The following is a 40,974-nucleotide window of genomic DNA, read 5'->3' as shown; positions in this document are numbered from 1 at the left end:
GTCCATCGCGCAAGGGATATATTAGACGAGTCGTTACGCGCGCGTCAACAACTTTTTTGAAAATCTTTGGAGGGTGTTCGCCCCGGCCGCACGGCGGCATGTGAAGTCGCCTGCTCGGACAGTCCTGACTCGCGCAGAGAGCACATTAAGTGCTCTCTGGCTCGTGCGGAACTCGCGATCGACTTCGCATGCCGCCGTGTGGCCGGGGCGAACGCGAGTCCCGAGGTTTTCAAAAAAGCGGTCGGCGCGCAGTGCGCCGACCGCCGATATATGGGGTCTGATATTTTCTACCAGCTAGGGCCTCTTACTCGTCTAGGAGATCCTCTGGCATGTCGTTGCCGTCGCCTAGGTCGACTGGGGTATTTTCGGCATCGACCGTTGCCTCGGCCTCGGCGCCTTCGCCTTCGGGCTTTTCCTTAGCTGCCGTCATGCGGGCGACAGCGCACACACGGTCGTTGGCGTCGACGGTCATCATCTTGACGCCCTGGGTGGCTCGGCCGGTCTGGCTAATCTCATCGGTCTTGACGCGAATGACCGTCGCGCCTTCCGTCACGATGAACAGCTCGTGCTGCGGACCCACCGTCTTCATGGCCGCGAGGTTTCCCTTGCGCTCGGTCATCTGGATGGTGTAGACGCCCTGGCCGCCGCGGTTCTGCTCCGGATAGTCCGCGACCGGCGTGCGCTTGCCGTAGCCGCGCTCGGTGATGACAAACAGGTCGCCGTTGCCGTTGGTAACCTCCATACCCAAAACGCTCACGCCGTCCTTCATGCTAATACCGCGAACGCCGCTGGTGTCGCGTCCCGTGGCGCGAACCTGGTCCTCGGGGAACATGATCGCCTTGCCCGCAGTGGTGGCCAGGATGATCTTGTCGCCCTCGCGCACACGGCGCACGGCGAGCAGCGCGTCGTCGTCTCTCAGATTGATGGCGATCAGGCCATCACGGCGGCTGCGGTCGTAAGCGCTCATCACGGTCTTCTTGACCATGCCGCTCTTGGTGGCAAACATCAGGTACTCGTCGGCGGGGAACTCGCGGCAGCTGATGACACTCGCGATCTTCTCGCCTTCCTCAAAGGGCAGCAGGTTGACGATCGCGGTGCCGCGCGCCTGGCGCGTACCCACCGGCAGCTCGTGCACCTTCAGGCGGTAGACCTTGCCCTTGCTCGAGAAGAACAGCACGTACTCGTGCGTGGACGCGATAAACATCTCGTCGATGACGTCGTCCTCTTTAAGGTTGACGCCCGACACGCCCTTGCCGCCGCGCTTCTGGGCGCGGTAGGCAGCCACCGGGATACGCTTAACGTAGCCGGTGTGGGTGATGGTCACGACCATGTCCTCGTCGGCGATGAGGTCCTCGACATCCAGATCCTTTTCGACATGGCTGATCTCGGTGCGGCGTTTGTCGCCGAACTTTTTCGAAATCTCGCGCATCTCCTCCTTGATGACGCCCAGGATCTTCTCCTCATGCGCCAGCAGGTCCTCGTAGTAGGCGATGGCGCGGCGCAGACCGTCCAGCTCTTCCTGGATCTTGTCGCGCTCCAGGCCAGTCAGGCGGCGCAGCTTCATCTCGAGGATGGCCGTGGTCTGCTCGGGCGTAAAGCCAAAGCGCTCGATCAGGCGGCCGCTTGCCTCGGAGTCGGTCTGCGAGGAACGGATAATGCTGATGACCTCGTCGATATGGTCGAGAGCCATCAAGTAGCCCTCGAGGATATGGGCACGTGCCTGGGCCTTCTTAAGGTCAAAGCGAGTGCGACGGGTGACGACGTCGACCTGGTGGTCGATGTAGTGCTGCAGCATCTCGCGCAAGCTCAGGCATTTGGGAACGCCGTTGACGAGTGCCAGGTTGTTGGCGCCAAAGGTCGTCTGCAGCGAGGTGTACTTATACAGGTTGTTGAGCACGACCTGCGGAATGACGCCCTTCTTGAGCTCGATGACCAGACGGATGCCCTTTTGGTTGGACTCGTCGCGCATGTCCGAGATGCCCTCGATGCGCTTGTCGTTTACGAGCTGGGCGATCTTCTCCTGCAAGGTGCCCTTGTTGACCATGTAGGGAATCTCGGTAAAGACCAGGCGGCTGCGACCGGTCTTGGTGGATTCCACGTGGGCCTTGGCACGCACGGTAATGGAGCCGCGACCGGTCTCGTAGCTCTGCCTAATGCCGGCGCTGCCCATGATGATGGCGCCGGTGGGGAAGTCCGGACCGGGCATGATCTGCATAAGCTCGTCGACGGTGGCGTCGGGATTGTCGATCAGGTAGCAGGTGGCCTCGATCGCCTCGGTGAGGTTATGCGGGGCGATATTGGTGGCCATGCCGACGGCGATGCCCTGACTACCGTTGACCAGCAGGTTGGGAAAGCGCGCGGGCAGCGCCACGGGCTCGGCGAGCGACTCGTCGTAGTTGGGCTGCCAGTCGACGGTATCCTTTTGCAGGTCGCGCAGCAGCTCCATGGCAGGCTTTGCCAGGCGGCTCTCGGTATAACGCATGGCCGCCGCGCCGTCGCCATCGATGTTGCCGAAGTTGCCGTGGCCATCGATGAGCGGTGTGCGCATGGAGAACCACTGCGCCAGACGAACCATGGCCTCGTAAACCGCGGAGTCACCGTGCGGATGGTACTTGCCGATAACTTCTCCGACCGTCCAGGCCGACTTCTTATGCGGGCGGTTGGGGTAGATGCCACTCTCGTTCATGGCGTACAGGATGCGGCGGTGCACCGGCTTTAGTCCGTCGCGCACGTCCGGCAGGGCGCGCGCCGTGATGACCGACATCGAGTACTCGATGAACGACTGCTTCATCTCGCGGCCGAACTCTGAAATCTGGAGCTGACCGCCGTTGATGTCCTCGCCGGCCGAAGCGCCACGATCGACCGCGCCGAAGCTCTCCTCGAGCTCGGCGTCGTCATCCTCATCATCTTCATCCTCGGCGTCGGGGTTATAGGAATCCGGATCGCCGTCCTCGCCCTGCTCGGCGCGGGCGAGTAGGCGCTTCAGATCATCGGGCATGCCGGCGTCGCCGGCCTCGTCCATACCCTCATTGTTGTTGATATCGTCTGCCACGTTACCTCCTCATGGTTTGCGTGGTCCATTAGTTCCCCACCACGGAGACGGATTACCGGGAACACCGGATAACCCTCCTAGGTTTTCCAGGTGCCCCAGGTTGCCCTGAAGGATGAGGGCGCACGCCTTGCGTGCGGCGCCCGAAATCCTGAAGGGCAAGATGGGGTGCCTGGGAAAGCTAGGCGTCTAAGAATCGTGCGTCATGTGCGTGCTTCTCGATGTACTCGCGGCGATAGCCGACCTCGGAACCCATGAGCTCGCGCACGGCGCGGTCCGCCACCACGGCGTCCTCGATCGACACGCGCTGCAGGATACGGGTCTTGGGGTCCATCGTCGTCGAGGCAAGCTGCTTGGGGTCCATCTCGCCCAGGCCCTTGTAGCGCTGGACGGTATAGCCCTTGCGCTTCTTGGTGATCTTGCCATCCTTGGCCTTGCCGTCCTCGTCGTTGTCGTCGGGGTTCAGGCCCAGGCTCTGAATGGTGTCGCGCAGAATCTCGTCTTCGGGCTGGCGGCCGTTGGGATACACGTAATGGATCTTGTTGCGTACCTTAATGCCAAAGATGGGCGGGCAGGCAACATAGACATAGCCGGCATCGATCAGCGGGCGCATGTACTTGTAGAAGAACGTCAGCAGCAGGATGCGGATATGCGCACCGTCAACGTCTGCATCGGTCATGATGATGATCTTGTGGTAGCGCGCCTTGCTGATATCGAAGTCGCCACCGTCGCCGGCGCTCGTCGTGATGCCGCAGCCGATCGCGGTGATCAGGGATTGGATGGTGTCGCTCGAGAACGCGCGGTGGTCACCCACGCGCTCGACGTTCAAAATCTTGCCGCGCAGGGGCAGAATCGCCTGGATGTCTCGGCGACGGCCGTCCTTGGCCGAACCGCCTGCCGAGTCGCCCTCTACGATAAAGAGCTCGGTCAGCTCGGCATCGCGTACCGAGCAGTCGGCGAGCTTGCCGGGCAGCGACGCCGTCTCGAGCAGGCTCTTGCGGCGGGTCGCCTCACGCGCCTTGCGGGCGGCGTTGCGGGCCTTGCATGCCTGCTGGGCCTTCTTGACGATCTCGCGGGCGGGTTTGGGATGCTCCTCCAGATAATCGGTCAGCCCATCGGTCACGATCTTGAGCGTGAGCGCGCGCATGTAGGAGCTGCCGAGCTTGGCCTTGGTTTGGCCCTCAAACTGCGGGTCGGGCAGCTTGACCGAGATGACGGCCGAAAGCCCCTCGCGCACGTCGTCGCCGCTCAGGTTGGCCTCCTTCTCCTTGAGTAGGTTCTGCTTGCGAGCGTAATCGTTGATCACGCGGGTGAGAGCGGTGCGGAAACCCTCGAGATGCATGCCGCCCTCGGGGGTGTAGATGTCGTTGGCAAACGACATGACGTTCTCGCCGTAGCCGGCATTCCACTGCAGGGACACCTCGACCTCGCCCATCTTGGTCACGGGCGCATCCGGATCCGACTTGCCCTCGATATAGATGGGCTCCTTGAAGGCCTCGGGAACGTCTTTGCCGTCGTTGAGGAACTTGACGAAGTCGATGATGCCGCCCTCGTAGCAGAACTCCTCCACGTGGGGAGTCGCCTCGCGCTCGTCGGTCAGCACAATCTTTAGATTCTTATTGAGGAACGCCGTCTCCTGCAGACGGTTGTGCAGCGTATCGAAATCGTAGACACAGGTCTCGAAAATCTCGTCGTCGGGCCAGAAGCTGACGGTGGTACCCGTCGAATCCGAGGTGCCCACGACCTCCATCTTCTTGACGGTCTTGCCGCGCGAGAACTCCATCTCGTAGACGCTGCCATCACGGCGCACCTGCACGACCACGCGCTTGGACAGTGCGTTGACGACGGAGATGCCCACGCCGTGCAGTCCGCCCGAGACCTTGTAGGCCGAGTTATCGAACTTCCCGCCGGCGTGCAGGATCGTCATAACGACCTCGAGCGTCGGGATCTTTTTGATGGGATGCTCGTCGACGGGGATGCCTCGCCCGTTGTCGACGACCGTGATGGAGTTGTCGGCGTGGACCGTCACGTGAATCTCGGTGCAGAAACCGGCCATGGCCTCGTCAACGGAGTTGTCAACGATCTCCCACACCAGGTGATGCAGGCCGCTGGCGCTCGTCGAGCCGATATACATGCCCGGGCGCTTACGAACGGCCTCGAGACCTTCGAGAATCTTAATCTCGCCGCCATCGTAATCGTTTTCGTTTGCCACACGTCCTCCTTCAGCTAAGAAAATGTGTACAGCCTTACTAGTTTATCGTAAAAAAATACCCTCGGGAGCGAGGGTATTTGGCTCTACAAGGCCACCAGATGCGATTTAAGGCTCTTTCTCGCTTTGCACGCCCTTGGCCCACTCGGCACTGGCTCTCATGGCATTCTCGAGGGCCTCGCGCAGTTTTTGGTCTTCGATGGGCGCCACTTGGCGCTCGATCTCGCCGCGTTCGGCTTCGCTTAGATCGGCGTGCGGAACCGGCGGTCGCTCGGTCACGGCCGGGCGCAGGCGCTCCTTGGCAGCCGGCGGCGTGTGACCGGGCGCGGTCGTTTTGAACACCAGGCCGTCCACATGCGCGCCGGCCCGCTCCATGCGCGCCCGGATGATCTCGCGCAGCAGCGTCATCTCCTGCGTCCACGAGGGCGAATCGAGATACACCAGCAGCTCATTGGACTCGGGCAGGTAGCGCAGGCCCGTCACGTGGCGTCCCTCGCGCGTGCCCGAGCACACCGCATTCCAGGCACGATAGACCGCGCGCGACTCCTCGGCAGCCTCCATTTGCGCGCGGCGCTCAGGTGTCGCGGCCGCCAGGATGCGCTGACGCTCGGCATCCAAAAAGCCGCCAAAGGCAACCGTTCCGTTCTCGCGCTCGTAATTAGCACGCCTCACCCATGCTCACCACCTTGGCTCGTTCAAGCAGGTCATCAGTAAAGTACCCCAAGTTGGTGGTGGTTATGACCGTCTGGATGTCATCACCGATCAGCTGCAGAAAAGCGCCTCGGCGCCCGGCATCGAGCTCGCTCATCACGTCGTCCAAAAGCAGCAGTGGCGCGGTGCCCAGGATATCGCGCGCCACGGCCACTTCTGCCACCTTCCAGGCAAGCACCAGCGTTCGCTGCTGCCCTTGGCTGGCAAACGAACGGGCAGATCGACCCGCAACGGTAAACTCAATCTCGTCGCGATGCGGACCCACAAGCGTCACGCCGCGGCGCATCTCCTCATCGGCACGCTCATCGAGGGCCGCGAGCATATGCTCGTACGCCCAGCCCTTAAGTTCCTCGCGCCCCTCGGTTTGAGGTAAATCCCCCAGTGTGGATACATAGGACACGCCTGCGTCCTCGCCGGACGCCACCTGCCCATACGCGGCGCGCACATGGCCCGCCAGTCGGTCGAGCAGGGCCAAACGATGCACGAGCAGGGCTGACCCGGCGCGGGCGATGGAGTCATTCCACGCACCGAGCATCTCGCGGCAGCACCAGGTCTCCTTGAGCAGGGCGTTGCGCTGCGTCACGCAACGCCCGTAGGTGCTCACCAGGTCGGCGTAACGGGCGCTCAGTTGCACGCCAAAGTCATCGAGGGCGGCGCGGCGCACGCTGGCGCCGCGCTTGACCATATCCAGATGATCGGGGCAAAACAGCACGCTCGGCATAACCCCGCGCACGCCGGCAGCCGAGCACCTCTTGCCGTTACGGCTAAACGAGCGCTTGCCGTCCTCAACACCCAGCCCCATATCGAGCACGCGGCCATCGCCCTCGAGCCTCAACGCGAGCCTGCACGAGCCCGTGCCGTCGTGCACGAGCTCGGTAGCGGTGGGATGCCTAAACGAGGCGCCGCTCGTCAAAAGCTGCAGCGCCTCTATGAGGTTGGTCTTTCCCGCCGCGTTGGGTCCCGCAAGCACCGTCACGCCTTCGTCCAGGTCAAGACGGTAGCTATCGAAACTGCGGTAGCGCGCGACGGAAAGGTTGCGGGCAAACATGGTCATGGCGCAGCGCTAGATGCGAACCGGCATGACCAGGTACAGATAGTTGATCTTGTCGTAGGACTTAAAGATACCCGCCTGCGAGTAGCTCTTGAGCTCCAGCGTGATCTCCTTCTCCTTGGATAGGGCATTGAGGCACCCGAAGATGTAGTGGTAGTTGAAGGCGATGGTGCCCGACTCGCCCTCGGCCTCGACATCGATTGTCTCCTGCGCCAGATCCTGGTCATTGGAGATGGAGGACAGGCCCATCTGGCCGTTCTCGACATCGATCTCGAACTTGACGGCGGGGTTCGCGCTCGCGATGACCGCCACGCGCTTGAGGGCGGCATTAAAAGCCGCCACGTCGATCTTGACGCTCGTCACGCACGAATCGGGGATGAGCTGCTTGTAGTTGGGGTACACGCCCTCGATACGGCGCGACACGTAGGTGGTGTTGCCGGCCTCAAAGACGACCTGGGTGTCGGTAGCCCCGATCATGATGGTCGCCTGGCTGGCCATGATGTTCAGCGCGTCGTTAAAGGCGTCGGCCGGAACGTTGAGTTCAAAGGAGCCCTCGAGGGTTGAGGTCTCGACCTGCGTATCGCACACGGCCAAGCGGAAGGAATCGGTCGCCACCAGGCGCACGGTGTTGTTCTCGACCTTCATGTGCACGCCACCCAGGATGGGGCGGGCCTTGTCAGTCGAGGTGACGCGCCACACGCGGCCGACCATTTCGGACAAGATATCGGTCGGCAGTTCCACGGCGCTCTCGATGGCATAGGCCGGAAACTCGGGGAAGTCATTGGCATCGAGCGTGTTCAGGCGGAAAGAGCTCTTCTCACAACCAATCAGCACCTGACGCTCGGACAGCTCAAAGGTGACTGGGGCATCGGGGAGGGTCTTGGTGATATTGGAGAGCATCTTACAAGGGATAACCATCTCGCCCTCTTCTTCGACATGTGCCGCGATGCGATGACGGATCGAGATGGTGTAGTTAGAGGTCTGGAATTCCAAGATGCCGTCTTGCGCCTTGACGAGCACGCCCGACAGGATGGGAAGGGTGGATGCCGAAGCGACGCCCTTCATAACGACGCCGATGGCTTGTGTAAGCGAGCTCTGGCTGACGGTGAACTTCATCTTTTAATACCTTTCTATAGATATAAATATCTTAATAATAGTAATAGCACTGACGAAACTGTTGATTACTCCCAAAGACGCAGGTCAGACCCAGAAAGAGAATCGACAGCAACCTGTGTGCAACGGGGGTGGTTTTCCACGTTCAAAACCTGCGCAAAACTTTTCATCACCGCGGGTTGGGTTTTAAACACCTTATGCCCGTGGTTTCGACAAGTTTTCAACAGGTGTCTCTATTTCCCTACGAGCGCAGTGTAATTTTATCGCGCAGTGACTTGAGGTCTTCGGTGACGGTGCGGTCTTCCTGGATCATCTTCTGGACCTTTTTGTAGCTCGTGCTGACGGTCGAGTGGTTGCGGTTGCCAAATTCGGCGCCCACCGCCGTGGTCGTCATTTCGCACATCTCGATGGCCAGGTAGATAGCGATATGGCGCGCTTTGGCGATATTGGCGTTGCGACGCGGGCCGATGAGCTCCTCGTGTGTCACGCCGTACTGCTCTTCGATGACGGACTGAACCGTCTGGACGTTGATCTTTTTGGCCGATGTGTCGAAGTACTGGCTGGCGATGGCGTCGATATCGTCAAAGGTGAGCTCCCCGCCCTCGCGCTCGCGGTCACCCGCCTCGCCGGCGCAGCGCTCGCAAAAGCTCTCGAGTTCGCGGATGTTGGTGCCCGAGACCTCGGCCATGTGTTTAAAGTGTTCGTCGGTCAGGTGCCCGCCGTCGCCCCCATAGGCCGCCAGCAGCGAGTCGTCGCCTGCCTCGGGGGCGGCGACGATGGTGTTCTCGTAATAGCGCTGCAAGATCTTGTATTTCATCTCGTAGCTGGGCTCTGCAACCAGGCAGAGCATGCCGGCGTTGAAGCGGCTGGTCAGACGCTCGTCCATGCTTAGGTCCTTGGGGGCGCGGTCTGCCGCGATGACGACCTTCTTGTTGTTGCGGATGAACTCGTCCATGAGCTGGAAAAAGTAGTCCACGCTCGCGCGCTTGCCGATGATGTTTTGGATGTCATCGATGATGAGCACGTCCACGCCGTGGTACGCCTGCATGATGGGAGCGTTGCTCTTCTTTTGACGGTCGAACTCGGTCATCAGGTCGTCCAGATATGCCTGGGAGTTGGCATACTTGACCTTGATCTCGGGCGACTTCTCGGCGAGCTCGTTTTTGATGGCAAGCAGCAGGTGCGTCTTGCCCAGGCCCGATTTGCCGTAGATGAACAGTGATGTGCATGTGCCGCGCTCGTCCGCGAGGGCGGCAAACTTGAGTGCCGAGCGATAGGCATGGCTGTTTTCGGGGCCGTAGACAAAGTTCTCAAAGGTAAATTTTGAGTTCGCGGCGAGCGGGGCTCCATCCGTATTCTGCTCGGCCGGCACGGTCGGTGCTGGCATGGGTGAGGTGGGGGTCGCGGCTTGCGTGGATTTAGTCGGCGCCCCGCCCTTCATCTGGTTCATCATGCGACGAAAATCGTCGGCCGAGAGCGTGTTTTTGATTGCAATGCCCGAATCCGCGCCCGCCGCTGCGTCGTGAGCGATGGGCATGTGCGTGACGGGCGCGTTCGTTGGCGTCGCCGCCGCGGTCGGCAACGGTGCCATGGTTTCACGGGAAACATCGCTGTGCTGGTGCTCGACCGTCGACGCGTCGCCTGCGGAGGCCGGCACCGCCGGGGAAGCAGCGGGAGCCGTGGCGGGCGCCGTGGCGGGCGCCGTGGCGGCAGCGGATTCCGTCGCGGCGCCTTGCGGTGCTACGATGTCGAGCGCGATCGGTGCAAAGGCGATTTCTTCCAGATAGGCCTCAATAGTCGGCTGATGCTTTTTGAGCTGCGCGATGGCAAAGCGCGAGGGGGCCTCGATCGTGAGCGCATCTTCGGTCAGGCTTATGGCGCGCGATTGCCCCAGCATGTTGATGAGGCGTGCATCTTGGCCGTCGCGCTGGCAAAAGGCGATGGCATCCCCCAGGATGATGCTTGCTTCCTCGTCCACTGTCTCTCCCGTTCTTTAGCTCTGAGCTCGCACGCGAGCGGCGCCGAGTTCGGTCAGATGGTATTTCTGGCCATGCTTGATGACCAAGCCGGCCTGCGCCAAGTCATTGAGCGTGCGTGACCAAGTGGGGGCCGAGTTTCCAAACGCCCTCGCCAGATCGGTTGCACCGCACGCTTGATTTTGCGCCAGATAGCCCAGCGCGGCGTTGCCGCGATCGCTTACGAACACGTCCGGTTGTGGCTGCGCATGCTGATTTGCTGCATTAGGATACATCATTTGAGCTGCTGGTTGTTGAGAACTCTGCATCGGTGGCATTTGCTGTTGAAAACTTTGAGGCCACTGTTGGTAAGGCTGCGGAGGCATCTGCTGGGCCCAGGGGTTGTACTGCTGCTGCGGCATCTGCTGGTACGGCTGCTGATATCCTTGCTGGTACTGCTGCGGGAACTGCTGGCCGTACCCCAGTGGCGGCATCTGCTGATATGGATATCCTTGTTGGTACGGCTGATAGCCCATTTGCTGGCCACCCGGTGCGCCCGTCGCCTGCTGCATTGCTGCTGCATCCTGATCCGCCAGCGGCACGGCCTCTGGCATGCTTGGCAGCATCGACATCGATGCCGCCTGGGGCTCTTGTGTAGGAATCATTCCGGGCTGCTGCATCTGTCCCGCGGGGGGCTGCATCTGCTGCGTTGCCATGGGCTGCTGCGCAAAAGCTCCCGGCAGGGGATATGTGGGCTGCTCCGTCTCGGGCCGCACGGCAGCGCCGCGTCCGCCGGCACGCTCGATTTCCTGCACGCGTTTAGGGTTCAGGCTTACCGTAACCACGGTGCCGTTGCCCATGTTGTCCTCGATGGATACGGCACCGCCGGCGTTTTCCAAATACTCCTGCACCATGGGAAACCCTGCTCCGGTTCCACGGATATAGCGCTTCATCTTGCTGTTTGCGCTGGTAACGCCAAAGTCGAAAGCACGTTCCTTGTCGTCGATGCCGGGTCCTTGGTCAGCAAAGCGGATGGTGTCTCCGCCGTCCAGAATCGAGATGATGGGCTCGGCAAAGTGTGCGTGGATAAAGTTTTCGACAATCTCGCGGATGACCATGAGCGAGATATGGCCACCTTGTTCTTTCATGCACTGGTAGACGGTGTTGGTCGTCTCTTCCAAATACGTGCGGACATCTTGCGGATCAATGACGATCACCCGCGGTGTCGACAGCATGTCGTCATAGACGGCGATGCGCGCGGCGTACATGGCTTTTGGCGCCTGCGTGGTCGTCTGCTCGCCTTCCGCACGCTCTTCGCGCACGCCGGTGATGTGCTCGTTGTCGGGTGCCGGGTCTCCGGAATCGACCATGGTGTAAAAGTCGTCAGACATGCCGCTCGCAATCTTTCAAAAGGTTTCGAACAAATAGTAGCTCACCGTGCAACGTTTCTCATCTTTCGACAACTTTTCAAAACTTGTTGAAAACTTTGGAAAATGGGCGAAAAGTTCTCAACATTGCCAACATGACCTGTTGAAAACTCGATGAAATATCGTGAAAGGTTGCCATGAGGCGCAAATTTCGGTTGTGCTTATGGGGGAACCGTGTGAACTGCGCAACCTTTTACCTTTGATTTCTTGACATTTGAACATTGATTTCCCTACAATCTTCAAGCTCACGTGTCTATATCTGCGTCCGCGTCCCCGCGGACACTCGAAATGCAGCAGGAGGAACTTAAGATGAAGCGTACGTATCAGCCTAATAAGCGTAAGCGTGCCAAGACCCATGGCTTCCGTGCCCGTATGGCCACTAAGGGTGGTCGTGCCGTGCTCGCCCGTCGTCGCGCCAAGGGCCGCAAGCGTCTCACTGTCTAGCAGCGATACACACATCTCGCATGAAGACTATTAAGTCTCGGCAAGATTTCGAGCATGTGTTCAGTCAGGGGCGTCGTTTCAATCACCCTCTGATTCGAATGACCATATGTGAATCGGTTGGCGAAGGCGACTCCGGAAGGGTCGCCTTCGTTGGTGCTAAGCGACTCGGTTGTGCCGTCGTGCGCAACCGATCTAAGCGTGTGATGCGCGAGGCCGCCCGCAGCTGCGGATTTCCCGTTGCGGGTTATGACATCATCTTGTTTGCAACTCCCAAGACGAGGGTTTCCTCGCCGCAGGAGATGGACAAGGCGTTGCGTTCGCTTATGAAGCGCGCCGGCGTTGCCGGGGAGGAGCGATGAGCAATCACGTTTTGCGACGTGTTGCCATCGCTCCTATTCGCATATATCAACAGGTTATTTCGCCCTTATTGCCTGACGCCTGCATTTATTACCCAACGTGCTCGCAATACGCCATCCAGGCGATTGAGAAGCACGGTGTTTTGAGAGGCTGCTGGCTTGCCGTGAGGCGCATCGCTCGTTGCAATCCCCTGCACGTCGGCGGTTATGACCCTGTGCCCTAGCGGGCACTCGCTATCGGAGGAAAACTTACATGTGGGATTGGATCGTTAACATCCTTTTCGAGCTGCTCAAGCTCATCCAGACCTTTGCGGTCGACTGGGGCCTGTCCATCATCATCCTGGTGGTCATCATCCGTCTGCTGCTGACGCCGCTCATGCTCAAGTCGACCAAGTCGACGGCTCGCATGCAGGTGCTGCAGCCCAAGATGCTCGAGATCCAGGAGCGCTATGCCGACGATCCCCAGCGTCAGGCCGAGGAGATGCAGAAGTTCTACAGCGAGAACAAGTTCAACCCCATGGCTGGCTGTCTGCCGCTGCTGATTCAGATGCCTATCCTGTTCGCCCTGTTTACATTGCTGCGCAACCTGCCGCAGTACTTTAACGACGGCACGTTCTCGTTCTTCAACATCCTGCCCGACCTGACCACCACGCCGAGTGCTTCCTTTGCCGATGGCTTTATGGTTGCACTGCCTGCGCTGGTTTGCCTGATCCTGTTCGCCGTCCTGACCCTGATTCCGCAGCTCTATATGTCGCGCAACCAGACCGGCCAGCAGGCTCAGAGCATGCGTATGATGGCCGTTGTCATGACGGTCATGATGCTTTGGATGGGCTGGAGCCTTCCCGTTGGTGTTCTGCTGTACTACGACGTCTCGTCTGCTTGGCAGGTTATCCAGCAGATTTTTGTGACGCAGAAGGTCATCGACAAGGCGAAGGCCGATGAGGAGGAGCGTCTTAAGAACGCTCCGCTGCAGGTTGAGGTCACTCGTCGAGAGAAGAAGCCGCGCCCGCACAAGAAGAAGTAGTGGGATATCAATCTTATTTAGGTACCTAACTTTTGGAGTACGTTATGTCTGAAGAGATCATCGAGGATATGCTTGAGGAGGTTGCCCCGCAGGTCGCGGGCGATTATCCCGAGATTGCACAGCGCTACAAGGCTGGTGAAGAGCTGACCGATGAGGAGCTCGACACCATTGCCGATGTTGCTATTTCCATCCTGCGTTCCATCCTTTCGCACTTCGATGCCGCCAACTCTCCTATCGATGAGTATGAGGGCGACGAAGGTGAGCTGATTTTGGATGTAACGGCTCCCGACCTTGCTGTTCTCATTGGCCGTCATGGTCGCACCCTTGATGCCCTTCAGGTTATGTTCTCTTTGCTGGTGAGCCGCAAACTTGGCTTTAGGTATCCGGTTGTAGTGGACGTCGAGGGATACAAGAGCCGCCGTCAGGACAAGGTTGCCTCCATGGCTCAGTCTGCTGCCGAGCGTGCCATTCGCACTCATAAGAGTGTTTCGCTTCCGCCCATGAATGCCTACGAGCGTCGACTGGTTCACATTGCACTTCGTGGCAATGATGCCGTCGATACTCATTCTGAGGGTTCTGACCCTGATCGCCATGTGGTGATTGTTGCTCGATAATCTACTCGAGTTTATGCTAAGGGGACGTGGTTTCCACGTCCCCTTTTTTTGTCAAAAGTTCTCGATACGCTGATTTTTGTCAGAAAGGAGCTTTCGTTGTTAGTACTTACTGATCAGCAAGCTGACGAGATGTTGAGTCGTCTAGCTTTCTATTGCAAAGAGTATTCCTTGAGCGTAACTGATGTTGAGCTGAGGAAATGTATTCAGCATTTGGATTTGGTTCTAGAAACAAATAAGACAACCAATCTCACCCGTATTCTTAACGTAGAAGATGCTGCAGTACTTCATATCCTCGACTCACTTGTTTTGCTCCCCTATATCAACAAGGCTCCTGAGGGAGCTTTGCTCGATATGGGAACAGGTGCGGGCTTCCCTGGTATTCCATTAACCATAACCACGCATCGTAAAGCTACTTATATTGACTCTGTTGGCAAGAAGGTTGATGCGGTAAATTCCTTTGTCCATGCTATTGGATTGAAACATGCCCATGCGGTTCATGATCGTCTTGAAGAATATGCTCGGAGCCATAAGAAGCAGTTCTCTGTTGTAACCGCCCGCGCACTGGCCCCTCTACCGATTCTTGTTGAGTATGCGGCTCCGTATCTGAAGGATGGAGGGCTATTTGTTATAACCAAGGGCAATCCTTCGGATGAGGAGCTTGCTTCCGGCATGTCAGCAGCTAAGATTTGCGGCTTCACTTTGCTTCTGAATGACGCAATTGATTTGCCTGAAGGCTTGGGTCACAGGGAGTTCATTGTTCTTAAGAAGAGTCATCCAGCATCCGTTTCATTGCCTCGTGCAAATGGCGTGGCAAAGAAGAATCCGCTTGCCTAGATGTTTCACGTGAAACATAATGGATACTAACAACTTGCAGTGTTTCACGTGAAACATGGCGGTTGATATCGATTCGGAATGTTTCACGTGAAACATCCTCCGTTTGACAGCTTAAATACACACCAGGAGGGACCGTGGGATTTCGCGACGTTAAGCGTTCAAAGAGCGCAAAAGACACGCGTATCATTGCAATCATCAATCAAAAAGGCGGCGTCGGTAAGTCAACGACGGCTGTAAACCTTGCAGCAGCACTGGGTGAGCAGGGTCGTAAGACACTGATTGTCGATTTTGATCCGCAGGGAAACAGCACCAGTGGATTCGGAATTGAAAAAGAAGACCTTGATCACTGCATCTATGATGCATTGTTGAATGATGTGCCGGCAGAATCACTTGTTCTTGATACAAATTGCAAAAAGGTATTCGTAATTCCAGCTACAATTCAGCTTGCAGGCGCCGAAATTGAGCTCGTAAGCGCAATTGCACGTGAAACCCGCCTCAAAGATTTGCTTGAGCCGATTCAGGACGAGTTCGATTTTATTTTGATTGACTGTCCTCCTTCGCTCGGCCTGCTTACTATCAACGCTTTGACCGCAGCAGACAGCGTTTTGATTCCGATCCAGTGCGAATATTACGCACTCGAGGGCGTTACGAAGCTGCTTGAGTCAATGAAGATGGTCAAATCAAGGCTGAACAAGGGCTTAGACACCTATGGTGTGCTTATGACCATGTATGACTCGCGTACTTCACTATCGAATCAGGTTGTTGAGGAGGTTCAATCGTACTTTGGTGATAAGGCGTTTAAGACGCTAATCCCCCGTACGGTTAAAATCTCCGAAGCTCCGTCTTTTGGAGAACCAGTAATTACCTATGCACCTCAAAATAAGGGTGCAAAAGCATATATGAACCTTGCAAAAGAGGTGATCAAGCGTGCCTAGTGTAAAGAAACGTGGCGGATTGGGACGTGGACTGAATGCTTTGGTCTCAGAGGCCGAGTATGAGACCGGCGGTTCGGCTGCATCGGCTTCAAATGCTGCATCTGAAACAAAACTACCTATTGAGGATATCGTTCCCAACCCTAATCAGCCGCGAATTCACTTTAACGAAACTGAACTTCGCGAGTTGAGCGAGTCAATCCAAGAACATGGCGTTTTGCAGCCGCTTTTGGTTCGCAAGCATGGAAACGGCTATGAGATCATCGCTGGTGAGCGTCGTTACCAGGCGTCAAAGCTTGCTGGCCTTGAAGAATTGCCAGTCATCATTAAAGAGGTAAATGATGAAGAGATGCTGGCTCTTGCTCTTATCGAAAACCTTCAACGTTCAGATCTGAATCCCGTCGAAGAGGCTAAGGGCTATCGACAGCTCATCGATGCCAGCGGTATGACCCAGGAGGCATTGTCGAAGGCAGTAAGCAAGTCACGCTCTGCAATTACAAACTCGCTGCGTCTTCTCGATCTCCCCGAAGTAGTTCAGCAGATGATATTTGAGGGTAAACTTACTGCTGGTCATGCACGTGCGATTCTTGCAGTTCCCTATGAGGATGCTCGAATTCGACTTGCAGAGAAGGTTGTTGCAGAGGGCCTTTCCGTAAGAGCGACAGAAAATCTTGCTCCGTTGTTTTCTGCCGGAGAGACACCTAAGACGCCGAGGCCTGCAACCCCTCAGTCTTTTAAAAAGGCAGCCCGCGTGCTTCGTCAGGTTTTTAATACCAACGTGCGTGTGAAGAGCTCGCGTGGAAAGAATAAGATTGAGATTGAGTTTAAAGACGAGGAAGAGCTCTCTCGTATTCTTGGCGAAATGATTCAGTTTGATCAAGGAGGCCAAGATGAGGAATAGAATTTTAACTGCGATTGCATTGGCGACGACTGTCGCGGCTGGTGCCTTTGCTGGCTATAAGATCGCGACAGACGATGAACTTCGAGGTCGTTTGCTTCGTAGTGCGCAAGATATTGTCGATACATCCAAGAAGAAAATGGATGTTATGACAGAAGATGTTGCCATGCGTACAGCTCAGGTAACGAAGAATCCCAAGATTAATCAGGGTTGGGTCAGCAACCAATGGGAAAATGTAGGCTATTAGGTACCTAACAATTACTTAGCATATTGTGATGGGTCCTTGTCTGATTCACGAGACAAGGACCCCTTATTTTGGCCGTAAAAATGGGACCAGTAGCAGCTGATTCAAAATTAAGGTCAATAAATGAAACGACCCCGGTTGCATATCCTGCAACCGGGGTCGTTCGATGTTTCACATGAAACGTTTTGGGGTGCGACTCCCCTATGCGTTCTTCTGAACTTTGAAGCGCTGCTTCAGCTGTCCGCAAGCGGCGTCAATATCGTTACCACGGGAGTTACGAATCGTTGTCTCGATGCCACGGGACTCAAGGCGACGCTGAAGATCCTCAACCTTATGAATCGGCGACGGCTTGAGCGGGCTACCCTCGATGTCGTTAAGCTGAATGAGGTTAACGTGGCACAGCGTTCCCTCGCAGAAGTCGCAAAGCGCCTGCATTTCCGGATTCGTATCGTTGACGCCTTCGATCATGGCATACTCATAGGTTGGGCGGCGGCCGGTCTTCTCGGTGTAGAGCTGAAGCGCTTCGTGAAGGCGAAGCAGCGTGTACTTCTTAACACCGGGCATGAGCTTATTGCGCGTCGACTGGATGGCGGAATGCAGTGAAACAGCAAGCGTGAACTGCTCGGGGATGTCGGCAAATTTGCGAATACCGGGAATAACGCCACTGGTAGAGACGGTGAGGTGACGAGCGCCGATACCGATGCCATCGGGGTCGTTGAGGATTCGCAGCGCCTTGAGAACCTCGTCGTAGTTGGCAAACGGCTCGCCCTGGCCCATGAAGACAACGCTCGTGGCGCGCTCGCCAAAGTCGTTGGATACATGAAGTACCTGGTCGACGATCTCTTGAGCGGTCAGAGAGCGCTTGAGGCCGTTGAGACCGGTAGCGCAAAAGGCGCAGCCCATGCCACAGCCAGCTTGGGTGGAAACGCAGACGGAAAGCTTGTTACGACGGGGCATGCCGACAGTCTCGACGGAAACGCCGTCGTGGTACTCGAGCAAATACTTGCGAGAGCCATCTTTGGAAACCTGCTTGGTTAGTTCAGTCGGCGTGTCAAAGGCAAAAGCCTCTTTAAGCTGCTCGCGGAAAGCCTTAGGAAGGTTTGTCATATCGTCAAACGAACAAACGTTCTTCTCAAAGACCCATTCGATGAGCTGCTTCGCGCGGAAGGCTGGCTGGCCAAGTTCGGCCACGAGCTCGCGAATATCGTTTTGGCTCAAGTCGCGAATGTCCTGAGATTTAGTCCTGGGATTCATGGAAGCCTTTCGATTTTGGGGAAACGTAGAGGGTATCGCTACAATATGGTATCAGCTGCAGAAATTATAGAGGAGGAGTCTGCCCATGCCGGGTAAAAGCCTAGAGAACATGCACGTAGCGGTCTTGGCGGGCGGTCATTCCGCTGAGCGCGAGATCTCGCTCAATTCGGGAAAGAACGTCGTGGTTGCCTTGAAGGAGGCCGGCTACACTTCGGTGGAGCTGCTCGACACGGCTGCTGATGACTTTATGGTAACCATGGCAACCGGCGGCTTTGACGTGGCGTTTATCGCCATGCACGGTGCCGGCGGCGAGGATGGCGCCATGCAAGGCGCCATGGAGACCCTGGGTATCCCCTACACGGCTTCGGGCGTGCTTGCCAGCGCCTGCGGTGCCGACAAGGAGGTCTCTAAGCTCCTGTACGCCAAGGCGGGCATTCCCATTGCCCCCGGCCTTGCGCTCGAGGTGGGCGATGAAGTCGATATCGATCGTATCGTCGAGGTTTGTGGCGAGCGCTGCTTTGTGAAGCCGGCCGTCAACGGTTCCAGCTATGGCATTTCCCTGGTCCATGAGCCCTCCGAGCTGCCCGCGGCAATCGCCAAGGCGTTTGAGTACGGCGACAAAGTACTGGTCGAGAAGTGCATCGAGGGTACCGAGATCACCGTCGGCGTATACGGCGAAGATGACGTGCGCGCTCTGCCGATTGTCGAGATTCGTAAGCCCGAGGACTGCGAGTTCTACGATCTGGACGTGAAGTATGTCGACCCTACGGACATCCATCGTATTCCGGCGCAGATTTCACCCGAGAATTACGCTCGCGCTCAGGAGCTTGCCTGTGCTGCTCACAAGGCCCTCGGTTGCCTGGGCATCTCGCGCAGCGATTTTATCGTGAGCGAGGACGGCCCCGTCATCCTCGAGACCAATACCATTCCCGGAATGACCGATACGTCGCTGTATCCGGATGAGATTCGCCACACCGACGACATGACGTTCCCGCAGGTCTGTGACAGCCTGATCCGTATGGGCCTTCGTCGAGCGGGCATTGCATGCTAATCGAGGACGCGGTTTTGTCAGGAACGCCGCAGTTTGTCATCGACTCCTATGCCACGCTTGCCGAGCGCGCCAAAACACAGTCCTTCGGCCTTATTGAGGAAGATGTGATCGTCCTCGATACCGAGACAACGGGTCTTTCGGTGCAGGACAACGAGCTGATCGAGATCTCGGCGGCCCGCCTTTCGGGTCGCGAGGTCGTCGACCGCTTCGATACCTTCGTGCATCCCAAGCAGCTGATTCCCGCCGAGATTACCGAGCTCACGAGCATTACAAATGCCGATGTGGCAGATGCCCCGTCGGCTGTTGAGGCCGTCGCCGCTCTCGCCGATTTTGTCGGTGGTTGCCCGGTGATCGCACATAACGCCACGTTCGACCGCTCGTTTATCGAGTCGGTCAAAGGCGGCGTCAACGTGAGCGATATTTGGATCGATTCGCTGGCGCTGTCGCGCATCGCGCTTCCTCGCCTGGCCTCGCACAAGTTGTCTTTTATGGCCGATCTGTTTGGCTGTGACTCGGTATCACACCGTGCCAATGCCGACGTCGACGCCCTGTGTGGCGTATGGCGCGTGTTGCTCGTGGCGCTCACCGACTTGCCTCAGGGCCTCATGGCGCGCCTAGCCGACATGCATCCGGATGTGCCTTGGTCCTATCGTCCTATCTTCTCATTCTTGGCGGGGCAGAACCCTGGTTCTATCTTCTCTCTCAGCGCCGCTCGTGCTGACGTTCTCAAGGCCGATCGCGCCGACGATCGGGTGGACGCCGACGAACTGCCGGTACTCAAGATGCCGAGTCGTGAGGAGATTGAGGCAGACTATGCGCCAGGTGGCCTGGTCAATCGCATGTATCCCACCTACGAGCCGCGTGATGAGCAGATCGCGATGGCGCTCGAGGTCCGCGATGCGCTGGTCACGGGCACTCATCGTGTAATTGAGGCGGGCACGGGCGTCGGCAAATCGATGGCCTATCTGGTGCCTTTTGCCGAGGCAGCACGCCGTAACAACATCACGGTTGGTATTGCGACCAAATCGAACAATCTTGCCGACCAGCTCATGTACCATGAGCTGCCAAAACTTGCCGAGCAACTGGACGGTGGCCTGTCATTTTGCGCCCTCAAGGGCTATGACCACTATCCGTGCCTGCGCAAGCTTGAGCGCATGAGCCGCGGCCAGGTCGAGATTACCACCAAGCGCGATCCGGCGGACACGCTCACGGCGGTCGCGGTCATTATGGCGTACGTCTGCCAATCAGCCGATGGCGACCTCGACTCGCTCGGCATTCGGTGGCGCAGCGTCAACCGCCCCGACTTTACGACGGCCTCGCGCGAGTGTGCTCGTCGCCTCTGCCCGTTTTTCCCTGATAAATGTTTGGTCCACGGCGCTCGCCGTCGTGCAGCGCATGCCGACGTGGTGGTCACCAACCATTCCCTGCTGTTCCGCAATGTTGCGGCCGAGGGCAGGATTTTGCCTCCGATTCGTCATTGGGTAATCGACGAGGCTCATTCTATCGAGCGCGAGGCGCGCCGTCAGTGGGCGCGCGTGGTGTCGGCGGACGAATCACGCGTTCTGTTTGAGCGCCTGGGTGGCTCGAGCACCGGTGCGCTAAGCCAGGTCTCCCGTGATTTGGCAACCTCCGAGGGCTCTACGCTCTATCTGGGCCTTACTGCCAAGGCGACGTCGACGGTTGCGCGCGCGAGCATGGCAATCGCCGACGTGTTCGATGGCGTTCGCGAGCTCGGCCGCCGTGCCCGTGGGGGTTATGACAATGCCAATCTATGGATTGGCCCCGAGCTGCGCGAATCTGACGACTGGCATGATTTCTTACAGTCGGCCTACGCTGCCATCGATGCATTGGAACAAGCTGACAAGTGCGTCGACGCGCTGGTGCAAGCCGTCGCCGCCGACAAGCCCGAGGTTGTTGTCGACTTGGGCGATATCTCGCGCCGCCTGCACGAGCTGGCCGAGAACCTCAAACTCATCATCGACGGCACCGATGAACACTACGTGTATTCGCTGCAGGTCAATCGCAGGTTGCGTGCCGGCGGAGAGTCAATGACCGCAGAGCGCATCGACATTGGCGAGGCCTTGGCAACCGAGTGGCTGCCCGAGGTTCACACGGCTATCTTTGCCTCGGCGACCATGACGGTGTCCAAAAGCTTTGAACACTTTAACCACGCGGTCGGCCTCGATCGCATCGGTGCTTCAACATCCTCATCGCTGCACTTGGACTCGAGCTACGACTTTGATTCGAACATGGCTGTAGTCGTTGCGGGCGATATACCCGATCCGCGCGATCGTGAGAGCTATCTTACGGCGCTCGAGCGCGTGCTGGTCGACGCCCATCTTGCCATGGGCGGATCGGTGCTCACATTGTTTACCAATCGGCGCGACATGGAAGACCTGTACGCCCGCGTTGAGCCCAAGATGGCCCGTGCGGGTCTGGAGCTCAACTGCCAGCAGCGCAACTCATCTCCTCGTCGCCTGCGCGACCGGTTTATCAACGAGCCGACCTCGTCGCTTTTTGCTCTTAAGGCCTTCTGGGAGGGATTCGACGCCAGCGGCGAGACACTGCGCTGCGTCATCATTCCCAAGCTGCCGTTCTCGAGCCCCACGGACCCGCTCTCGTGCGAGCGCAACCTGCGCGAAGACCGCGCTTGGGCGCGCTATTCGCTGCCCGAGGCGGTGCTCGAGGTCAAGCAGGCGGCCGGCCGCCTTATCCGCTCGTCGACCGATTGCGGCGTGCTGATTCTGGCCGACCCGCGCCTGGTGACGAAGGGCTACGGAAAGAAGTTCTTAACGTCGCTGCCCACGAGCTCCTACCAGCGCATCGAATCGGCGCAGATCGGGCACTATCTGCAACTGTGGCGCGCACGCCACGAGCGGCGGCGCTAAAGCGGACAGACGAGGGTTTTTGCCATATCGCACAGGCGCTTTGACAGGGCGGGGTCATCCAAGATGCGGATGGCTCCGCCCGCTGCGATTACCTGGCTCAGTAGCCAACGCTCGGAGCCGTAATGCACGGTTACCGTTGCCATGTCTGCCCCGCCGCGCTCGATTAGGGTGATGCCGGCCCAGTCCAGATGCTCCGCCATATCGAATGGCATCAAGAGCTTTGCGCTGCGCTGCGTCCGGGCAAGGGAATCGTGGAGGGATGCGACGTCCGGTGTGTGAGGCACGACGGAGTCTTCCGTCAAGGCGAGTCCCTCGATTTTATCCATGCGATAGGTGCGCTGCTCATCGACTGTGATGTCCCAGGCAATCAGGTATGTTTGGTCGCCGTTTGCCGTAATGCGCAAGGGGTCGACCAGACGCTCGCGTGGCCGTGCATCGTCCATCGAGCGATATGAGATGCGGCAGCGAACGCCGTCCTGAATGGCGCAGCTCAGCTGCTGCCAGTGCGACCCGTGGTTGACGGTGTCAAAGACGCGCTGGTTATAGCCGAGCTCTTCGGGTAGAAGGGCATGTCGAATCCGGGCTGCCGTCTGCGGCTCGATCCCCAACGATTCAAGTTCGTGGTTGAGCACAGCGCCCTCGGCGGCACTCAGGCGCAACGGTAGCACACGCCCGGCGTCACCGGTGAGGATCACACGCTCGCCGTGGCATTCGCAGATGATGCGCGCACCAGATTCTCGGTCCGCGAGCGTCGAGACGATCTCGAGAATCTCGTCGAGCGATACTCCCGTGATGTCAAAGCGGCTGCAAATCTCGGTTCGTGTCATGCCGCTCTCGCCGGCGGCGTAGAGGGCCTCCATGATGTCGATGGCGCGCGAGAGTCTCTGCTCGCTGGTGAGTTTACGCACGGGCATGCTCGTGCACCGTCCTTTCAATGAGGTGGTTCCACGCCTGTTTGAGCGATTTGGGGGCCACGGGCCTCATGCCGTCCATGGCGTGGGCCATGCAAAATGAGGCGCCGGCTTCAAGATCGCGCACGTCAACGGTCCAGGTCCATCCCACATCGGTGTGTACGAGCTCACCTCGCCCACGCGTGAGACCGTTGATCATATCGATCTGCGTCTGAGGGGCGAATGAGAACGTGGCTGCAACGGGCGGTCGGTCGGCAAAATCGAATTCAAAGAACAGGTAGTCGCTGAGGTTGAAGTCCGCGGGGATGACGTAGGCCTTCGAAGGACGCCAAGCGCGAACGATACGGTCGCAGCGGAATGTCCTGATGTCGTCGGTGACGTTGTCGAGGCCGCAGAAGTAAGCCACGCCCTCGCGCTCGAACACGCCGTAGACGCAGACGGTACGTTCTCTCTGCTCGCCGCGTCCGTTCTGATATAAAAATCGCAGCGCGCATCGCTCGGCAAAGGCGCTCCAAACCGCATCGACGGTGGGAGAGCGGCTGATCGGCGCCTCGTCTACCGTCGTCCTGCCGGTGAGATAGGCAATCTTGGAGCGAATATCGGCAAGCGGTGCGGCAAAAGTGGATGAGCCGGCCGCTAGTGTCTGGTCGATGGCGTTGAGCAGGATATCGGCGTCGTCTGCGGTAATGAGGCCGCCTGCCGCAAACGTGTGCTCGCGGTCGATTGTCCACGAGCTTTCCTCGGTCTCCTGCGCGCCGGTGGGGCGAACCTCCTTGATTAAGATGCCGCGTTCGAGCAGCTTGTCACGATCGCGTCGAAACTTGCGCTTATCCGAGTCGATATTGCCCGAGCCATATCCCAGGTCAGAATCCAAGACGATCTGCTCGGTCGTCAGCGGTTCGGGGGAGCTATTGAGCACAAAGAAAAGATTGAGGATGCGCTGAGCCGTTTTATCGAAACTGGGCTCCGAATTTCCCTTTTTAATTGTCTCGGTCGTGTCGCTTGCCGTCATAGAGTCCTCGCATGAGAAGGTGGTTTGCTGCCATGATTTTAGTCCGATATGGAGATTAGGCTATATCCTTGTCCGCTCGGGGCGTTAAGATGGCCCGAATTCGGTCGTTTGCGCTCGCTCGGGGTATACTTTCGACTATATACGGTTCTAATGTGCATGCATTGGGCCTATTTGTCGGATTATGGATGTGGAGCGCACATGGCGAACACCCAGAACTATATTAACCACCTGCTGCAGAACACCGGCATTACGCCGGCATGCAGCGAAGAAGAGCGCTTGGCTGCCGAAGATATCGCTCAGATCTTCCGCAACCACGGCTTTGACCCCGAGGTTCAGGAGTTCAATGCCCCGGCGCCCAGTAGGTTGGCATTTGCCGTTACCGGTATTCTTGCGTTTGCCGGCGCCCTGCTGATGGGCATCGGCGGCGGTATCGGCTTGGTCGGCACCTTGCTGGCCATTGTCGGCGCCGTTCTTTACGTGCTCGAGCGCACGGGCCACCCCGTGGTTTCGCGCCTGGGCAAGACGGGCGTGAGCCAAAATGTCATCGCCTACCACAAGGCCTCGGGCCCGCTCGCGTCCCCGCGTAACCGCCCGGTGGTCGTTGTCGCACACTACGACTCTCCCCGTGCTGAGCTGCTCGCCCGCGAGCCTTATGCTTCGTATCGTGCACTCATCGCCAAGCTGTTGCCCGTTGCCACGGTTGCCCCCGCTGCCGTTGCCATCCTGCGTATTCTGCCGCTCCCCGGCGCGCTCAAGGTTCTGCTGTGGATTGTCGCGATCCTCGCTTCCCTCGTTGCACTTGCCAACGCGGCAAACATCATCTTTAACCGCCATATTCTTCCCTATACGTCCGGCGCGGTGTGCAACAAGTCCTCTGTCGCCGCTATGCTCGGCGTTATGGACAACGTTGCTCCCTTCCAGGGCGAAAACGAGTTTCCCGACGATGTTCCGTTCGATACCTATTTTGGGGAGCAGAAGCGTCGTGCCGAGGAAATGGCGCGCGCAGCGGCGGAGTATGCCGCGGCCCAGCAGCAAAACGACTACGGCAACACCATCGAGTATGAAGAGCCTACCTACGCTGAGGACGAGTTCGGGCAGCCGATTGCTCCCGACGCTCAAACCGAGCCCGAACGGGGCGAGGCTTTCGACGAGCAGATCGAGGGCTTTGAGGGTGCGTCTGCCGACGAGACGCTGATTGGCGCCATTGTGCCCGAGGATCAGAATCAGGCTGTCCAGGCCGAAGAGTTCAATGACGAGGTTTCCGCTGCCGAGCCGGTGGAGGAGCCTGTCGCGGCCGAGCCCGAGCCCGAGCTCTATCGCAATGCCGCCGGCAACATCCGCTTTGGTTCGGATGCCATCCGTGCGCTCGGAATGCTTCCCGAGTCCTGCACGCTCGATTACGAGGAGGGCGAGGAGCCGACGTTTGAGCCCGAGCCTGCCCCCGTCGTGGCTGCACCTGCGCCCGCTGTCACCGTGGATGATGAGTCTGCCGCGGTTGCCGCTGCCGTTGCCGAGCCCGAGGCGGTGTCCGCGATCGATCCCGCGGCAGGACTGGACATTTTGGCTCCCGCCGCGCCGGCGCAAGACGTTGCGGACGAGTCTGACGACGATTACGTTGAACAGCCGAGGCGCGTGTCTTACGAGAGCGATACTGATTTCTCGGCCGAGATTCCCGCGGCAACGCCCCATGCCGACATTGCATCCGCGTTCTCGTCGATTGGCGCCAGCGCTTCCAACTTCTTTAAGGGTGCGCTTGCAAAGGGCAAGAAATTTATCGACGATTTCGAGGAGAAGCGCGCTGCCGCACGCGAGGCTGCCGAGCAGGAGGCTATCGCTCAGCAGCAGGCGGCCGAGGCGGCACGTGAGCGCGCGGCGCAAGAGTTCGAGCAGAACGAGGCTATGCAGTCCGTACCCGTCGACGCTGCCGAAGCTACAACGTCTTTCGAGGCTCAGCAGCACGTCGATAGCACCATGTCGTTTGATGCCGCGCAGTTCGATTCCACGATAACGTTTGAAAAGCAAGGTACCGCGATTGCCGAGCCCCTTCCTGCTTCCGATGAGCAGGACGACGCGGCGGGCGATGGCGAGCCCATTGATGCTGCCGAAATTCAGGATGCGACCGAGGACGAGCCCGTCGAGGTCAACTCTGACGAAGAGCAGTACGCGGCAGCCGAGCAAGATGATTCGACCGAGGTCGAGCAGGAGGAAGTGTCTGCGGTTTCCGAGGCTCCCGAGACAGATGAGTCGAGGCCTTACTCCACGCAGATTTTCACCATGCCGACTCCGAGTGGTTCCGGTGCCACGGTTGCCAATGTCGCTCCCACCCAGGACGAAACGGTCGATTCCCTTATGGCCCAGATTTCCTCCCAGGCATCGCCGCGTCCGCAGATGAATGTTCCCGATCCGGCGTCGGCACCGTCGCCTGCGCCCTCCTCGTCTCCGCTGGCTTCGGTCCCCGATCCATCGCTGCCGTCGATGAAGCAGGCAAACGTTGCGTCTCGCACGTCGCTGTTCGACCTTCCCGATCCCTCTGCCCAGGTCAACGACCCCTTTGCTACTGCTCAGGGTCCCGAACCCACATCGGCACCCGTTGCGCCTCCTATGCCCGTTGCGCCGGGCGCGCAGCCGATCGAGACCATTTCAGCTCCCGCCCCGGCGGCACCCAAGTCTCGTAAGCGCGGCCTGGGTGGCCTGTTCGGTCGTAAAAAGAAAAACGAGCAGGACAGCATGAGTGACTGGCTGGGCGTCGAAGACGATTACGATGCCAAGAAGTCAGGTCGCGGTATCGGTTCGTGGGATAACTTCGAGGACGATAACGATGGCTGGAAGGGTGGCGCTACGTCTTCCGATGGCGCTTCTTCCGAAGATATGCTCTCGGCTGTCGCCTCTATGGGCGATGATGAGCTGCTCGGTCACGATATCTGGTTTGTGGCAACCGGCGCCTCGGATTGTGATGGCGCCGGCATGAAGGCCTTCTTGGCTTCGCATCGCGATAAGCTCCGCGGCGTATTCTTCATCAATCTTGAATCCGTCGGCGCCGGCAGGCTTTCGGTGGTGACGGTCGAGGGCGAACAGCAGCTGCTCAAGGGCGATCGCCGCATCATGAACCTGGTCAGCAAGGTGTGCAAGTCGTTCCATGTCGATTGTGGCGCGCTCGAGATGCCCTATGCCAAGACCGATGCCTATGCCGCGCTTGAGGCGAGCCGCCGAGCCCTCACCATCGCCGGCGTGGACGGCACGCGTCTGGCTTGCGCTCGTACCGAGGACGACCTGCCCCACAATGTCAACCCGACGAACATTGCCACGGTATCCGAGCTCGTGACCGAGGTTATCCGCCGTTCGTAGACGGAGCTCTAAGGAGTCAACGTGTTTTCGTATATTAAGCGCCATTGGCCTGTCTACGTGATTTTGACCTTGATTGCCATTGCGTTAGGATTTGGGGCTGCCTACATCGTGGGTGCAAAGGGCTCGACCCCCGCCTCCGCAATCAGCGAAGAGGTGGAGCAAGAACAGAGTACGGGTGCCGATGGGATTCCTGAGTCCGAGCAAGCAATCGTTGATGGTGGATCTTCGTCTGCAGAGTAGATACGGCGATTTACATGATTGAAAGCGGGCGAGCCAGGGGACTGTCTCGCCCGCTTTTTCATCGCGCTAGCGCTTCTTTGGGATCGACCTAAGGCGAGCGAACCATAGGGCTGCGACACCCGAGGTCAGGAGCGCGGTGATGCAAGCGGCGATGGGAGCTGATCCTGTTGCCGGTAGGTCCTGCGGTAGGGTACAGCGTTGAATGACGCTGTCCTCGTCATGTGACTCAAGTTTATCGCCGCCACCGTTGCGGCAAAGATCGACGCGCGCGCTGTTGGTGAGTGCGGTTTGGGGCGTATAAGCCGACGTTGCCTGCATGTGTACGACTGCGCCCCGAGCGTCTGTGCCAAGGATTGCTTTGGCATCGTCAAGGTCGTCGTGCTCATCTTTGAGATCATCGCGGGTCCAAGAATCCACATCGCTTCGAGTCGTAAAGTCGGCGGCTACCGCACCGTATTCAATTCGAATGCCCGTTACGACGGTATTGGACGCAAGGTCGAGTTCTTTCGCCTCGAGTGTGGTGGATTCCGTGGTCGAGACATCCGCCTTCCAGAGGTGCCAGCCGTCGTAATCGACGAGGCGGCAATCCTCACCCAGACTCTCCCTTACTTCGTCGGACTCAAGCCAAGGATTTTCGTGCCCATCGTCAAGTGTCGCGTTTGCCGGCTCATCGACGTCTGTCGAGTCCAACGGCGTCGTGCGATACCACACGTTGCACAGACCATTGAGGTCGCCGATGGCGACGGGGGTTTCGATTGAGACGAATCTCGCCGTATCGTCCTCGGCACACTCAAGATCATCGGTAATTGTGAACTCATCAACCCAGGTAGTTGAATCGTTTCGAGCGTCGATGGTATAGGAGAAAAGCCCATCCGTATTGGTTTGCATCGCGGCACGGTTTTTACCATCGCCGTTAGCCAACAGGCCCTTTTCGATAGGTTGGACAAGTTCCTGACGCTTGTCGACCTGCCCCTTGATCTCGATGGGCGCATCCTTCATCGCGACGGATTGGACTTCTCCCGTATCCTTTATTTCAAACGTTATCTCCTCGGCAAGGTCATAAGTCCGCGGAGACATCATTTCGCGCAACGAGTAGGTGCCGGGTGCAAGATGTTCGACGCGGTGTGGCTTGTCGGATGAGGTCCAGGAGTCTATTTCGGTTTTATCGGGACCATATAAGGCGAGCTGTGCGCCTTCCACTTCCTGCTCACCGCTTGCATCGACCTTGGAGATATCAACCTTGGTGTAATCGTCGGACACGTTAAGCCGTGCTTCTACAACGGGTGTTTTCTGGTCGGCATAAGTAAGGTCGACAATATGGGTTGTCTGATCGAGCAAGAAGCCTGCCGGCGCTTGAGTCTCGACAACCTCGTAGCGTGCGGTGCCAGATCCCAGTGGGAGGTTGCCCGCGCGTGCTTCTCCAGTTTCATCCGTCGTGACGGTCGCGACAGTCTCACCGTCGAGCGCGGCAATGCTACCGTCGGGGCGCACGATATCACCCGAGGCACGGATCTCAAAGACGGCGCCCGCGAGGCTGCTGCCGTCTATGGCATCGGTTTTAACGATCCTGATGTTTCCGGTCGCGGCGTGGTCATAATACGAGGCGATTGCAACGGGCGTTAGGTTCATGTCGGCGGGTATGTTTACCTCGATCTCTTCGCCGACAAGATAGGGCTCTTTGGCCGAGGTTTCGCGTACATAATAGGTGCCCGGCACGAGCGATTCGGGCAGTGTGACGGTCCCGGTCGCGTCAGTCGTAAAGGTGTCCATTACGTTATGTGCTGGATACCAGCAAGTTTGTGAGACAGGTTCGTGATTGCTGTCGAGGAGTTGGAAGGTGAATCCGGCTAGGGGAACAGAAGCGCCTGTTTGGGCATCGCGTTTTACAATCTGGAGATGCGTCGACAGAGCGTGGTTGTCCACGATATATTGAAGCTCGGCGCCGTCGGAAATCTGATTGGCCCCGACGGTCCATTCCCCTGCACGTTTAAAACCCTCGGGGACGGTTTCCGGAACCTCGCGAACCGTGTAGCCGGCACGGTCGTATGGGACGGCTCCGTGGACACCGGCGGGTCGCTTGCCTGTGCCGAACCATGCTTCGGGCTGATCTTTGGTGGAGGCAAAGCCATAGATGTTTGTGATCAGTGTGCCAACAACCTGCTGAGAGCTGTTGCTGACAACCTCAAAGACAACACCACCCGCCGGCTGCTCCAGGCCGGATTGGTCGCTATTGCCGTAATCCTTGAATTTGGAAATCTCAAGGTTAAACGCAATGGGGATATCGGAAACGCGAGATTCGATCTCGACCACGCCTGAATCGCCGAGCTGGTCGGCTCCAACGGTATAGGTCCAGCTGTCGTTGGATGGCAGGTAGCCCTCGGGGGCTTTTGATTCGTAGATGGTAAAGGTTCCTAAGGGGACATCGGCGAGGGCGGCCCGACCGCTTTCGTCGGTCGTGAGGATTTGTGCCCATCCAGGGGTTGATTGCGACACACACGTGAACTCTGCTCCTGCGAGTGAAGATCCCACCTGGGGGCCGGCATTCGTCGCGGCATCGAGTTTTACGATACGCAGGTTGATGGTGCCGGGCTGTTCATCAATGGCGACCCGCCCGCCGTCATTCCCCGTGGTAAAGGCAATACGATCGTGGCGGGGGACATAGCCGGCCGGCGCCTTCGTTTCAACTAGGTAGTATGCCGTGTTGGGCAGAAGTGTTGCTTGCGCTCGACCGTTGCTGTCCATCTTGATGGTGCCGACACGCGCGCCGCTGGCGCTCTCAAAAATATCGAATGTTGCCCCGGTAAACTGATAGGTATTGTTTCCGCTGGTAATAACGGTGTTAGCAGACTGCTTTTGGAAGGAAACAGAGACCGCCGGCAGTACATAGAGCATGTCTTGACGTTTGCTGCCGCCCGATACGGCCCCTAGATAGCGTCGCGCGCGGTGCGGAGCGGCTTTGATGCTTCCTGATTTTGCGCTGTCGTGGAGCCACCGCGCAGCCGCCACGACTTCATTGTCGGCGGTAAAGTGTCCGCTCTTGGTTTTACCCTGAGCGGTCGTGTAGGAGTAGGTGCCGTCGACATGGGTAGTGCCGTTGAGCATCCATACGGCAAGCTGGGTGGCGGCGCGGGCGCGATCGGGTGAAAGATGGTAACCGCCAAACGACGTGGTGGTGGGATATCCGTGACAAACGATTGCCGCGAACTCGTCGTCGAGCCACACCCAGCCTTGATCAAAGTTGAGCCATGGGCCACCCGGTTTGGTGGGGCCGGGGCGCTCCTGGTTCATGCAGTAGGCAATCGAGGCGTCTTGAGCTTCATACTTGCCGATGAAGAAGGGCCCACAATCATCGCTAATAGTGCGGAAGCCGAGCTGGCCGTAGCCATCGACGGCAAATGCGGCTCCCGGTGCCAGGCAGCCGAAAAGCAGGAAGAGGAGCAGGAGCAGCGGACCTGTTGCGATTGCGCTGTGGACAGAGTGCGTGGGTGCGTTGGACATGGCTGCTCCTTATCCCTCGTGCGCCGCACGGGGAGGCTGCGACGCGTAGGATGAGGCTACCCCCGAGGTTCATGCGGGTAAGTACCGGAGCCTGACCAAAAGCTTGCCCAATTCCTGACAAATTGAGCTCAAATACAACAATCAAGCAAAAGCGCAGGTAGAAGATAAGGAGAACAGGAAGTCAAAGGTCCTCGTCTCCACAATTGACGCGATTTTCAAACGAATCTCCACAGCTAAAACAAGCATCGCCACCCTTGTATCGAACAAGACAACCGCGTTATACTATCCCCCACATATGCGGGCATCGCCAAGTGGTAAGGCATCAGCTTCCCAAGCTGACACTCGCGGGTTCGAGTCCCGTTGCCCGCTCCAGCTAGAAGCACAAGCACGGCACCATTACGGTGCCGTGCTTTTTTCAATAAAGCGCCGGGACTCGAACCCGACAGGGTGCGAGCGCTAAGCAAACGCGAAGCGTTTGTAGCGAGCAGGCGAAGGCGCCGACAGGCGCCTGAAGCCGGTGCGTATTTGCGAAGCAAATACGCAGACGTCCCGTTGCCCGCTCTACCGGGCACGGGAGACATGGGGACGGCTAATTCAACAAAGTCTTCCCCTTCGGCTTCGTGAAGCTGAGGGGCTCGCCTGAAGCCGGTGCGTATTTGCGAAGCAAATGCGCGGACGTCCTCATGGTCGCTCCAATTCCAAAATGTTAGGTTAATGCCTGCTGCCCATACTTGCACCTGCGCACGGTACAATGGTTGGGTTACGACCAACGTGCCAATAACCAAAAAGGAGCCGCTATGATCGATCGCTATACCCGCCCGGAGATGGGACACATCTTCTCCCTCGAGAACAAGTACGCCATTTGGCAGGAGATCGAGGTCTTGGCCTGCGAGGCCCAGGCGGAGCTCGGCAAGATCGGTATTTCCAAAGACGAGGCCCAGTGGATCCGCGACCATGCCAACTTTGAGAAGGCGAAGGTCGATGAGATCGAGGAAGTCACGCGCCACGACGTCATTGCCTTTCTGACCAACATGAAGGAATACATCGATGCCGATGTTCCCGAGGGCGACCCCAAGCCCAGCCGCTGGGTTCACTATGGCATGACCAGCTCCGATCTGGGCGACACGGCCCTGTGCTACCAGCTCACCCAGGCCTGCGACCTGATCATCGAGGACGTCAAGAAGCTCGGCGAGATTTGCAAGCGTCGCGCCTTTGAGGAGCGCAACACGCTCTGTGCCGGCCGCACTCATGGCATCCACGCCGAGCCGATGACCTTCGGCATGAAGTTTGGCTCTTGGGCCTGGGAGCTCAAGCGCGATCTGGATCGTCTTGAGGACGCCCGCAAGAATGTTGCCTTCGGTGCCATCTCGGGCGCTGTCGGCACGTACAGCTCCATCGAGCCGTTTGTCGAGGAGTACGTCTGCGAGCACCTGGGCCTGGTTCACGACCCGCTGTCCACGCAGGTTATCAGCCGCGACCATCACGCCTATCTCGCCGGCGTTCTCGCCACCACCGCAGCCACCTGCGAGCGCATCGCGACCGAGGTTCGCAATCTACAGAAGACCGATACGCTCGAGGCCGAGGAGCCGTTCCGTAAGGGCCAAAAGGGCAGCTCAGCCATGCCGCACAAGCGCAACCCCATCACCATGGAGAAAGTCTGCGGTCTGTCGCGCGTCGTGAAGTCCAACGCCCAGGTTGCCTTCGATAACGTCGCCCTGTGGCACGAGCGTGACATTTCGCACTCCTCTGCCGAGCGCGTCGCCCAGGCCGATAGCTTCATCGCCCTCGACCACATGTTCCAGTGCCTCATCCGCGTTATCGACGGCCTGCAGCTGTACCCTGCCCGCATGATGGCCAACCTCAATAAGACCCGCGGCCTCATCTTCTCCTCCAAGGTGCTGCTCGCCCTCGTCGACACGGGCATCACCCGCGAGGACGCGTACGCCATTGTGCAGGAGAACGCCATGGCAACTTGGCACGAGGTACAGGATTGTGTCTCCGGCCCCACCTTTAAGGAGCGTCTCGAGGCCGACCCGCGCTGCACCGTCAGTCAGGAGAAGCTCGACGAGATCTTTGATCCGTGGGACTTCCTCACCCGTATCGACACGGTCTTTGATCGTCTGGAGCAGCTGAGCTTCGAGTAGGTTCGGGCATAACGTTAGCTTTTTAGGGCGCTTTGCTGGTAATGTGTGTTGCCGGCAAAGCGCCTCGTTGCATTTAGGGAAAGACGGGGATAATAGTCGTCTCGAATAACATTCTGAGAGGGGATCGCATGATTTCGTTTGATTACAAGCCTCAGGGCGTGTGTGCTCGCAATATTCACCTTGATCTTTCCGATGACGGCAACAAGGTGATGGGCGTTGAGTTTACCGGCGGCTGCGACGGCAATCTCAAGGCTATCTCCAAGCTGGTCGAGGGCGCTCCTGCCGATCGCGTAATCGAGGTTCTCGCCGGTAATACCTGCGGTATGAAAAAGACCTCCTGCGCCGACCAGCTTACACGCGCTATCGAGGCCGCTCGCACCGAGATCGCCTAATGGGTATCGCCGATCACATCAAGAACGGAATATCGCGTCGCGGCTTTGTACTCGGTGGGGCCGCCGCGGGCGCTGCCACGGTGCTTGCCGGATGCTCGAAAAAAACGGGCACCAGCGATGATGCCGCCGGCGAGCCGCAGGTTATCAAGGACGATTCCAAGATCATCTCGATTACGGATGAGTACGAGGCAGTCGACATCGATCTTGAGCCGGCGGCGTCGTGGACGCTGCCTCTGGGTACGCTGCTGTACTACTGCGACGGCGATTACGCCGCGGCGATGATGGCGCCCGCATCGGCGCTGCACGCCAACACACTCGGTGTGCTCAACCTGGGTGATGGCTCGCTTACCACATTAATCGAGGATCCTATCGAGGGCACGGGATATGCATTCTACGATGTCCGTGCCGGCGACGGCGTATTCGCGTGGGTTGAGATGAACTTCGCCAATTCATCGTGGAAGCTCTACGCTCAAAATCTGTCGGGCGCTTCGCTCTCTGGCGACGTGGTTGAGCTCGATCGAGGTGGCAAGGACTATGATCCGCCCCTGTTTACGGCGTTCGGGTCATCGGTCATCTGGTATAAAATGCCTTCGGCAGGCGGCAATAAAACGAGTAGTGATTCGTTTTGTTATCGTCGCTCGCTTGATGAATCCAAGGCCGAGGTAATTTGGAAATCGACGGGCCGCTTTGCATCGGCCCCGCGCGCGAGCGACGGCATTTTGACCATCTCGCCGCGTGTCCGCAACGACGAGGGCGTCTACTACGGCATAACGGCAATCGATCTGACCGACGGCAACAACACCAAGCGTGCCCAGTTGGTCCTCCCTTCGTCAGTTTCGCCTTTCGAGGCCGTATATATGGGCGATACCTTCGTGTTTTCTATCGAGGCGGCCTATAGTGGCGTGGGCAGCCTGGGCAATATGGGCACGTATATCGGTAATGAGGGAGGGCCGTACCTCTTCCTGTCACGCGAGCCGCTCGCATGTGCGGCTGGCAAGAAGAATAAATACCTTGTTAAGGTACAGGCGTCGCATTTCCTGATCGACACCTCTGCCAAGACCTATGGCTCGCTGCTGTCGCCCGACCGCGCTTTGGAGTATGGCGATTATCCAGCTACGGCGGGAAAATCGGACTCATTCCTTACGTACGCCACGGTGCGCAACAGCCAGGGTATACCAGAGACGGTCACTGCACGCCTATTCTCTCTTTAAGCTTAGAGGGGTTAAAAAGGCGCCAACAGGGGAATAAACGCGTTGTAATTGTGAGTACCGCCCGCCGAGCTGCCGCGTCATAGCGGCATCTGGCGGGCTCAGGTGCGTTAAAATGGGCTTGTTCTTAGCTAATTGAGACAGGGGGGCCGTGTTATGGCTTCAGATGCAAAAAAGATTCTGCTGGTCGAGGATGAGAAGGCAATCCGTGACGCCGTCGCTGCCTATCTCGAGCGCGAAGGCTACTGGGTTGTGGGCGTCGGCGACGGCCAGTCCGCGATCGAGGAGTTCGAGAAGCATCAGTTCGACCTGGTCGTGCTCGACCTTATGCTCCCCAAGATTCCCGGCGAGCGCGTTTGCCGCACCATTCGCGATACCTCGGATGTCCCCATCATCATGCTGACGGCTAAGGGCGAGATCGAGGACCGTATTATCGGTCTTGAGCTCGGCGCCGACGACTATCTGATTAAGCCGTTCTCGCCGCGCGAGCTCGTCGCCCGCGTTCGCGCTCTGTTCCGCCGTGCCCATCAGGCCGACGAGCCCGCCGTCGAGGTACTCGACTTCGGCGATCTGGTCATCGATATCTCGGGCCACAAGATCTTGGTCGAGGGCAAGGAAGTCGATCTGACGGCTTCCGAGTTCAAGCTGCTCACCACGCTTGCCCGCCATCCCGGCCGTGTGTATAACCGCATGGAGCTGGTCGAGAAAGTGCTCGGGTATGACTTTGAGGGCTATGAGCGCACCATCGATAGCCACGTGAAGAATCTTCGCGCCAAGCTGGGCGATGATCCCAAGAAGCCCAAGTGGCTCTACACCGTCCATGGTGTCGGCTATCGCTTCGAGGCTCCGGCCAAGACCGATAAGTCGGACGAGAAATAGGGAAATCACATATGACACCTGCGCGCTTTGAAATCGGACAAAAGCACAAGCAGGAGAGCGAGGCGGGTTCCAAGGCTAGTTGGAACACGCCTCGTTCCGATTCACGGCCAACGATGAGCTATCCCTCGCGCATGGCACTTGCTTTTGCTCTGACATCGCTCATGACGGTATTGGTGCTGGTGGGCGTTGTCTCTGTTGTGTGGGGCACGGTCTTTTCGGATTACACACGCTCCAATATCGTCGAAATCGCAAATTCCGCTGCCGAGAAGTTGGCGACCTCATATGAGGAAAACGGCTCTTGGACCGCGGGAGAACTGCGCACGGTCGCAACGTCGAGTTTGGTTTCCGACGATCTGGGCATGCAGGTCGTCAATAAAAAGGGTGTGATCGTTTATGACGATTCCTGGCCCTCGGCAAGCGCCACCGCCGATGTACGCGAAAACCAGGCTACGACCGACGACACGAGCGGCAAGAGGGCATCGCATAGCCCGGTCTCGTCTGCTCCAACCGACTCCGATAGCGTTGCTAACGTCGAGATTGTAACGTCTTCCGGCGAGCATGCCGGACAGGTAAAGCTGTGGGCCATCGGCTCCGACGCTCTGCTCACCAAGGCGGACTCTGCGTTTAGGGAGAAGACCTTTAACGCCATGGCCCTCGCCGCGGTTGTTGCAATCTGCATTTCGGTCGTTATCGGATCGCTCGTGTCGCGCATGCTCACCAAGCCGATTCATCGTATTACCAGCACCGCCAAGCAGATTCGCGATGGAGACCTGTCCGCTCGTACGGGCTTGCGCGGCGATGATGAGATCGATCAGCTGGGAGAGACCTTCGACGAGATGGCCACCTCACTCGAGAAGGACATGAAGCACGAGAAGCGCCTGACCTCTGATGTTGCCCACGAGCTGCGCACGCCGCTCATGGCCATGCTTGCAACGGTCGAGGCCATGCAAGACGGTGTGTATCCCACCGATGACGAACACCTGGAAACGGTCGCATCCGAGACGCGTCGTCTGGCCCGTCTGGTGCAGCAGATGCTCGACCTGTCGCGCATGGAAAACAGCACCGCGCCACTCAACCTGGAGCCGGTGGATATGGTGCCGTTTGTGCGTTCGATTGTGAATGGCCAGGAGCGCCTGTTTGCCGACCGTGACCTGCGTTTGCGCTTTGCAGATGAGACGCAGGGCCACGATGACGTTGTCGAGGCCGATCCCGACATGATCACGCAATGCGTCATCAACCTCATGAGTAATGCCATGCGCTATACCCCCGAGGGCGGATGGGTCGTGGTGTCGGTGCTCAGTGACCGTAAACACGTCGATATTGCGGTCTCGGACACGGGCATTGGAATCGCCAAGGAAGACCTGTCGCGCATCTTCGGTCGTTTTTGGCGTGCCGACGCCAGTCGCGCCCGCGAGGCGGGCGGTCTGGGCGTGGGCCTCGCCGTGACCAAGCAGATTGTCGAGCGTCATCATGGCTACATATCCGTGGAGTCGGAGCTTGGAAAGGGTACGACTTTTACGATTCATCTGCCTCGCGAGCACACGGCGGACGCGGCATCTACTACAATGGAGCACTAGCTTTTCGCTATTCGGTGAAGGAGGGGTTTCGTCCCTGCCGCTCCGAGTTTGCGAAAACGTGCGGGGAAGAACCCGCATTACTGTCGTATTTAGGTAAGGAGTGACTCACGTGACAACGATGGAGCGTCGTCCGGATTCCCGTGGCAAGGTTCGTGATATCTATGATGCCGGTGAAAACCTGCTGATGGTCGCCACCGACCGCATTTCTGCGTTCGACTTCATTCTTCCCGACGAGATTCCGTTTAAGGGAGAGGTGCTCAACCGCATCTCGGCATTCTGGTTCGATAAGTTTGCCGACATTGTTCCCAACCATCTCGTCTCCATCGATCCGGCGGATTTCCCCGAGGAGTTTGCCGAGTATCGTGACTACCTCGCAGGCCGCGCCATGCTGGTCAAGAAGGCCCAGACGATTCCTATCGAGTGCATCGTCCGCGGCTATCTGACCGGTTCGGGCAAGAAGACCTATGACGAGAACGGCACCGTATGCGGCATCCAGCTGCCCGAGGGTCTGACCGAGGCCTCCAAGCTTCCCGAGCCGCTGTTCACGCCGTCCACGAAGGCCGAGATCGGCGACCACGACGAGAACATTTCGTTCGAGCGTTGCTGCGAGATCGTGGGTGAGGATATCGCCGCGCAGATTCGCGACCTGTCCCTCAAGATTTACAAGGCTGCCGCCGAGTATGCAGCGACCCGTGGCATCATCATTGCCGACACCAAGTTCGAGTTCGGTGTCATCGATGGCAAGGTTACGCTGATCGACGAGTGCCTAACGCCCGACTCCAGCCGTTTCTGGCCCGCCGCCAGCTACGAGGAGGGCAAGATTCAGCCCAGCTACGACAAACAATTCGTCCGCAATTGGCTCAAAGCCAACTGGGATATGACGGGGGAGACCCCGCACCTGCCCGCCGAGGTCATCGATGGCACGTCCGAGCGCTATCGCGAGGCCTTCCAGATCATCACGGGCTCCCAGTTCACAAGCATGAAGGAGAACGCATAAGTGAGTACCCGTAGCGCCACGAACAAGCGCACGCAATCCCACGAAGTTACCGGGGTTGCGCGCAAGTCCGCCGCATCTGCTAAGCCCGCCCGCCAGGCAGCGAGCTCCGTTCGCGTCGTGCCGGCATCATCCAAGGCACGCCGCAAGGAGCTCGAGAAGGGCGAAAACCTGGAAGGTCTTTCCAAGGAGGAAAAGCGCGCCCGCAAGGCCAAACAGCGCGCCCGCGAGGATCGCATCTACACGGTGTCGAATATCCTCCTCAAGCAGGATGAGGACTACACCAAGCGCCGTCGTATCTGGTGGGCCGTGCTCGCCATCGGCATGGTACTCGTCGTGGCAATTTGGGCTTCGCTCTACTTCGCTCCCGGCGGCACGGTGTCCAGTCCTGTTCAGATGGTCGGCATCGTTTTGTCCTATGTCATCATCCTGGGTGACTTTATCTACGACTTCGTTCGTATCCGTCCCCTGCGCAACATGTACCGCACGCAGGCCGAGGGCATGTCCGAGAACAAGCTCAACGCTCTTATTGAGCGCGCGGCTGCCGAGGAGGACAAGAAGGACTCCAAGAAGAAGTAGCGTTTGTATTCATACATATCGCTAAGATATAAGGCGCGTCGTTTTAGCGGCGCGCCTTTTTACTGTTCTATAGATAGATGGAGTGGCACATGATTCGAGCTGCCCTGACGGTCGAAGAAGCTCTGGAGGGCATGAAGGCCCTGGAGCCCAAGATTAAAAACTATGCGCGCCTGGTTGTCCGCAAGGGCGTAAACGTCAAGCCCGGCCAGGAGGTTGTCGTTCAGTCTCCGGTCGAGTGCGCGCCCTTTGCCCGCGTGGTGGTCGCGGAGGCTTATGCCGCCGGCGCTGGTCACGTGACGGTCATTTGGGCCGATGATGCCGTGACGAGGCTCACGTACGAGCATGTCGATAAAAGCTATTTTGAGCAGACGCCCGAGTGGAAGCGCCTGCAGCTGGATTCCCTGGCCCAGGACGGCGCCTGCTTTATCTTTATCGAGGGTGCGGACCCTGCCGCCCTTAAGGGCATCGATCCCGCCAAGCCTGCTGCAGCTTCTAAGGCAAGGAATACGCAGTGCAAGGTCTTCCGCCGTGGACTGGACTACAACATCAACCCGTGGTGCATCGCTGGCGCTCCGGTCGTGGCATGGGCGCGCGAGGTGTTCCCGGGAGATGCCGATGAGGTTGCAATCTATAAGCTGTGGAATGCGATTCTGCACACCGCTCGTGCCGATGGCCAGGACCCGGAGAGCGACTGGGAGCTTCATGACGCGGCATTCGAAAAGAACCTGCGTTTCCTGAACGACAATCGTTTTGACCGCCTACATTACACCGCGGCAAATGGAACCGATCTGACGATTGGCATGACGAAGGGTCACGAGTGGGCCGGCGGCAAGGGTAAGACGCCCGATGGACACCCCTTCTTCCCCAACATCCCCACCGAGGAGGTCTTCACCTCGCCTGATCGTATGCGTGCCGACGGTATCGTGTATTCGGCTATGCCGCTCATTCACCACGGTAACAAGGTTGACGATTTTTGGATTAAGTTCAAGGCCGGCCGCGTAGTGGACTACGATGCCCGTGTGGGCAAGGCGACGCTTGCGAGCATTATTGACACCGATGAAGGTGCCGCTCATCTGGGCGAGGTCGCGCTCATTTCCAAGAACACTCCGATCCGCGAAAGCGGCGTTCTGTTCTATGACACGCTCTATGACGAGAACGCTAGCTGCCATCTCGCGCTAGGTGTCGGTTTCCCCGAATGCATCGAGGGTGGGTACGACATGTCCAAGGAAGAGCTCCTGGAGCATGGCGTTAACGTCTCGAGCGCGCACGTCGATTTTATGATCGGCACGGACGACATCGATATTAAGGGCATTACGCCTGATGGACGTGAAGTTGTGATTTTCCAGAACGGCCAATGGAGTTGGGAATAGTCCCAGACCGTGGTACAATGCCACCCGCGGGCCGTTAGCTCAGCTGGCAGAGCAGGGGACTTTTAATCCCAAGGTCCAGGGTTCGAACCCCTGACGGCCCACCATAGAATAGAAAGCGATCGACTCCGGTTGGTCGCTTTTTTGTTGCCAAGGCATGGGTTCGAACCCGTCGGGGCGCGGAGCTGAGTAAACGCGCGAGCGTTTGCCAGCGCAGCGCGCAAGGCGCGAAAGCGCCGCAGCGGCCGCCTGCGGAGCAGGCTGAACCCCTGACGGCCCACCATAGAATAGAAAAGCGATCGACTCCGGTTGGTCGCTTTTTTGTTGCCGGTGCACGGGTTCGAACCCGAACTTCTCTATATATAAGAACGCTTGGCGAACAAAACCTGCCTTTTACCGACGGGAAACAAATAGCTGATGCCTTTGGAGTAAAGTAGCGCTCCAGAGATGACCGATGTCTCAACACTCATAAAACAGCTGGTCATCGCCAATATCAGAAGCCAATGCTTCAGTTTTAACCCCAGTGATGCGACTGAGGGATCTATTTATTTGTGAACAAAATATGGAGTGCGTGATTCCCGCCCGCGGGGGCCCTCCGGTCTGGCAATATATCTCCTTGCCGCGCGGCCCGGTCGGACCGGATGAGCCGCGGGGCGTGCACCTTGAGAACCGGATACTGCGAGGATGGACACTTCCGAGTGTCGCATCCGGGCAGACATCGAACCATTTGAAATGGTCTAACTTGGATTTGTTTTTCGCAAGGCCGCCGAGAGG

At 58.3% G+C, this 40,974-nt stretch carries 32 protein-coding genes and 2 tRNA genes; 23 read left to right on the top strand and 11 right to left on the bottom strand.

The features are described 5' to 3' along the window. Positions 1-304 precede the first annotated feature (304 nt). The 7 genes from gyrA to AB5758_RS02720 form a co-directional block, all read right to left on the bottom strand. A complete protein-coding gene (gene gyrA / locus AB5758_RS02750; RefSeq protein ID WP_368141479.1) occupies positions 305-3,022 on the bottom strand; it encodes a DNA gyrase subunit A in 2,718 nt (905 codons plus the stop codon). Positions 3,023-3,230: 208 nt separating this feature from the next. Then, a complete protein-coding gene (gene gyrB / locus AB5758_RS02745) occupies positions 3,231-5,261 on the bottom strand; it encodes a DNA topoisomerase (ATP-hydrolyzing) subunit B (RefSeq protein ID WP_368141473.1) in 2,031 nt (676 codons plus the stop codon). Between the two features lie 105 nt (positions 5,262-5,366). Then, positions 5,367-5,930, bottom strand: coding sequence for a DciA family protein (locus tag AB5758_RS02740; RefSeq protein ID WP_368141472.1), 564 nt, complete (start codon positions 5,928-5,930; stop codon positions 5,367-5,369). Beyond that, positions 5,917-7,017, bottom strand: coding sequence for a DNA replication/repair protein RecF (gene recF, locus AB5758_RS02735; RefSeq protein ID WP_368155353.1), 1,101 nt, complete (start codon positions 7,015-7,017; stop codon positions 5,917-5,919). Before recF ends, AB5758_RS02740 begins: the two co-directional genes overlap by 14 nt. A gap of 15 nt (positions 7,018-7,032) precedes the next feature. Continuing rightward, complete coding sequence (gene dnaN, locus AB5758_RS02730) at positions 7,033-8,136, bottom strand: DNA polymerase III subunit beta (RefSeq protein WP_022094338.1); 1,104 nt, start codon at positions 8,134-8,136, stop codon at positions 7,033-7,035. Between the two features lie 238 nt (positions 8,137-8,374). Continuing rightward, the gene (locus AB5758_RS02725; protein ID WP_368141470.1) at positions 8,375-10,111 is read right to left on the bottom strand and encodes a DnaA ATPase domain-containing protein; all 1,737 of its coding nucleotides are present in this window, start codon (positions 10,109-10,111) and stop codon (positions 8,375-8,377) included. Positions 10,112-10,126: 15 nt separating this feature from the next. Then, complete coding sequence (locus AB5758_RS02720) at positions 10,127-11,479, bottom strand: ATP-binding protein (protein ID WP_368141469.1); 1,353 nt, start codon at positions 11,477-11,479, stop codon at positions 10,127-10,129. Positions 11,480-11,824: 345 nt separating this feature from the next. Here AB5758_RS02720 and rpmH point away from each other — a divergent pair, with 345 nt between their 5' ends. The 9 genes from rpmH to AB5758_RS02675 all read left to right on the top strand — a co-directional run bounded on the left by rpmH (position 11,825) and on the right by AB5758_RS02675 (position 16,864). After that, positions 11,825-11,959 (top strand): 50S ribosomal protein L34, encoded by a 135-nt coding sequence (gene rpmH, locus AB5758_RS02715; RefSeq protein ID WP_019127408.1) that lies wholly within the window; start codon positions 11,825-11,827, stop codon positions 11,957-11,959. Between the two features lie 20 nt (positions 11,960-11,979). Next, complete coding sequence (gene rnpA / locus AB5758_RS02710) at positions 11,980-12,318, top strand: ribonuclease P protein component (protein ID WP_006236191.1); 339 nt, start codon at positions 11,980-11,982, stop codon at positions 12,316-12,318. Then, positions 12,315-12,539, top strand: coding sequence for a membrane protein insertion efficiency factor YidD (yidD, locus tag AB5758_RS02705; protein ID WP_082222962.1), 225 nt, complete (start codon positions 12,315-12,317; stop codon positions 12,537-12,539). Before rnpA ends, yidD begins: the two co-directional genes overlap by 4 nt. A 29-nt stretch (positions 12,540-12,568) precedes the next feature. After that, positions 12,569-13,339 carry a YidC/Oxa1 family membrane protein insertase gene (locus tag AB5758_RS02700; RefSeq protein WP_006236192.1) on the top strand — a complete coding sequence of 257 codons (771 nt, stop codon included), beginning with the start codon at positions 12,569-12,571 and terminating at the stop codon, positions 13,337-13,339. 44 nt (positions 13,340-13,383) lie between these two features. Further along, a complete protein-coding gene (locus AB5758_RS02695) occupies positions 13,384-13,953 on the top strand; it encodes a Jag family protein (protein WP_022093802.1) in 570 nt (189 codons plus the stop codon). Between the two features lie 96 nt (positions 13,954-14,049). Further along, positions 14,050-14,787, top strand: coding sequence for a 16S rRNA (guanine(527)-N(7))-methyltransferase RsmG (gene rsmG, locus AB5758_RS02690; protein WP_252204612.1), 738 nt, complete (start codon positions 14,050-14,052; stop codon positions 14,785-14,787). A 134-nt stretch (positions 14,788-14,921) separates the two neighbouring features. Beyond that, positions 14,922-15,722, top strand: a complete 801-nt coding sequence (locus AB5758_RS02685; protein WP_215673721.1) for a ParA family protein — start codon at positions 14,922-14,924, stop codon at positions 15,720-15,722. After that, a complete protein-coding gene (locus tag AB5758_RS02680; protein ID WP_195361607.1) occupies positions 15,715-16,620 on the top strand; it encodes a ParB/RepB/Spo0J family partition protein in 906 nt (301 codons plus the stop codon). The genes AB5758_RS02685 and AB5758_RS02680 overlap by 8 nt, the downstream gene beginning before the upstream one ends. Next, the gene (locus AB5758_RS02675) at positions 16,610-16,864 is read left to right on the top strand and encodes a hypothetical protein (protein ID WP_149926478.1); all 255 of its coding nucleotides are present in this window, start codon (positions 16,610-16,612) and stop codon (positions 16,862-16,864) included. The genes AB5758_RS02680 and AB5758_RS02675 overlap by 11 nt, the downstream gene beginning before the upstream one ends. A gap of 198 nt (positions 16,865-17,062) precedes the next feature. Here the strand turns inward: AB5758_RS02675 and rlmN are convergent, their stop codons facing one another. After that, entirely contained in the window at positions 17,063-18,115 is a 1,053-nt protein-coding gene (gene rlmN, locus AB5758_RS02670; protein ID WP_055287295.1) for a dual-specificity RNA methyltransferase RlmN, read from the bottom strand. 85 nt (positions 18,116-18,200) lie between these two features. Here rlmN and AB5758_RS02665 point away from each other — a divergent pair, with 85 nt between their 5' ends. After that, a complete protein-coding gene (locus AB5758_RS02665; RefSeq protein ID WP_215673724.1) occupies positions 18,201-19,166 on the top strand; it encodes a D-alanine--D-alanine ligase family protein in 966 nt (321 codons plus the stop codon). Next, on the top strand, positions 19,160-22,054 hold the full coding sequence (locus AB5758_RS02660) for a helicase C-terminal domain-containing protein (protein WP_055287291.1): 2,895 nt from the start codon (positions 19,160-19,162) through the stop codon (positions 22,052-22,054). Before AB5758_RS02665 ends, AB5758_RS02660 begins: the two co-directional genes overlap by 7 nt. On the opposite strand, the gene AB5758_RS02655 is transcribed toward AB5758_RS02660, so the two are convergent. Both AB5758_RS02655 and AB5758_RS02650 read right to left on the bottom strand, forming a co-directional pair. Beyond that, positions 22,051-22,968 carry a helix-turn-helix transcriptional regulator gene (locus AB5758_RS02655; RefSeq protein ID WP_368141526.1) on the bottom strand — a complete coding sequence of 306 codons (918 nt, stop codon included), beginning with the start codon at positions 22,966-22,968 and terminating at the stop codon, positions 22,051-22,053. The genes AB5758_RS02660 and AB5758_RS02655 overlap by 4 nt on opposite strands. Then, complete coding sequence (locus tag AB5758_RS02650) at positions 22,955-23,977, bottom strand: helix-turn-helix transcriptional regulator (RefSeq protein ID WP_368141525.1); 1,023 nt, start codon at positions 23,975-23,977, stop codon at positions 22,955-22,957. The genes AB5758_RS02655 and AB5758_RS02650 overlap by 14 nt, the downstream gene beginning before the upstream one ends. Positions 23,978-24,175: 198 nt before the next feature. On the opposite strand from AB5758_RS02650, the gene AB5758_RS02645 reads away from it, so the two are divergent. After that, positions 24,176-27,322, top strand: coding sequence for a hypothetical protein (locus tag AB5758_RS02645; protein WP_368141524.1), 3,147 nt, complete (start codon positions 24,176-24,178; stop codon positions 27,320-27,322). A 21-nt stretch (positions 27,323-27,343) separates the two neighbouring features. After that, positions 27,344-27,562: a hypothetical protein gene (locus tag AB5758_RS02640; protein WP_022094153.1), complete on the top strand. Its 219-nt coding sequence runs from the start codon at positions 27,344-27,346 to the stop codon at positions 27,560-27,562. Between the two features lie 66 nt (positions 27,563-27,628). On the opposite strand, the gene AB5758_RS02635 is transcribed toward AB5758_RS02640, so the two are convergent. Then, positions 27,629-31,060, bottom strand: coding sequence for a SpaA isopeptide-forming pilin-related protein (locus AB5758_RS02635; protein WP_368141523.1), 3,432 nt, complete (start codon positions 31,058-31,060; stop codon positions 27,629-27,631). 297 nt (positions 31,061-31,357) lie between these two features. Here AB5758_RS02635 and AB5758_RS02630 point away from each other — a divergent pair. The 10 genes from AB5758_RS02630 to AB5758_RS02585 all read left to right on the top strand — a co-directional run bounded on the left by AB5758_RS02630 (position 31,358) and on the right by AB5758_RS02585 (position 40,307). Next, a tRNA-Gly gene (locus AB5758_RS02630) sits at positions 31,358-31,432 on the top strand. Between the two features lie 425 nt (positions 31,433-31,857). Then, a complete protein-coding gene (gene purB / locus AB5758_RS02625; protein WP_055251306.1) occupies positions 31,858-33,204 on the top strand; it encodes an adenylosuccinate lyase in 1,347 nt (448 codons plus the stop codon). Positions 33,205-33,332: 128 nt separating this feature from the next. Continuing rightward, positions 33,333-33,596: a TIGR03905 family TSCPD domain-containing protein gene (locus tag AB5758_RS02620; RefSeq protein WP_006236206.1), complete on the top strand. Its 264-nt coding sequence runs from the start codon at positions 33,333-33,335 to the stop codon at positions 33,594-33,596. Further along, positions 33,596-34,807 (top strand): twin-arginine translocation signal domain-containing protein, encoded by a 1,212-nt coding sequence (locus tag AB5758_RS02615; protein WP_055310311.1) that lies wholly within the window; start codon positions 33,596-33,598, stop codon positions 34,805-34,807. The genes AB5758_RS02620 and AB5758_RS02615 overlap by 1 nt, the downstream gene beginning before the upstream one ends. A 153-nt stretch (positions 34,808-34,960) precedes the next feature. Then, on the top strand, positions 34,961-35,683 hold the full coding sequence (locus AB5758_RS02610; protein WP_006236208.1) for a response regulator: 723 nt from the start codon (positions 34,961-34,963) through the stop codon (positions 35,681-35,683). An 11-nt stretch (positions 35,684-35,694) separates the two neighbouring features. Further along, positions 35,695-37,260, top strand: a complete 1,566-nt coding sequence (locus tag AB5758_RS02605) for a sensor histidine kinase (RefSeq protein WP_368141522.1) — start codon at positions 35,695-35,697, stop codon at positions 37,258-37,260. Positions 37,261-37,378: 118 nt separating this feature from the next. Further along, a complete protein-coding gene (locus tag AB5758_RS02600) occupies positions 37,379-38,257 on the top strand; it encodes a phosphoribosylaminoimidazolesuccinocarboxamide synthase (protein WP_117743382.1) in 879 nt (292 codons plus the stop codon). Then, positions 38,258-38,833 (top strand): hypothetical protein, encoded by a 576-nt coding sequence (locus tag AB5758_RS02595; RefSeq protein WP_196031406.1) that lies wholly within the window; start codon positions 38,258-38,260, stop codon positions 38,831-38,833. It abuts the gene before it with no gap. 89 nt (positions 38,834-38,922) lie between these two features. Further along, complete coding sequence (locus AB5758_RS02590) at positions 38,923-40,203, top strand: aminopeptidase (protein WP_368141521.1); 1,281 nt, start codon at positions 38,923-38,925, stop codon at positions 40,201-40,203. Between the two features lie 28 nt (positions 40,204-40,231). After that, a tRNA-Lys gene (locus AB5758_RS02585) sits at positions 40,232-40,307 on the top strand. The last annotated feature ends 667 nt before the right edge of the window (positions 40,308-40,974 follow it).

Source organism: Collinsella aerofaciens (assembly GCF_040926405.1).
In the GTDB taxonomy this organism is placed as follows: Bacteria; Actinomycetota; Coriobacteriia; order Coriobacteriales; family Coriobacteriaceae; genus Collinsella.
Note: the sequence above shows the minus strand (reverse complement) of the source record. Positions and strands in the feature narration are given on the sequence as shown.

What these genes read in the sequence shown, in the direction of transcription:
- AB5758_RS02695 (WP_022093802.1), top strand. Translation starts at nt 13,384, where the DNA reads ATGTCTGAAGAGATCATCGAGGATATGCTTGAGGAGGTTGCCCCGCAG.
- AB5758_RS02650 (WP_368141525.1), bottom strand. Translation starts at nt 23,977, where the DNA reads ATGACGGCAAGCGACACGACCGAGACAATTAAAAAGGGAAATTCGGAG.
- rpmH (WP_019127408.1), top strand. Translation starts at nt 11,825, where the DNA reads ATGAAGCGTACGTATCAGCCTAATAAGCGTAAGCGTGCCAAGACCCAT.
- purB (WP_055251306.1), top strand. Translation starts at nt 31,858, where the DNA reads ATGATCGATCGCTATACCCGCCCGGAGATGGGACACATCTTCTCCCTC.
- AB5758_RS02600 (WP_117743382.1), top strand. Translation starts at nt 37,379, where the DNA reads ATGGAGCGTCGTCCGGATTCCCGTGGCAAGGTTCGTGATATCTATGAT.
- AB5758_RS02655 (WP_368141526.1), bottom strand. Translation starts at nt 22,968, where the DNA reads ATGCCCGTGCGTAAACTCACCAGCGAGCAGAGACTCTCGCGCGCCATC.
- yidD (WP_082222962.1), top strand. Translation starts at nt 12,315, where the DNA reads ATGAGCAATCACGTTTTGCGACGTGTTGCCATCGCTCCTATTCGCATA.
- AB5758_RS02635 (WP_368141523.1), bottom strand. Translation starts at nt 31,060, where the DNA reads ATGTCCAACGCACCCACGCACTCTGTCCACAGCGCAATCGCAACAGGT.
- recF (WP_368155353.1), bottom strand. Translation starts at nt 7,017, where the DNA reads ATGTTTGCCCGCAACCTTTCCGTCGCGCGCTACCGCAGTTTCGATAGC.
- AB5758_RS02605 (WP_368141522.1), top strand. Translation starts at nt 35,695, where the DNA reads ATGACACCTGCGCGCTTTGAAATCGGACAAAAGCACAAGCAGGAGAGC.
- dnaN (WP_022094338.1), bottom strand. Translation starts at nt 8,136, where the DNA reads ATGAAGTTCACCGTCAGCCAGAGCTCGCTTACACAAGCCATCGGCGTC.
- AB5758_RS02610 (WP_006236208.1), top strand. Translation starts at nt 34,961, where the DNA reads ATGGCTTCAGATGCAAAAAAGATTCTGCTGGTCGAGGATGAGAAGGCA.
- AB5758_RS02665 (WP_215673724.1), top strand. Translation starts at nt 18,201, where the DNA reads ATGCCGGGTAAAAGCCTAGAGAACATGCACGTAGCGGTCTTGGCGGGC.
- rnpA (WP_006236191.1), top strand. Translation starts at nt 11,980, where the DNA reads ATGAAGACTATTAAGTCTCGGCAAGATTTCGAGCATGTGTTCAGTCAG.
- AB5758_RS02615 (WP_055310311.1), top strand. Translation starts at nt 33,596, where the DNA reads ATGGGTATCGCCGATCACATCAAGAACGGAATATCGCGTCGCGGCTTT.
- AB5758_RS02645 (WP_368141524.1), top strand. Translation starts at nt 24,176, where the DNA reads ATGGCGAACACCCAGAACTATATTAACCACCTGCTGCAGAACACCGGC.
- rlmN (WP_055287295.1), bottom strand. Translation starts at nt 18,115, where the DNA reads ATGAATCCCAGGACTAAATCTCAGGACATTCGCGACTTGAGCCAAAAC.
- AB5758_RS02720 (WP_368141469.1), bottom strand. Translation starts at nt 11,479, where the DNA reads ATGTCTGACGACTTTTACACCATGGTCGATTCCGGAGACCCGGCACCC.
- AB5758_RS02660 (WP_055287291.1), top strand. Translation starts at nt 19,160, where the DNA reads ATGCTAATCGAGGACGCGGTTTTGTCAGGAACGCCGCAGTTTGTCATC.
- AB5758_RS02590 (WP_368141521.1), top strand. Translation starts at nt 38,923, where the DNA reads ATGATTCGAGCTGCCCTGACGGTCGAAGAAGCTCTGGAGGGCATGAAG.
- AB5758_RS02675 (WP_149926478.1), top strand. Translation starts at nt 16,610, where the DNA reads ATGAGGAATAGAATTTTAACTGCGATTGCATTGGCGACGACTGTCGCG.
- gyrA (WP_368141479.1), bottom strand. Translation starts at nt 3,022, where the DNA reads ATGGACGAGGCCGGCGACGCCGGCATGCCCGATGATCTGAAGCGCCTA.
- AB5758_RS02700 (WP_006236192.1), top strand. Translation starts at nt 12,569, where the DNA reads ATGTGGGATTGGATCGTTAACATCCTTTTCGAGCTGCTCAAGCTCATC.
- AB5758_RS02620 (WP_006236206.1), top strand. Translation starts at nt 33,333, where the DNA reads ATGATTTCGTTTGATTACAAGCCTCAGGGCGTGTGTGCTCGCAATATT.